The organism is Streptomyces sirii (genome assembly GCF_045690365.1).
Classification (GTDB): Bacteria; Actinomycetota; Actinomycetes; order Streptomycetales; family Streptomycetaceae; genus Streptomyces; species Streptomyces sirii.
The window spans coordinates 8379295-8435854 of the sequence record NZ_CP147982.1 but is presented as its reverse complement, the minus strand read 5'-3'; the positions used below and the strand labels follow the sequence as shown (position 1 = coordinate 8435854).

The 56560-nt window shown below is 72.0% G+C and carries 51 protein-coding genes and 1 pseudogene (2 of these 52 running past the window's edge); 14 read left to right on the top strand and 38 right to left on the bottom strand.

Annotated features, from left to right (window positions below; genetic code table 11):
- From WAB15_RS37555 to WAB15_RS37540, 4 genes are all read left to right on the top strand, one after another.
- Positions 1–53 carry the end of a hypothetical protein gene (locus WAB15_RS37555; protein WP_407289056.1) on the top strand. 130 nt of this gene lie to the left of the window's left edge, so only the last 53 of its 183 coding nucleotides appear in the window; its start codon lies beyond the left edge, outside the window; it ends in the stop codon at positions 51–53.
- Between the two features lie 104 nt (positions 54–157).
- Entirely contained in the window at positions 158–337 is a 180-nt protein-coding gene (locus WAB15_RS37550; RefSeq protein WP_399148420.1) for a hypothetical protein, read from the top strand.
- Between the two features lie 79 nt (positions 338–416).
- The gene (locus WAB15_RS37545; RefSeq protein ID WP_399148419.1) at positions 417–644 is read left to right on the top strand and encodes a hypothetical protein; all 228 of its coding nucleotides are present in this window, start codon (positions 417–419) and stop codon (positions 642–644) included.
- 93 nt (positions 645–737) lie between these two features.
- A complete protein-coding gene (locus tag WAB15_RS37540; RefSeq protein WP_407289055.1) occupies positions 738–2039 on the top strand; it encodes a hemopexin repeat-containing protein in 1302 nt (433 codons plus the stop codon).
- A gap of 125 nt (positions 2040–2164) precedes the next feature.
- On the opposite strand, the gene WAB15_RS37535 is transcribed toward WAB15_RS37540, so the two are convergent.
- The 7 genes from WAB15_RS37535 to WAB15_RS37505 form a co-directional block, all read right to left on the bottom strand.
- Positions 2165–2347, bottom strand: a complete 183-nt coding sequence (locus WAB15_RS37535; RefSeq protein ID WP_384437209.1) for a hypothetical protein — start codon at positions 2345–2347, stop codon at positions 2165–2167.
- A 148-nt stretch (positions 2348–2495) separates the two neighbouring features.
- On the bottom strand, positions 2496–3809 hold the full coding sequence (locus WAB15_RS37530; RefSeq protein WP_407289054.1) for an MFS transporter: 1314 nt from the start codon (positions 3807–3809) through the stop codon (positions 2496–2498).
- Complete coding sequence (gene pdxA, locus WAB15_RS37525) at positions 3806–4879, bottom strand: 4-hydroxythreonine-4-phosphate dehydrogenase PdxA (RefSeq protein ID WP_407289053.1); 1074 nt, start codon at positions 4877–4879, stop codon at positions 3806–3808. Before pdxA ends, WAB15_RS37530 begins: the two co-directional genes overlap by 4 nt.
- A 186-nt stretch (positions 4880–5065) precedes the next feature.
- Complete coding sequence (locus WAB15_RS37520) at positions 5066–6364, bottom strand: four-carbon acid sugar kinase family protein (RefSeq protein ID WP_407289052.1); 1299 nt, start codon at positions 6362–6364, stop codon at positions 5066–5068.
- Positions 6365–6457: 93 nt separating this feature from the next.
- Complete coding sequence (locus WAB15_RS37515) at positions 6458–7222, bottom strand: DeoR/GlpR family DNA-binding transcription regulator (RefSeq protein WP_407289051.1); 765 nt, start codon at positions 7220–7222, stop codon at positions 6458–6460.
- A 165-nt stretch (positions 7223–7387) separates the two neighbouring features.
- Positions 7388–7783: an SHOCT domain-containing protein gene (locus tag WAB15_RS37510; RefSeq protein WP_407289050.1), complete on the bottom strand. Its 396-nt coding sequence runs from the start codon at positions 7781–7783 to the stop codon at positions 7388–7390.
- Between the two features lie 30 nt (positions 7784–7813).
- Positions 7814–10540 carry a SpoIIE family protein phosphatase gene (locus tag WAB15_RS37505; protein WP_399148412.1) on the bottom strand — a complete coding sequence of 909 codons (2727 nt, stop codon included), beginning with the start codon at positions 10538–10540 and terminating at the stop codon, positions 7814–7816.
- A gap of 449 nt (positions 10541–10989) precedes the next feature.
- On the opposite strand from WAB15_RS37505, the gene WAB15_RS37500 reads away from it, so the two are divergent.
- Complete coding sequence (locus WAB15_RS37500; protein WP_407289049.1) at positions 10990–11328, top strand: hypothetical protein; 339 nt, start codon at positions 10990–10992, stop codon at positions 11326–11328.
- Between the two features lie 778 nt (positions 11329–12106).
- Here the strand turns inward: WAB15_RS37500 and WAB15_RS37495 are convergent.
- Together WAB15_RS37495 and WAB15_RS37490 are read right to left on the bottom strand one after the other, a co-directional pair.
- A complete protein-coding gene (locus WAB15_RS37495) occupies positions 12107–13573 on the bottom strand; it encodes an APC family permease (RefSeq protein ID WP_399148410.1) in 1467 nt (488 codons plus the stop codon).
- A 353-nt stretch (positions 13574–13926) separates the two neighbouring features.
- The gene (locus WAB15_RS37490) at positions 13927–16011 is read right to left on the bottom strand and encodes a SpoIIE family protein phosphatase (protein WP_407289048.1); all 2085 of its coding nucleotides are present in this window, start codon (positions 16009–16011) and stop codon (positions 13927–13929) included.
- A 444-nt stretch (positions 16012–16455) separates the two neighbouring features.
- Between WAB15_RS37490 and WAB15_RS37485 the strand changes: the two genes are divergently transcribed.
- Positions 16456–18003, top strand: a complete 1548-nt coding sequence (locus tag WAB15_RS37485) for an AMP-binding protein (protein ID WP_407289047.1) — start codon at positions 16456–16458, stop codon at positions 18001–18003.
- Between the two features lie 55 nt (positions 18004–18058).
- Here WAB15_RS37485 and WAB15_RS37480 read toward each other — a convergent pair whose 3' ends face one another.
- The 3 genes from WAB15_RS37480 to ligD all read right to left on the bottom strand — a co-directional run bounded on the left by WAB15_RS37480 (position 18059) and on the right by ligD (position 20930).
- A complete protein-coding gene (locus tag WAB15_RS37480; protein WP_399148407.1) occupies positions 18059–18289 on the bottom strand; it encodes a hypothetical protein in 231 nt (76 codons plus the stop codon).
- A 152-nt stretch (positions 18290–18441) separates the two neighbouring features.
- Entirely contained in the window at positions 18442–19665 is a 1224-nt protein-coding gene (locus WAB15_RS37475; RefSeq protein ID WP_399148406.1) for a PP2C family protein-serine/threonine phosphatase, read from the bottom strand.
- 248 nt (positions 19666–19913) lie between these two features.
- On the bottom strand, positions 19914–20930 hold the full coding sequence (gene ligD, locus WAB15_RS37470; RefSeq protein ID WP_407289046.1) for a non-homologous end-joining DNA ligase: 1017 nt from the start codon (positions 20928–20930) through the stop codon (positions 19914–19916).
- 101 nt (positions 20931–21031) lie between these two features.
- On the opposite strand from ligD, the gene WAB15_RS37465 reads away from it, so the two are divergent.
- On the top strand, positions 21032–22093 hold the full coding sequence (locus WAB15_RS37465) for an ATP-dependent DNA ligase (protein ID WP_407289045.1): 1062 nt from the start codon (positions 21032–21034) through the stop codon (positions 22091–22093).
- 28 nt (positions 22094–22121) lie between these two features.
- Here WAB15_RS37465 and WAB15_RS37460 read toward each other — a convergent pair whose 3' ends face one another.
- The 4 genes from WAB15_RS37460 to WAB15_RS37445 all read right to left on the bottom strand — a co-directional run bounded on the left by WAB15_RS37460 (position 22122) and on the right by WAB15_RS37445 (position 26383).
- A complete protein-coding gene (locus WAB15_RS37460; RefSeq protein ID WP_407289358.1) occupies positions 22122–23102 on the bottom strand; it encodes an MASE1 domain-containing protein in 981 nt (326 codons plus the stop codon).
- 1 nt (position 23103) lies between these two features.
- On the bottom strand, positions 23104–24000 hold the full coding sequence (locus tag WAB15_RS37455) for a PP2C family protein-serine/threonine phosphatase (RefSeq protein ID WP_407289044.1): 897 nt from the start codon (positions 23998–24000) through the stop codon (positions 23104–23106).
- Between the two features lie 276 nt (positions 24001–24276).
- Complete coding sequence (locus WAB15_RS37450) at positions 24277–25905, bottom strand: APC family permease (protein ID WP_399148402.1); 1629 nt, start codon at positions 25903–25905, stop codon at positions 24277–24279.
- A gap of 103 nt (positions 25906–26008) precedes the next feature.
- Positions 26009–26383, bottom strand: a complete 375-nt coding sequence (locus WAB15_RS37445) for an acyl-CoA carboxylase subunit epsilon (protein WP_399148401.1) — start codon at positions 26381–26383, stop codon at positions 26009–26011.
- 304 nt (positions 26384–26687) lie between these two features.
- Between WAB15_RS37445 and efeB the strand changes: the two genes are divergently transcribed.
- Complete coding sequence (gene efeB / locus WAB15_RS37440) at positions 26688–27929, top strand: iron uptake transporter deferrochelatase/peroxidase subunit (protein WP_407289043.1); 1242 nt, start codon at positions 26688–26690, stop codon at positions 27927–27929.
- Between the two features lie 183 nt (positions 27930–28112).
- On the opposite strand, the gene WAB15_RS37435 is transcribed toward efeB, so the two are convergent.
- Positions 28113–28772 (bottom strand): class I SAM-dependent methyltransferase, encoded by a 660-nt coding sequence (locus WAB15_RS37435; RefSeq protein ID WP_407289042.1) that lies wholly within the window; start codon positions 28770–28772, stop codon positions 28113–28115.
- Positions 28773–29073: 301 nt separating this feature from the next.
- On the opposite strand from WAB15_RS37435, the pseudogene WAB15_RS37430 reads away from it, so the two are divergent.
- From WAB15_RS37430 to WAB15_RS37415, 4 genes and pseudogenes are all read left to right on the top strand, one after another.
- Positions 29074–29226: pseudogene (locus WAB15_RS37430) on the top strand (sensor domain-containing protein); the annotation flags it as partial.
- Between the two features lie 193 nt (positions 29227–29419).
- Entirely contained in the window at positions 29420–30385 is a 966-nt protein-coding gene (locus WAB15_RS37425) for a sensor domain-containing protein (protein WP_407289041.1), read from the top strand.
- The gene (locus WAB15_RS37420; protein WP_407289040.1) at positions 30382–32154 is read left to right on the top strand and encodes a DNA/RNA non-specific endonuclease; all 1773 of its coding nucleotides are present in this window, start codon (positions 30382–30384) and stop codon (positions 32152–32154) included. The genes WAB15_RS37425 and WAB15_RS37420 overlap by 4 nt, the downstream gene beginning before the upstream one ends.
- Positions 32155–32200: 46 nt before the next feature.
- Positions 32201–33244 (top strand): hypothetical protein, encoded by a 1044-nt coding sequence (locus WAB15_RS37415; protein ID WP_407289039.1) that lies wholly within the window; start codon positions 32201–32203, stop codon positions 33242–33244.
- 127 nt (positions 33245–33371) lie between these two features.
- Here the strand turns inward: WAB15_RS37415 and WAB15_RS37410 are convergent, their stop codons facing one another.
- From WAB15_RS37410 to WAB15_RS37315, 20 genes are all read right to left on the bottom strand, one after another.
- Complete coding sequence (locus tag WAB15_RS37410) at positions 33372–34544, bottom strand: lipase family protein (protein WP_407289038.1); 1173 nt, start codon at positions 34542–34544, stop codon at positions 33372–33374.
- An 84-nt stretch (positions 34545–34628) separates the two neighbouring features.
- Positions 34629–35735: an AraC family transcriptional regulator ligand-binding domain-containing protein gene (locus tag WAB15_RS37405; protein ID WP_399148394.1), complete on the bottom strand. Its 1107-nt coding sequence runs from the start codon at positions 35733–35735 to the stop codon at positions 34629–34631.
- A 138-nt stretch (positions 35736–35873) separates the two neighbouring features.
- The gene (gene hypE, locus WAB15_RS37400) at positions 35874–36986 is read right to left on the bottom strand and encodes a hydrogenase expression/formation protein HypE (protein WP_407289037.1); all 1113 of its coding nucleotides are present in this window, start codon (positions 36984–36986) and stop codon (positions 35874–35876) included.
- Entirely contained in the window at positions 36979–38103 is a 1125-nt protein-coding gene (gene hypD / locus WAB15_RS37395; RefSeq protein ID WP_407289036.1) for a hydrogenase formation protein HypD, read from the bottom strand. Before hypD ends, hypE begins: the two co-directional genes overlap by 8 nt.
- Entirely contained in the window at positions 38100–38435 is a 336-nt protein-coding gene (locus WAB15_RS37390) for a HypC/HybG/HupF family hydrogenase formation chaperone (RefSeq protein ID WP_399148391.1), read from the bottom strand. The genes hypD and WAB15_RS37390 overlap by 4 nt, the downstream gene beginning before the upstream one ends.
- A 49-nt stretch (positions 38436–38484) precedes the next feature.
- Positions 38485–40917: a carbamoyltransferase HypF gene (gene hypF, locus WAB15_RS37385; RefSeq protein ID WP_407289035.1), complete on the bottom strand. Its 2433-nt coding sequence runs from the start codon at positions 40915–40917 to the stop codon at positions 38485–38487.
- Entirely contained in the window at positions 40914–41744 is an 831-nt protein-coding gene (hypB, locus tag WAB15_RS37380) for a hydrogenase nickel incorporation protein HypB (RefSeq protein WP_407289034.1), read from the bottom strand. Before hypB ends, hypF begins: the two co-directional genes overlap by 4 nt.
- Positions 41745–41747: 3 nt before the next feature.
- On the bottom strand, positions 41748–42128 hold the full coding sequence (locus tag WAB15_RS37375) for a hydrogenase maturation nickel metallochaperone HypA (RefSeq protein WP_399148388.1): 381 nt from the start codon (positions 42126–42128) through the stop codon (positions 41748–41750).
- A 165-nt stretch (positions 42129–42293) separates the two neighbouring features.
- A complete protein-coding gene (locus WAB15_RS37370) occupies positions 42294–42398 on the bottom strand; it encodes a DUF6893 family small protein (RefSeq protein ID WP_407289033.1) in 105 nt (34 codons plus the stop codon).
- Positions 42392–43027, bottom strand: coding sequence for a hydrogenase maturation protease (locus WAB15_RS37365; RefSeq protein ID WP_407289032.1), 636 nt, complete (start codon positions 43025–43027; stop codon positions 42392–42394). The genes WAB15_RS37370 and WAB15_RS37365 overlap by 7 nt, the downstream gene beginning before the upstream one ends.
- Positions 43024–44448 (bottom strand): hypothetical protein, encoded by a 1425-nt coding sequence (locus WAB15_RS37360; RefSeq protein ID WP_407289031.1) that lies wholly within the window; start codon positions 44446–44448, stop codon positions 43024–43026. Before WAB15_RS37360 ends, WAB15_RS37365 begins: the two co-directional genes overlap by 4 nt.
- Positions 44445–45149, bottom strand: a complete 705-nt coding sequence (locus tag WAB15_RS37355; RefSeq protein WP_407289030.1) for a DUF6084 family protein — start codon at positions 45147–45149, stop codon at positions 44445–44447. Before WAB15_RS37355 ends, WAB15_RS37360 begins: the two co-directional genes overlap by 4 nt.
- Positions 45146–45784 (bottom strand): DUF5947 family protein, encoded by a 639-nt coding sequence (locus WAB15_RS37350; RefSeq protein ID WP_399148570.1) that lies wholly within the window; start codon positions 45782–45784, stop codon positions 45146–45148. The genes WAB15_RS37355 and WAB15_RS37350 overlap by 4 nt, the downstream gene beginning before the upstream one ends.
- A 20-nt stretch (positions 45785–45804) precedes the next feature.
- A complete protein-coding gene (locus tag WAB15_RS37345; protein WP_407289029.1) occupies positions 45805–46374 on the bottom strand; it encodes a hypothetical protein in 570 nt (189 codons plus the stop codon).
- Positions 46371–48155, bottom strand: a complete 1785-nt coding sequence (locus WAB15_RS37340) for a nickel-dependent hydrogenase large subunit (RefSeq protein ID WP_407289028.1) — start codon at positions 48153–48155, stop codon at positions 46371–46373. Before WAB15_RS37340 ends, WAB15_RS37345 begins: the two co-directional genes overlap by 4 nt.
- A gap of 90 nt (positions 48156–48245) precedes the next feature.
- Complete coding sequence (locus WAB15_RS37335; RefSeq protein ID WP_399148381.1) at positions 48246–49331, bottom strand: hydrogenase expression protein HypE; 1086 nt, start codon at positions 49329–49331, stop codon at positions 48246–48248.
- Between the two features lie 187 nt (positions 49332–49518).
- Positions 49519–50271 carry a DUF4232 domain-containing protein gene (locus WAB15_RS37330; RefSeq protein ID WP_407289027.1) on the bottom strand — a complete coding sequence of 251 codons (753 nt, stop codon included), beginning with the start codon at positions 50269–50271 and terminating at the stop codon, positions 49519–49521.
- 243 nt (positions 50272–50514) lie between these two features.
- Complete coding sequence (locus tag WAB15_RS37325) at positions 50515–50718, bottom strand: hypothetical protein (RefSeq protein ID WP_407289026.1); 204 nt, start codon at positions 50716–50718, stop codon at positions 50515–50517.
- A gap of 37 nt (positions 50719–50755) precedes the next feature.
- The gene (locus WAB15_RS37320) at positions 50756–52906 is read right to left on the bottom strand and encodes an MFS transporter (protein ID WP_407289025.1); all 2151 of its coding nucleotides are present in this window, start codon (positions 52904–52906) and stop codon (positions 50756–50758) included.
- Positions 52907–53137: 231 nt separating this feature from the next.
- Positions 53138–53857 carry a ScbR family autoregulator-binding transcription factor gene (locus WAB15_RS37315; RefSeq protein WP_407289024.1) on the bottom strand — a complete coding sequence of 240 codons (720 nt, stop codon included), beginning with the start codon at positions 53855–53857 and terminating at the stop codon, positions 53138–53140.
- 228 nt (positions 53858–54085) lie between these two features.
- On the opposite strand from WAB15_RS37315, the gene WAB15_RS37310 reads away from it, so the two are divergent.
- Together WAB15_RS37310 and WAB15_RS37305 are read left to right on the top strand one after the other, a co-directional pair.
- Positions 54086–55015, top strand: a complete 930-nt coding sequence (locus tag WAB15_RS37310; protein WP_399148376.1) for a ScbA/BarX family gamma-butyrolactone biosynthesis protein — start codon at positions 54086–54088, stop codon at positions 55013–55015.
- Between the two features lie 129 nt (positions 55016–55144).
- Positions 55145–55909, top strand: coding sequence for an SDR family NAD(P)-dependent oxidoreductase (locus tag WAB15_RS37305; protein WP_407289023.1), 765 nt, complete (start codon positions 55145–55147; stop codon positions 55907–55909).
- A gap of 28 nt (positions 55910–55937) precedes the next feature.
- Here the strand turns inward: WAB15_RS37305 and WAB15_RS37300 are convergent, their stop codons facing one another.
- Positions 55938–56560, bottom strand: partial view of a 2OG-Fe(II) oxygenase gene (locus WAB15_RS37300; RefSeq protein ID WP_407289022.1) — the 3' portion only. 118 nt of this gene lie beyond the right edge of the window; only the last 623 of its 741 coding nucleotides appear in the window; the start codon falls outside the window, past its right edge — the gene reads right to left on this strand; its stop codon occupies positions 55938–55940.

The window sequence follows — 56560 nt, the reverse complement described above, 5'->3', positions numbered from 1 at the left end:
TGGAGCCCGACGGGATCCTCACCAGCATCCTCTCCAAGTTCCTCCCGATCTGAGCTGTCACGCGCCGGTGACAGCGGTCCCACCGCTCACCGGCGCCATGACATCCACAGTCGATGTCACATGACAACACATGACGACACACCGGAAGAAGCAAGCCATGAGGACCGAACACACCGACCACGACACCGACCGACCCACCCAACCCACCACCCTGGAGATGCCACGACAGGCACCCCCCATCGACCGCACCGGAACCACCACCGGCGCCTACGACGACACCGCGGGAGTGGAGCCCGACGGGTTCCTCGACACGCTCAGCAAGATTCTCCAGATCTGAACCGCCATCGCGCCGGTGACCGTGGCCTGGCCCCGTCGCCGGCGCTCACCCCGGTGCACCAAACGACGGGAGGCACCCCATGCAACTCCACCTGCCGGTCCAGCGAGAGATCGACCGCTCCAAGCCGCTCGAACCGTTCCTGGTTCTGCGCCCGTTCCTCGACGAGGGCGTTCCCAGCTTCGCCAACAAAGAGGTGGGGGGAAACTTCGGCTACGACGTCAACGATCCCGCCCCGTACCTGTGCCACACCTCTCACGGCGAGGAGTGCCAACTCGTCGTGGGTGGCGGGTGGGCAGGCCTGCTCTGATCCGCAGGCCGCAACCGGTGCCGTAGCGAGCGGGGCGGCCGCGGCACCGGCCGGCAGAAGTCCGGCCGCCCCGAGACGAACGGAGTTGCCGTCATGGTGGCACTCAGCACGGCGATCGCCTGGCCCAACGACAAGGTGTACCTCTTCTTCGACGACGGCACCTACCACCGCTACAACGCCGTCACCGGAAGCTTCGAGCAGGGCTCGCTGGACGTGAAGGAGAACTGGGGGTTCGACGGCTCGCCCGGAGCCTTCGTGTGGTGGGGCGCCGGCAAGGGCTATGCCTTCACCGGCGGGACCTACGTCCGCTACGACCAGTTCGACGACCGCATCGACGGGCCGCCGAAACCGGTGGCCGGCAACTGGCCCGGCCTGCCCGACGGTTCGGGCGGCGGGGCGAACTGGCAGCAGGGCATCGACGCCGCGGTGAACTGGGGCACGGGCAAGCTGTTCCTCTTCAAGGGTGATTCCTATGTGCGCTACGACATCACCGCCGACCGGATGGACACCGGATACCCCCGCAAGATCGCCGGCAACTGGCCCGGACTCTTCAGTCAGGGCCTGGACGCAGCGGTCTACCCGGGCGGCCGGTTCGCCTACTTCTTCCGCGGCGCCTTCTACCAGCGCTACGACGTGGACGCCGACGGTGTCGACGACAGCGGCGCGTTGGCCGACTTCACCCTGGCCCCGACACCGTCCGGCGCCCTGGCCCCGGCCCGACTCCTCACCCTCGTACAGGCCAATCGGCTGATGGCGGACCTGATCCGGCGCGGCAGACTCACCCTGAAGAGTCCGGTCTTCATGGACGGCCCGTCAGGGATCGTGTCACCCACCCCGAGTCAGCGTGTGACCGTCGGCCCGCCGACTCTTGACGGGATCCGGTACACCAACGCCCTCAACCCCACGGCCGAATTCTTCGACAACGTCGACCAGCGCATGTTGCTGGCCCTCTACCGGCTGACACGGTGGATCAACTCTTCGCGACCCGACGTGACAGAGCTGCTCCACCTGGGCATCGGCCATGGCTCCGGCCCGCCGAACGACTGCCACAACCAGGGCCGGGCACTCGATCTGTCGGGCATCCGCGGGACGGACGACGGGACCCCGTTCACCAAGTCGATCAAGACCAACTGGGGGCAGCTGCCGCCGCGTCCGGGCAGCAACGTCCGCATCGCCCCCTCCGTCGACGCGCTGGCCTTCGGCCTGTTCACCACGGCGTTCCGGTACGCCACGTTCGAGTGCGAAGCCAATGGCATCGGCACCGCCAACAAATGGCCGATGCCGCAGCTGGGCGGCAGCGGCTTTGTCATCTACCCCGACTACGGCGGGGTTGCCGCGCTCCGGGCGGCCCACCAGGACCACATTCATATGCAGGTCGGTCCCACCCGGGTCTGACGGACCCGCGGGACAAGGAGCAAGGGAGCCGACCCACCGGACCGGCCCCGGCGCCGCCGAGCGCGCCGGTGCCGGCCGCCATTCCCGAGTCGTGGCGGCCGGCACCGGCAGGATGCTGGTCAGAATTACTTGCGGCCCTTGCCGCAGCCCTCGCTGAAGACCGGTTCGCCGTGCTTGATGCCCGCGAAGAACCAGCAGTGGTGGTGGCGGTCCTTGTGGTCCTTGCCGTGAGCCAGGGTGGCGCTCGCACCGCCCATGACGATGGTGGTTGCCAAGGCGCTGGCGGCGATCGCGGCGCGGATGCGCATGTCTGCTCCTCAGGAGGATCAAAGGGGTGTATCGATCCATTCAGGAATCACCTTCGCGCCATCCGCCAAAACCTGACTCACCGTGAATTGCGCGGGTCGGAGTAGCGGGCGGTGGCCGGTGCGCCGTTGCCGCCGGCGGCCGCTGCGGTCAGCTCACTCCTTCCGTCGCCTGCCCGGCCGGCCGGCGTACGGGTTGGGTGCTCGGGCGCAGCCCGAACGCCACCAGCGCCACGGCCACGGCGAGGAAGGCGGCCAGCACGGCGAAGCCGGTCACGCTCGAACCCGTGGTGTCGGTCAGCCAGCCGACCAGATAGGGGCCGGCGAAGCCGCCGAGGTTGCCGAGCGCGTTGATCAGACCCATGGCGACGGCCACCACCTCGAAGCGGAGCAGCTCACCGGGGATCGCCCAGAAGGGGCCGTACGGAGCGTAGACCGCGGCCGCCGTCAGGCACAGCAGCACCATCCGCGGCAGCGCGCCGTCCACGGCCTGGCCCAGCAACAGGGCGGCGATGCCGACGACCAGGGGGACGGCCACCGCCCGGCGCCGTCTGCCGGTGCGGTCGGACCACACGGCGTTGGCGATCATGACGGCCAGGGCGACGGTGAAGGGAATCGCGGTGAGCAGCCCGACCTCGGTGGACGATCCGTCGTGGGTCAGCTCCTTGATGACCGACGGCAGCCACAGGTTGAAGCCGTAGAAGCCGGTGATCCAGAAGAAGTAGACGCCGATGAGCACGAGGACCGGCTTCTGCCTGACCGCGTCGCGGTACGAGCCGCTGCCCGCCGAGGGCTTGGCGGCCTCGTCGGCGGCGATCGAGCGCTCCAGGTGGTCGGCCTCGGCGCGGGAGATCCACCGGGCCTGCGCCGGCCGGTCGGCGACGGCGAACCACCAGACCACCGCCCACACCAGGGGCGGCAGTCCCTGTAGCACCAGCACCCAGCGCCAGCCGGCGTGATCGAGCATCCAGCCGGACAGCGGTGCCATCAGGACGGAGGACAGCGGCAGGCAGGCCATCCACAGCGCGTTGGCACGGGCGCGCTCGCGCAGCGGGAACCAGGAGGCGAGCAGAATGAGGACGGCCGGCCAGACGCCGCCCTCGAAGAAGCCCAGCACGAAACGGGCGGCGTAGAACTGCGACTTGGTCTGTACGAGCCCGGACAGCGCGGCGGCCAGCCCCCACGCCACCATCAGCAGCAGAACGGTCTTACGGGCGCTCCAGCGCTGGGCGAGGATCGCGGCCGGGATCTGCAGGAACACATAGCCGATGAAGAAGAACCCGCCGACCAGGCCCTTGTCGGCGTTGGACAGCTCCAGGTCGCCGTGCATGTACGGGAGGATGACGGAGACGTTGTTCCGGTCGAGGTACGCCAACATGTACATGACCGCGGCGACGGGGATGACGTACACCCAGCGCTTGGCGGGGGCGGCCGCCGGGGCGGACTGCGGCATCAGGTCCGTCATCGGGCGGCCGCCGTTCCGTAGGTGGCGCGGATCCGGTCGGTGAAGCGGCTGAACTCGGCGGCGGCGCGGAAGGCCGCGGCCATCGTGCCGTGCGAGGCGCGGCCGCTGCCCGCGATGTCGAACGCGGTGCCGTGGTCGACGGAGGTCCGCAGGATCGGCAGGCCGACGGTGACGGAGACCGTACCGTCGAAGTCGACGGTCTTGGCGGGGATATGACCCTGGTCGTGGAAGTGGGACAGCACCCCGTCGAAGCGGCCTTCGAGGCCCTGGTGGAAGACCGAGTCGGCGGGGATCGGCCCCACGACGCCGAGCCCCTCGGCGGCCGCCTTCGCCACGGCCGGGCGCAGGGCGGTGATCTCCTCGTCGCCGAAGTGGCCGCCCTCGCCGCCGTGCGGATTGATCGCGGCGACCGCGAGCCGGGGCTCGTCATGGCCGAACACCCGCAGGGCGGTGACCGCGTGCCGGATGGCGTCCGCGACCCGGTCCTCGGTGATCTGGTCGAGGGCCTTGCGCAGGGCGAGGTGCCGGGTGGTGAAGAAGATCTTGAGGCCGCGGACCACGAACATGGTGTCGAAGTATGCGGCGCCGGTGAGTTCGCCGAGCATCTCGGTATGGCCGAGGTGCTGCGAACCGGCGGCCCAGATGGCCTCCTTGTTGATCGGCGAGGTGACGATGCCGTCGACCTCGCCGGCCAGCGCGGCACGGGTGGCCGCCTCGATCGCGGCGACGGCGGAGCGGCCGGCGACCGCGTCGACACGGCCCCAGGGGAGGTCGGCGGGCGCGATACCGAGGTCGAGCACATCGATGGTGCCTGGCTCGAACCGGGCCTCCCCGGGGGCGCCGACCGCACGGACCTCGACGTCGAGGCCGCATACCTCGACGGCGCGGCGCAGTACGGCGGCGTCGCCGACGGCGAGTCCGCGGCCGAGTGCGGTGGTCGCCGGGTCGGCGAGGGTGCGGGCGGTGATCTCGGGGCCGATGCCGACGGGGTCCCCGAGGGTGACGGCGAGGAGGGGCAACGGGCGGTCGGGGGCGGTCGGGTGGCCGGCTGCCGGCTGAGGGGTGGTCATGGGCTCGCCTTTCGCGGTGCGGTGTTCACGGGCGCGCGGGGATTCGTGGCTAGGCGGTGGGTTTCGTGGTGGTGGTCTTGGGCTGAGTGGGTTTCGTGGTGGAACGGAGGGCCCGCACGGGTGGGCTCGTCCGGCGGTTCATGGGGCGGGGCGGCGGGATGCGGCCCGGTGGCGGTCAGGCGGTGGTCAGCCGGCGCTCGGTGTGGCGCGGAGGGTGCGCCGGGTACCGGCCGCGCGCAGGTGTTCCAGGCAGTCGCGGGCCGCGTCGGGGCCGCCGATCAGGCCGCCCTTCGTGGCGAAGGGCAGTCCGTCGTGCGGGCCGCCGACCAGGTGTCCGGCGACGGCCAGCGGCAGCACCTCGGTCTCGATGGCGAAGCCGTCGGCGCCCAGCGCCGCGGTGACGGCCGCGGCGACGTCGCCGCCCGACGCGTACAGCCCGCCGGGGCACAACTCGGCGACCGCCCGCCGGGCCACCTCGGACAGACACCGCAGGATGCGCGCGGCGGTGCCGGGGTCGCAGGCCCACGCCGTCCCGGTGGCCGTCGTCGCGGGGGCGGGTGCCACCCGGACGCCGAGCACCGTGGCGTTCTCCCGCGCCGCCGCTCGTAGGGCCGCCACTACGCGGTCGGGGTCCGGGTCGGCGGGGTCGAGGTCGACCCAGCGGGCGCCGAGTGCCGTTTCCGTACGGGCGAGTTGGGTGCGGGTGCGGTCCGTGACGCTGCCGACGAAGGCGAGGATCCGGACGGGTGCGCCGCCTTCGGACCGCAGGCCCAGCTCGGTGGCGAGGGCGGCGCCGAACGGACCGGAGTCCAGCGCGACCCAGCGGATGTGGTCCTCGGCGGCGAGCCGGGCGGCGGCCGCCGCGACGGTTTGCAGATGGGCGTTCTCGGTGGCGTCGCACACCATGACCTCGGCCCGGTTGGCGCGCAGCGCCTCGGCCACCGCCTCCGGGCCGCGCTCGACCACGTCCAGCGCCAGTTCACCCGTGGTGCGCCGGCTCTGTGTGCCCAGTACGGCCGCGACCCGCGAGTGCCGTACGGGGTCGAAGGGGTCGCGGGCGACGGCCGTCCGGGTCAGCGGGACGCCGTCGACGAGGTGCAGACCGCCGACGGTGGTGCGGCCGGCGTCGGGGAAGGCGGGGACGGCCAGCGTCCGGATCGGGGCCGAGGGCTCACGGGCGGCGAGGGCGTCGAGCACCGCGTCGAGTTCGCTGCCGGGGTTGCCGCGCAGGGTGGTGTCGACACGCTTGACGATCAGGGGTGTCGCCCCCGCCGTCTCGACGGCTGCGCGGACGGCGGCGTAGGCGCGGGCGGGGGGCCAGTGGCGGGAGGCGGTGTTGACGACGAGGACGTCGACCCGGTCCGCGTAGCGCTCCCATCGGGTGAGCGCACCGATGGTGACGGCCCGCAGGCCCCGTCGGGCGTAGAGCGCGCCGGTCGCATTGCTTCCGGTGAGGTCGTCTCCGATGACGAGCACCTGGGCCATGAGGCCTCCTCCCGAAGTGACTGAACCACGCATTCTTGCTTGCATGGTTCACGCAATATGCGCACTCAGGGTGGCCAGTGGCCCGACGCACTGTCAAGGGGTACGCACCGACCACCCCGCGTCCGTGTACACCCCCAGCCGCCGCTCCTCGCCCCCGCAGATCAGCCCCGTGCCGGCCGGCATCGCCGCCCAGTGGGGGAAGCCCGCTCCCCCACCGATCTTGGAGTGGTCGGCGAGCACCCAGGCGGCCCGGGCGCACTCGGCCATCGTCTCCTTCAGGGCGGCCTGTTCGAGGTCGGGGCAGTTGATGCCGCGCCGGGGGTCGAGGCCGTCGACCCCGAGGAAGGCGATGTCCGGGGTGAGCCGGCGCAGCGCCTGTTCCGTACGGGTGCCCAGCAGCGCCTCGTTGGGCCGCCGCAGCCGCCCGCCCAGCACCACGACATCGACCTCCGCGTCCGCCAACTCGACCAGCACGGCGAGCCCGTTGGTGACGACGGTGACGTCGACGCGGTCGCGCAGCTCGTGCGCCAGCCGCGCGGTGGTGGTGCCGGCGTCGAGGAGCACCACATCGCCGCTGCGGACCAGCGCGGCCGCGGCGCGCGCGATGGCGTCCTTCTCGGTGCGCCGAGTGCGCTCCTTGTCATGCCGGGACCGCTCCACCGCACGGTGGTCGACCGCGCCGCCATAGGTGCGGGTGATCCGGCCGAGCGCCGCCAGCGTCGCCAGATCGCGGCGGATCGTGGACAGCGAGACGTCGAACTCGCCCGCCAGGTCGTGCACGCTGACGTCGCCCGCCCCGAGCAGCTCGACCATCCGCTCCCGGCGGCGCCGGGTGGCCGAGCGTTCCCCACTGGTCACGTCACTCTCCGCCTCTCAAGTTGCGCGATTCACGCAACTTGAGATTAACAGCCGTGGAGACCGGCCCGGAAGCAGCCGGGAGACGGCCGTGAGGCACGGCAGTCGGCCGCACAGGCCGGGCGCAGCGCACGGCAACCGCGCCGGCGCCCCCAGCACCCGTCCCCCTCAGGCGAGCACCTTGGCCTTGGCCTTCTGGAACTCCTCCTCGGTGATGTCCCCGCGGTCCTTCAGCTCCACGAGCTTCGCCAGGGAGTCCTCGGGCCGGATGGTCTCGCCCTGCGCCTTGACGGTCTCCCGGATGTACTCCCGCAGCTGCCTCTGCTGCCGCTGGGCCAGCGCGACCTCACGTTCGCTCAGTCCGCGGCCCCGCGCCAGCACATAGATGAAGACGCCGACGAAGGGCAGCACGATCACCAGGACGAGCCACCCCGTTTTGGCCCAGTTGTTGATGTCCTGGCTGCGGAAGATGTCACCGATGATCCTCACCAGCAGGAACAGCCACATCACCCACAGGAAGATCAGACACATCGTCCAGAAAGCGTTGAGCAGCGGGTAGTCCATCACGGCCTCCTTCTGCTGCGAGCCGTGCCCTCACCTCAAAGGATCCTCGCCGTCGGCCGCCGCCGCGAACAGACCGCCGTCGGCGAGCGTCTGCTCCGTCCAGATGACCTTGCCGCCCGCGGTGTAACGGGTCCCCCAGCGCTCTGCCATCTGGGCGATCAGGAAGAGGCCGCGGCCCCCCTCGTCCGTGGTGGCGGCCTGCCGCAGATGCGGTGAGGTGCTGCTGCGGTCGGAGACCTCGCAGATCAGGGAGGTGTCGCGGATCAGCCGTACGCGGATGGGGCCGGAGGCGTAGCGGATGGAGTTGGTGACCAGCTCGCTGAGGATCAGCTCGGTGGTGAACGCCTCGTCCGCCAGCCCCCAGTCGACGAGCTTGCGGACCGCCGCGGCCCGGACCTGGGCCACGGCCGACGGGTCGGGCGGTACGTCCCAGTCGGCGATGTGCGCGGTGTCCAGCACCCGGGTGCGGGCGACCAGCAGCGCGATGTCGTCGCTGGGGAGTTCCGGCAGCAGCGCGCCGAGCGCGGCCTCGCAGGTCTCCTCCGGTGTCCGCTCGGGGTGGTCGGCCAGGGTGCGGCTCAGCAGCTCCATCCCGTCGTCGAGGTCGCGGTCGCGGTCCTCGACGAGCCCGTCGGTGAACAGGACCAGCCGGCTGCCTTCGGGCAGTTCGCGCTGCCAGGACTCGAAGGGCATACCGCCGAGCCCGAGGGGCGGACCACCCGGCACCTCGGCGGTCTCGGCGGTGCCGTCCGGCCGCAGCACCAGGGGCTGGACGTGGCCGGCGCGCGCCATCGTGCAGGTCCCCGACGCCGGGTCGTAGATCGCGTAGAGACAGGTGGCGCCGGTGACCCCGGCTCCCTCGGCGCCCTCGGACCCCTCGTCCTGGTCGATCCGGGTGACCAGCTCGTCGAGGTGCCAGAGGATCTCGTCGGGGGGCAGGTCCAGATTGGCGAAGTTGTGGACGGCGGTGCGCAGCCGTCCCATCGTGGCGGCCGCGTGCAGGCCGTGCCCGACCACGTCGCCGACGACCAGCGCCACCCGGGCGCCCGGCAGCGGGATGATGTCGAACCAGTCGCCGCCGACGCCGCCGAGCCCGCTGCGCCCGGCCTGCGCGGGCAGATAGCGGTAGGCGGCCTCGACGGCGTTCTGCTCCGGTAGCGCACGCGGCAGCAGGCTGCGCTGCAGGGTGACCGCCATGGTGTGCTCGCGCGTGTAGCGGCGCGCGTTGTCGATGCTCACGCCGGCACGGGCGACCAGTTCCTCGGCGAGGGAGAGATCCTCCTCCTCGAACGGCTCGGGCACCTGCGAGCGCCAGAACATCACCACGCCGAGGATGGCGCCGCGGGCCCCCAGCGGTACGGCGATCATCGAGTGGATGCCGCGGGCGACGATCTTCCGGGCACGCTGGGGATTCTGCAGTTGCCAGCCGGAGAAGGCGGGCAGGTCGGCCTCGAGGACCGCCTCGCCGCTGGTGATGCCGGCGCCCACGGAGGTGGACGGCTCGAAGCGGATCGGGCTGCCGACGGGGTACAGGCCACTGTCCGGCGGAATGCCGGCCGCCGCGGTGCGCCGCACCTCGATGCCCGCGCCGGCGAAGACCGCCGGCTCCTCGCCGGTCAGCACGTCCTCGGCCAGGTCGACGGTGACGATGTCGGCGAACCGGGCCGCGGCGAACTCCGCCAGTTCCTCGCAGGTGCGCACCACGTCGAGGGTGGTGCCGATCTCGGTGCCGGCGTCGTAGAGCAGTTTGAGGCGCCCGCGGGCCACATCGGCGCGGCCGGTGACCGCCCGCAGCTCGGTGGTGTCCCGCAGTGTCGTGACGCTGCCGGGCGGGCCGCCGGCCTGGTCGGTCGAGCGCTGGTTGACGGCCAGCAGCCGTTCGCCGACCGGGTGCACCTCGTCGGTGACGACCCGGCCGGACGCGAGCAGTTCGGCGGTGGCCCGGTCGAGCCCGAGGTCGGCGATCTGACGCCCTTCGACGTCCGGCGGCAGATCCAGCAGCCGGCGAGCCTCGTCGTTGGCGAGCAGCACCCGGCCGTCGCCGCCGGCGATGATCACGCCTTCGCGTACGGCGTGCAGCACCGCGTCGTGGTGCTCGTACATGCGGGTCATCTCGGCGGGCCCCAGGCCGTGGGTCTGGCGGCGCAGTCGCCGGCTGACGAGCGCGGTGCCGCCGGTGGTGAGGACGAGGATGCCGGCCGCGGTGCCGAACAGCAGCGGGAACTGGTCGTCGACGACGCCGCTGACCTTCTTGATGGTGATGCCGGCCGAGACCAGTCCGATGACCTTGCCCTCATGGCCGAAGACCGGCACCGTCGCCTGGACCAGGGGGCCTATGGTGCCGACGATCTTCTCGGTGACCACGGCGCCGGACAGCGCGGGCTTCAGCGTGCCGACGAACTTCTTGCCGATCCGGTTGGTGATGGGGTGGGTGTAGCGGATGCCCTCGGTGTTCATCACCACGATGAAATCGACGCCGGTGGCCTTGCGGGCGGCCTCGGCCCGCGGCTGCAGTACGGCGGTCGGGTCGGCGCTCCGCAGCGCCGGCTCGATGCCTGGTCCATGGGCGAAGGACTCGGCGACGGCCACCGATCGGTTGCGGGCCTCGCGTTCGGAGTCGGTCCGGGACTGCAGCACGAGCGCCGCCATGGCGGCGGCGACCAGCAGCACCACGATCGCCACCTGCAGGAGAAAGACCTGACCTGCGACAGTTCGCATCCTGAGAACCGAACGCGGGCGGCCGTAGCGTCCGGCCATGTCCTCTTTCTACACCTCCCGCATACGGTGGGCGAGCCGCGCACTGCGGAGCGCAGCGGCCGCTGTGGCCCGTGTGACTTCGGACGGTTTCACGGGCTGTTCGAGGATCGTCCCGTGATCTGCGGCCGGGCGCCAGAGGGCGGAAAGACCCTCGGGTAGGTTTTACTGACGCACATATGCGAACGTCCTCGACGAAGGGGACAAAGGCGCCGGTCACCGCCCGGCATCAGACCGGGAACAAATCGCCCAGGTTCTGGATTGTGCATGTAACTCTCCCCACAGGTTTGAACTCTTGATGGGCGGAGGTGTGCCGGTCGGGATATCCGGACCCCGGCACAACGTGCCTGGTCAGCGCGGTGCACGGGTGGCCGGAAGGCGGCGGACGGGCCGTTCTGAGGTGCACCTTGCCGCCCTATGGCCCGGCGATGCGGTATGAGACGTTCTTGGGCATGCATGTTCCAGAGGAGATCCGCGCCGAGGCGGCGGGGCTCATCGACCACCACGCGCTCGGCCTGTGGAAGCCGCACGACGCCGACCGGCGCATCGCCGTGGCGCTGTTCCGCTTCCTCGAAACAGGTCTGCCCCTCACGGGCGAGCAGGTCCGGTCCGTCCTGGCGCACGCGGAACCGGCCGACGGGGCCAGTGAGCGGTTGCTGAAGCTGCTGCGCATGACCGCCGGGCTGCTCGACGACGCACCCGCGGCCGATTCCCCCACGGGGCGGGACGCCGTCGACCACGTATGCCTACTGCTGGACGCACTGGCGCTCTCCCGCCCTGCGGAGCAGTAGCGCGCGAGCCCGCGGAGCAGTAGCGCGCGAGCCAGCCGCGTGACGCCCCCCCCCCCCCCCCCCCCCCCCGCGACGGGGGCGGGCACCCGCGGGTCGGCGCCTCTACATACGCGTCTTCACGCGTCTTCACGCCTCTGCGCCCACTCCGCGTCGCGGCACCCCTGCACCCGCCCACCTCGCGTCGTGGCGCCCTTCCGTACCTCTGCGCCCGCCCAGCCCGCGTCACGGCACCTTCTGCGCACCTCTACACCCGCCCACCCCACAGCGCGGCACCTCTCCGCACCCCCGCACCCGCCCACCCCACAGCGCGGCACCTCTCCGCACCCCCGCACCCGCCCAGCCCGCGTCGCGGCACCTCTCGGCCCCCTACACCCGCCCACACCGCACCTCTACACCCGCCCACCCCCCGTAGGGGGTGGGCGGAGGGGAAAAGAGGCAGGAGGGCCAGGAAGCAGGAAGGCCGGCGAAGCAGGAGCACGGGGAATACAGCAGAGCGAGAAGACAGGGCAACAGCCAAAGCCCGCCCGGACAGCTGCTCCGGGCGGGCTTTGACTCTCTTGTACGGCTGAGGGGCCGGCCGAAGCCCCAGCTGGGCGCCAAGGCGTACGACTGCGGGGCCGGCCAAGACCCCCAGGGCAGAGCCCGAGGCGTACGACCGAAGAGCCGGCCATCCCCGCGACAGAACCCGAGGCGTACGACCGAAGGGCCGGCCACGACCCGGGGCGGGGCCGAGGCGTATGCCCCGGCCCCGCTCGCGGGCCCCGCTCCCCCGCCGGGCCTACCGCCCTTCCGCGACCGCCCCCGCGGCCGACGGCTCCCCCGCCGCGGCCTGCTCGTCCTCCGGGACCGAGATCACCCAGTGCGTCTCCTGCCGCGGGCGCAGGTAGCAGGCCCAGTACAGCGCGGCGGCGGCGACGATGCCCCCGGTGACGACCAGGCTCTTGGTGCTCTGCTGGGTCAGCACCCAGGCGAGCGCCACGACGAGGAGCGCCGGGACCGCCGGCCACAGCGGCATCCGCCAGGCCAGTCGGTGCTTGTGCTCGCCTCGGCGGGAGACCAGGGCGCCCAGGGCCACGAAGACGTACATCGCGGCGACGGCCACGCCGGTCACCTCGCTGAGGGTGTCGAGGTTGACGAAGCACAGGGCGGCGCCGGGGACGCCGACGACGAGGGTGGCCGCCCAGGGCGAGCCGAAGCGGCGGCCGACGTGCGAGAAGGCGCGGTTGACCGAGGTCGGCCAGGCCGCGTCGCGGGCCGAGGCGAAGACCACGCGGGAGTTCTGGATCACCATCACGATCGCCGCGTTGATGATCGCCAGGGCGATGCAGAGGCTGACGAAGGTGCCGACGCCGGAGTTGCTCCAGTCCTGCACCATGCCCGCGACGTCTCCGGCGCCGAGGGTCTTGAGGTCGGGGGCGCCGAGGGTGATCGCGATGACCGGGATCAGGACGACGGCCGCGCCGATGGCGAGGGTCCACAGCACGGTGCGGGAGACGTTGCGGCGCGGGTTCTCGATCTCCTCGGCGAGGTACACGGCGGTGGAGAAGCCCTGCAGGATGAAGAGCGCGGTGGCCAGACCCGTGACGATGAGGCCGGCGGTGACGGCGGTGGTGTGTCCGTGTCCGGCGTCGATGACGGGGTGGACGAGCACCGACGCGGAGCGCTGGGTGTGGCTGAAGCCGAGGAAGGCGACGACCGCGCAGGCCACGACCTCCAGTACGAGGAAGATGCCGGTGATCCAGGCGTTGGCGCGCAGGTCGAGCAGGCCCATGGCGGTGGCCAGCAGCATCACGCCGGCGGCGGTGTACTGCGGATCCAGGTGGACGATCGGCGCCAGATAGTCGGCGGTGCCCAGGGCGATGATGGGCGGCACGATCATGACGACGATCAGCGACAGGATGAAAACCAGCCACCCGGCGAGGCGGCCCATGAGGGTGCCGACCATGGCGTATTCGCCGCCGGAACTGGGGATCAGCGTGCCGAGCTCGGAGTAGGTGAAGGCCACACCGATACACAGCAGGCCCGCGATGGCGATGGTGAGCGCGGTGCCGGTGCCCAGGCTGGCGAACGAGTCGGGCACGATCACGAAGAGCGAGGAGGCCGGAGTCAGGCAGGAGAGCGTGAGCAGCGTACCGCCGACCACACCGATCGACCGGGTGAGCTTGGGGCCGTTGGCGGTACTCCCCTCCGCCGCACTATGGGTGTCCCGCTCAGGGGCTGCGGAGGCAACAGGCGTGTAGGGCATATCGGTTATCCGTATCCCATCGGTCCGGCGGCAGAAGGGGGCACTTTGCGAGAAGTGCGCCAAAACGCGATGCAGACCTGACGAAGCGCAGGCGCCGCTTTGGTGACCGAATAAAACCCCCGCGTCCGACCCACGTCAAGGCCTTGTTAAGAGCGTGAGACAACGAAATCCGTAGGTGTTGAGCGACATGGTGGCCCGTATCCACATCTACACTGCGGCGTAGTAGCGGATTTCGCGGCTGGAGCAGGCGGGGTGGGATGCCCTCCGGAAGCGGCCCGGCACAGCCGCCGAATCCGTAGCGGCCCCCGCGAATCCGACCCGGCCGCGCGGCCGGGTCGGGCGTCCGGCCCGCCTCACTCCTCCAGCGCGTGCACGCGGGCGATGAGCAGGGCGACGTCGTCGTGGCCGTGTTCGTCACGCAGTGCGCTCAGGAGGCGGTCGCACAATTCCTCGGGGTCCGGCCCGGGCTCGGCGAGCAGGGTGAGCAGGGTGTCCAGGCGGGTGTCGATGGCCTTGTCGCGGGTCTCGATCAGGCCGTCGGTGTAGAGCACCAGGTAGTCGCCGTCGCGAAGCGGCACCGTGGTCTGCTCGAAGGGGACCCCGCCGACGCCGAGCGGGGCGCCGGTGGGCAGATCGAGCAGCTCGGGCTGCCGGCCCGGTCGGACCAGCACGGGCGGAAGGTGCCCGGCGACGGCGATCCGGCACAGGCTGCGGTGCGGGTCGTAGACGGCGTAGAGGCAGGTGGCGAAGGCCGGATCGAGGCCTCCGGCGATGTGGTCGAGGTGGCGGAGCACCTCGGCGGGGTCGAGGTCGAGGTCGGCCAGCGCGCGGATGGTGGTGCGCAACTGCCCCATGGTGGCGGCTGCGTTGATGCCGCTGCCCATGACGTCGCCGACCACCAGGGCGGTCTTGTCGCCGGCCACCGGGATGGCGTCGAACCAGTCGCCGCCGACCTCCCTGGCCGCCTGGGCGGGCTGGTAGCGGTAGGCGATCTGCATGGCCGTGGGCTGCGGCGGCCGGTGGTTCATCAGATGGCGCTGGAGGGTGAGCGCGGTGCGGCGCTCGCTCTGGTACGAACGGGCGTTGTCGATGCACACCGCCGCCCGCGCGGCCAGTTCGACGGCGAGCACGGCGTCGTCCTCGTCGAACGGCTCGGGGTTGCGTACGCGGTAGAGCGACAGCGCGCCGAGCACCTCACCGCGGGCGATCAGCGGCACCGCCAGATACGAGCGGAGTCCGGCCTGTTTGAGGAAGGCGGCGCCCTGCGGGCCCGCCGCGATCCGCCGCAGGTCGTCGTCGTCCACGTGGGCGACGATGACCGGACGGGCCTCGGTCACGCAGCGGGTGATCAGCCGGTCGGCTTCGTAGGAGGCGATCTGCCCGGTGGGGTCGGCGGCGCGGACGGCACCGGTGTCGTAGGCCGTGGCCACCGCGAGCGCCCGGAAGCGGGCGGGGCCGCCGCGGGACAGCACACTGGGGCGCCGGCCGTCGAGGATCGCGTCGAGGACGTCGACCGCGGCCATGTCCGCGAGTTCGGGCACGATGACGTCGGCCAGTTCATGCGCGGTCTGGTCGACGTCGAGGGTGGTGCCGACGGTCGCGGAGGCGTCGGCGATGAGAGCGAGGCGGCGGCGGGCGCGGGCGGCCTCGGTGGCGGCCCGGTGCTGCTCGGTGATGTCGACGACGGAGGTGGCCAGCCCCAGCACCCGGCCGTGGGCGTCCTCCAGCCGGTAGTACGACACCGACCAGGCCTGGTCGGCGTGCGGATCGGCGGCGGTGCCTCCGACGGTGAACTGGTCGAGCAGCGGCCGGCCGGTCTCCAGGACCTCGTGCATCCGGGCCACGATGACATCGGTGTCCAGAAAGGACAGCGCCTCGCGGACATGGCGGCCGATGTGCTGGTCGGCGGGCAGGTCGTTGATGCGTTCCAGCGCCGGGTTGACCATGACGAAGCGGAGGGTGGTGTCCAGGACCGCCAGGCCGATCGGCGACTGGGCGACCAGGCGTACCGACAGTGCCAGGTCCCGCTCGACCCGCCGCAGTACGGCCTGGTCGGTGGCGATGCCCAGCGCGTAGGAGCGGCCGCGTTCGTCCAGCAGGCGCATATTGCGGAATTCGACGAGGCGGGTGCTGCCGTCCTTGTGCTGGATGGGGAAGACCCCCGCCCAGCTCTCGCCGCTGGCCATGACCTGGGAGAACAACCGCAGCACCAGATCGATGTCGTCGGGGCCGACCAGCAGCTGGGCGGCCGGCCGGCCGAGCGCCTCCTGTGCGGTCCAGCCGAAGAGCTCCTCGGCCTGCGGGCTCCAGAGGGTGATCCGTCCCTCCGCGTCCAGCATCACGGCGGCCACGCCCAGCACGTCGAGCAGGCCGCCAGGCTGCCCCGGTGCAGCCCCCACCGGGGCGGCGCCCTCGGGGAACGCGTCGGTCGCACCCATCCAGGCACTCCTTCCGCCGGTCACCGCTGACCGACAGCCGTGGCGCTCTCCGTACATCGGCCGATTCTCGTCGTGTTTCCGATGCCCCCCATCATCCCTCGACACGAGACGGCCCCGCAGGGAGAGCGAGAGCCGCAGGGCATGGGCGTCCCGTGCGCGAGGGAGAATTATCCGCCGCCGGTTCCGGGCCTGCGACCGAGTTGGCGATATTCGGAGCGAATAATCCGGCCGGGCTTCGCGACCGGGCATACGGGCCGGCGGCCGTACGCCGCAAGGCCTGCGGACACGGCAGCCGGCCGCGCGACAACCGGGCCGCACGCTCCGACTTGGAGATGTTGATCTCCTGCGACTACCCTGACCTTTAGTTGCCTCCAGCAACTAACTATCGGTATCGCACCCGGCGACGGTGACCGCGCCGCCGGCGTCAGGAGGAAGCCCGTCATCATGTCCATCACCGACCGGACATTCCGCACCTACGTAGAGGAGAACCTCGATGCACTTAGCTCGAACCCGGCACGCGAAGCCCTGGTCCACCAGGGGCGCCGGGTAACCGCGGGCGAGTTCCGCGCCCTGGTGCACCGCATGGCGCGGGCACTGCGCGCCCAGGGGGTCGAGCGCGGCGCCACCGTCACCCTGCTCAGCGGCAACCTTCCGGAGACCCTCGCCGCCCGCTACGCGGCCAACCTGATCGGCGCCCGGGTCAACCACCTCTACAACAAGCTCTCCGCCGAGTCCCAGGCCCACATCGTCCGCGACGTCGAGACCCGGGCCCTGATAGTCGACCCGCGCTTCGCCGATCGGGCCGCCGAGGTCACCGAGTTGGCGCCGGTGCCGGACGTCCTCGTACTCGGCCCCGCGAAGGTGGGCACGGACCTGCTGGAGCTGGCGGCCGGGCAGTCCGACGAGCCGTTCGCGAGCCTGGCCCGGCCCGACGACGTGTCCACCATCCGCCACACCGGCGGCACCACCGGCCACCCCAAGGGCATCTGCACCACCTTCGAGCAGGCCCGCTGGTTCCACGGAGTGCTGGCGGAGCAGCCGGAGTTCGAGCGCCGGCAGCTGGTCTGCACGACCCTCGCGCACGCCGCGGGCGCACTGGCCGACAACACGCTGTACTCGGGCGGCACGATCGTCCTGCTCGACGACTTCGACCCCGAGACCGTGCTCGCCGCCATCGCCCGCGAGCGCATCACCGACATGTTCCTGCTGCCGCCGCTGCTCTATCAGCTGATGGACCATCCGTCCGCGCGGCACACCGACACCTCCAGCCTGCGGATGGTGACGTACGGCGGCTGCCAGGCGTCCCCGGCCCGCATAGCCGACGCGGTGCGGATGTTCGGTCCGGTGCTGCTGCAGGGCTACGGGCAGAACGAGGCCGGCGGCATCAGCGTGCTCACCCCGGAGGACCACGACCCGGACCGCCCCGACCGGCTTCGCTCCGCGGGCAAGGTACTGCCGGACGTCGAGGTGGCGATCCGCGACGAGTCGGGTCGCGATCTGCCCGCCGGCGAGCACGGCGAGGTCTGCGTCCGCTCCGCCATGATCATGAAGGGGTACTGGAAGCAGCCCGAGCTGACCGCCGAAGTGCTGCGGGACGGCTGGCTGCACACGGGGGACATCGGATTCCTGGACGACGAGGGCTACTTGACCATCGTCGACCGGATCAAGGACATGATCGTCGTGGTCGGCGGCCATGTGTACACCACCGAGCTGGAGGACGTGCTGAACTCGCATCCGCAGGTCCTCCAGAGCGCCGTCTTCGGCGTCCGTGACGCCCACCGCATGGAGCAGGTGCACGCCGTGGTGGTGCGGGTGCCCGGCAGCACCGTCGACGGGCGGCAGCTGCGCGAGAAGGTGCGCCAGGAGCGCGGTGCGATGTACGAGCCGGCCCGGATCACCTTCGTCGACGCGCTGCCGCTGACCGATGCCGGGAAGCCGGACAAGAAGGAGCTGCGCCGGCAGGCCGAGCAGGAGGTGGGCGCCGCCGGCTGACCGCGTTCGGGCCGCCGCGGCTCAACGCCGCGGCGGCCCGATGTGCTGGTCCCGCTCAGAGCAGACCAAGCAGGCCGAAAATCAACGAGAGCAGGCCAAGGTGCTTACCGTCCTTGTGGTGGTAGCCACCGTGATGGTGATGCTTGTGGTGCTTGCCATGATGATCGTGGCCCGACGAGGACGCCGCGGGGGTCTGGGGAGCAGCCGTAGCCGTGCCGGCGAGCGGTACGACGGTGGCTGCAGCGATCGCCGCGGCGGCGACGGAACGGCCTATCGACTTGCGCATTGCGTTCTCCATTAGGCAGGAAATCGGACATTCCGATAAGTACCGCGCTGAGCCGCATCCCCCGCAGACACGGCGGCCGGCCACTCCAACGGCCCAGGGAATTGCTCCAGTCGCGGTAGCGAACGGGCGCGGCGGACCCGCGAGTGTGCTGGTCAGAGCCGGATGACGACAAGGGCCGTGTCATCGGTGGCGCCACCGGAGGGAAGCAGCTCCGCCAGCAGCGCATCGGCCAGCGCCTCGACGTCGGCGCCCCGATGCCGGGTCAGCGCATCGGCCAGCCGCCCCAGACCGACGTCGATGTCCTCCCTGCGGCGCTCGATCAGCCCGTCGGTGTACAGGACCAGCACGGCGTCCTCGGCGAAGGCCACCCGCGCCTCGGGACGGGCCATATGCTCGGGCCGCGCCCCCAGCGGCGGATCGGTCGCCTGGTCCAGCAGCTGCACCGCGCCGTCCGGGTGCAGCAGCGCCGGCGGTGGATGGCCCGCGCTGCTGTAGGCGATGGTGCGGGTGGTCCAGTCGATGATGGCCTGCACCGCGGTGGTGGACTCCGCGCCGTCCACCGACCGGGCGTAGACGCCGAGCACGTCCAGTGCCTGGGCGGGCCCGGCGGCGACCCGCGTCGCGGCGCTCAGCGCGCTGCGCAGCTGGCCCATGACACAGGCGGCGTCCAGACCGTGGCCGACGACATCGCCGACGGCCACCGCCATCCGGTCCCCGGACAGTTCGGCCAGGTCGTACCAGTCACCGCAGACGTTGAGCGCACTGACCGCGGGCCGGTAGCGCACCGCGGCCCGGTGGTGTCCCACGGTCTGGGGCGCCGGCAGCATCGCCTCCTGGAGCGTCAGCACCACCTGCCGCTCGTGGGCGTGGGAGGCCCGCAGGTCCTCGTTGACCTCCTGGAGTTCCTGGGCCCGGGCGAAGAGCTCGGCCCCCAGCCGCCCCCGGTAGCCCTCCCCCTCGGTCTCGGCCCGGACGACCTCGGTGACCTCCTCGACCCGGTGGACGATCAGCCGCACCCGTCCCTCCGCGTCGAGGACCGGAGCGTTGACCGGACTCCAGTACCGCTCCTCGAACTCACCGGGCCGGCCGGGCATCTCGACGTCGTAGCGCTGCAGCGCCATGGTGTCGCGTGCACCGGTGGCCACCACCCGTTCCAGGGAGGCCCGCAGATTGCGCGTCCCGGTGGCGGCGGGGTCGTCGGGGTTGTCGGGGAAGACGTCGAAGAGCAGGCGGCCGATCACCTCGCGGCGCTCCCGCCCGGCCCGGCGCAGCAGCGCCTCGTTGGCGTCGGCGATCACGAACTGCGGGGTGAGCAGCAGCACCGAGCCCGGCAGCGCCTGGAAGACCGCCTCGTAGTCGATCGCCGGCTCGCTCATGTGCGGCCCGCGTCCGGCGGCGGGCGCCGCACGCGCTCGCCGTTCACCTCGGGTGCGTTCCGCTCGGTCACCACGTGCGGAATGTTCCCGCCCGGACGGGCGGCGCGCATGCCGGGACCGGTGCCCGCCGCCCCGGTCGGCGCGCGAACGGCGAGGCCGGTCCGGAAGTGGCACGACCGGGGCGGGTACGGCCGTCCGGGTGGGAGGTGTGCCCCCGGGCAGGCCGCTCGCCCCGCGGAGGGCACGTGCTACCTGGCCTTGCGCGCCCGGCTCGGCTGGACCCGGGCCGGCTCGCCGGGCATCTTCGGGTGGTCGGGGGGATAGGGCATGTCCCCCAGTCCCTCCTCCGCCGCGTGCCGGCCGGCGAGTTCCAGGACGGACTGCAGGCTGAAGGCGTGGTCGGCCATGTCGGCGTGCACATCGCCGAGTTCGGCGAAGCGCGGCGGGACGGTGCGCAGATCGAAGTCCTCGGGCGTGGCGTCGGACAGCTCCTCCCAGCGCAGCGGGGTGGAGACCGTCGCACGCGGCCTGGCCCGCAGCGAGTAGGCCGAGGCGATGGTCCGGTCCCGGGCCATCTGGTTGTAGTCGACGAAGACCTTCGCGCCGCGCTCCTCCTTCCACCAGGCCGAGGTCACCAGGTCCGGCAGCCGGCGCTCCAGGGCTCGGGCCACGGTGATGGCGGCCCGTCTGACCTCGGTGAACGTCCATTGCGGCAGGATCGGTACATAGACGTGCACCCCGCGGCCGCCGGAGGTCTTGGGCCAGCCGCGCAGTCCGTGTTCGGCAAGCAGCTCCCGCAGTTCGTAGGCGACCCGGACGGCGTCGGCGAAGTCGGTGCCGGGCTGCGGGTCGAGGTCGATGCGCAGTTCGTCGGGGTGCTCGGTGTCGGCGCGGCGCACCGGCCAGGGGTGGAAGGTGAGGCACCCGAGGTTGGCCGCCCAGAGCACGGCGGCGGGCTCGGTGGGGCACATCTCGTCGGCGAACCGGCCGCTGGGGAAGGCGATGCGGGCAGTGGGCAGCCAGTCCGGCAGTCCCTTGGGGGCCCGCTTCTGGTAGAAGAACTCGCCCTCGACGCCGTCGGGGAAGCGCTGCATGGTGGTGGGCCGGTCGTGCAGGCCCCGCAGCACCCCGTCCGCGACGGCGAGGTAGTACTGCGCGACGTCCAACTTGGTGAAGCCGCGCTCGGGGTAGTACGTCTTGCCGGGATTCGACACCCGCACCGTGCGCCCCGCGACGTCCAGCTCGACAGCTTCGCCTCCGGCCATGCCTCCACGCTAGGTTGCGCGCCGCGGCACCGCGCGCCGGGCGGGCGGCGGGCCGTGCCCTCGGCGCGCGGTGAGCGCCCCGAGCGCGCAGGATCGGGAGCATGGATCTGCCCGTCATGCCCCCGGTGTCGCCGATGCTCGCGAAGCTGGTGACCGACATCCCGGCCGGCATGCAGTACGAGGCCAAGTGGGACGGCTTCCGGGTCATCGTCTTCCGTGACGGGGCGGACGTCGAGATCGCCAGCCGGACCACCAAGTCGCTCACCCGCTACTTCCCCGAGGTGGTCGCGGCCGTACGGGCCGAACTGCCGCCGCGCTGCGTCGTCGACGGCGAGATCGTCATCGCTCATGACGGCCGGCTGCACTTCGAGGAGCTGCTGGAGCGCATCCATCCGGCGGACTCCCGGGTCCGCACGCTCGCCGAGCGGACGCCCGCCTCCCTGGTCGCCTTCGATCTGCTGGCGCTCGGTTCGGACGCGCTGATGGACCAGCCGCAGTCGGCGCGCCGGGAAGCGCTGGTCGAGGCGCTGCGGCCGGCGCGGGCGCCGGTGTACACCGCGCCCGCGACGACGGACCGGGAGCTGGCGGGCCGCTGGTTCACCCAGTTCGAGGGGGCGGGGCTGGACGGGGTGGTCGCCAAGCCGCTGGACCTGCCGTACCGGCCGGGCGACCGCGCCATGTTCAAGATCAAGCATGCCCGCACCGCGGACTGTGTGGTGGCGGGCTACCGGCTGCACAAGAGCGGTCCGGTGGTCGGGTCGCTGCTGCTGGGCCTGCACGACAGCGCGGGTCGGCTCCAGCATGTCGGGGTGTGCGCCTCGTTCCCCATGGCCAGGCGGCGGCAGCTGGTCGAGGAGCTGGCGCCGCTGCGGATGGACGAGGTCGCCGACCACCCCTGGGGCGCGTGGACGGACGAGGCGGCGCACGCGTCCCGGCGGATGCCGGGCGGGCCCAGCCGCTGGAGCGGCGGCAAGGACCTGTCGTGGGTGCCGCTGCGCCCGGAGCGGGTGTGCGAGGTCGCCTACGACCACATGGAGGGCAGCAGGTTCCGGCACACCGCCCAGTTCCGCCACTGGCGCCCCGACCGTACGCCGGAGAGCTGCACCTACGCCCAGCTGGAGGAGCCGGTGGGCTACGACCTGCGGGAGCTGCTGGAGGACTGAGGGCGGGCGCGGGCCGCAGGCCTGCCGGTCAGCGCTTGTCCGGGGGCCAGCGGCGCCGGCTCTCCCCCGGCGCGAGCCGGTCCACCACCTCGGCCAGTTCCGTGCAGGCCTGCTCGATCTTGCGCCGGATGGCGTTCTGCTCGGTGACGATCGCCGACAGCAGCAGCGCGGTGAGCGCCGCGGACGCGTTGAGCGCCTGCAGGTTGACCATCGCCTCCAGCAGGCTCTGGCCCTCGAACGGTCCGATGCGCGCGGTCGCCGCCGTGATCGCCAGTACGGACACCAGGAGCACGCAGGGTGCCGCCCCCGCGAGCTGGAAGCGCAGCGCCGCCCACACGATCAGCGGAAAGACCAGGAAGAGCAGGGAGAGCTGGCTCCTGGTCGCCATGAACGACATGACGACGGCCGCGACCAGCAGTGCCGCCGCCTCGGCCCAGCGGTAGGCGGGGATGCCGTAGGGCCGCCCGGTGGTGCGGAGGGCGAGGACGAGGGGGGTGACGACGAGGACGCCCATCGCATCGCCCACCCACCAGGCAGCCCAGGTCCGCCAGAAGCCTCCGGTCGGCAGCGAACCGGTCAGCACCTGGGTTCCGCTGCCCACCGTCGCGCTGATCAGCATGCCGGCGAACGCGCCGAGGGCGACCAGGGCCACCCCGTCGCGCAGGCGGTCCAGTTCGACGCGGAAGCCCACCTTGCGGAGCATCAGGCAGGCGCACACCGGGGCGAGGGTGTTGCCCGCCATGACGCCGAGGACCGAGACGTCGAGCGGGCTGAGCGTCGCGACGATCGCCAGCGTGCCGAGGGCGATGCCCGGCCAGGTCCACATGCCCAGCAGGAGCAGGCTGCTCAGCGCGATGCCCGTGGGCGGCCATAAGGGCGTGACCACGGCACCGGCGACCACCACCGACTCCCGAAGGCCGATCCATGCGGACGCGAAGTAGACGGCGGTGAGAACGAAGATGGTCAGGGCTGCCGGTGCGAGACGTCGGAGTTCTTCGGTGCGCACCACATCAGCCATCAGACAACGCGGACGGCCGGGCGTCGGCTGCGACACGCGCGCCCGGACCGGGCTTCACCCGGGGCTGCGGACCGCTGCCGTCGAAGCACAGCACGATCACCGCCGAGTCGTCGCTGTGCCCGGTCAGCTCGGCCACGCTCATCGCCGCGGCGGCCACGGTGGCCGGATCGCCGTCGGCGTTGGCGCACACCAGGCGGGTGACCTGCTGCAGTCCGGCCTCTATCGGGAACGACGGCCCCTCGACGACCCCGTCGGTGAGCAGCACCAACGCGCCGGAGGTGTCGAGCCGGCGGCGGGTGACGGGGTACACCTCGCCCGGCACGATGCCCAGCGGCACTCCCCCGGGGTCGTTGGTCAGGCCCGAGCGGCCGTCGCCGGTGACCCAGATGCCGGGGATATGGCCGGCCCGGGCGCTGGACAGTTCCCAGGCGACGGGGTCGAAGCGGACGAAGGTGCAGGTCGCGAAGAGCCCGCAGTCCACCGACAGCAGCAGGTCATTGGCCCGGCTCAGCACCTCGCCGGGGTCGGCGGCGTGCACCGCGACGGCCCGCAGTCCGAGGCGGATCTGCCCCATGAAGGCGGCCGCCTCCACGTCGTGGCCCTGTACGTCACCGATGCAGAAGGCCAGTGAGCCGTCGGGCAGCGGGAAGCCGTCGTACCAGTCGCCGCCGATGTCCAGTCCGTGCCGGGCGGGGGCGTAGCTGGCGGCGGTGCGCAGTCCGGGCACTTCCGGCAGCCGGGTGGGCAGCATCTCGCGCTGCAGCGCCTCGGCCAGCTCGACCCGGGCCCGTTGCTTCTCGGCGCCTTCCCGCGCCTGGGCGGTCAGCCGTCCGAGGGTGGTCAGCAGATCGTCGGCGCTCGCCGACCGCGGGGGACGACGCCGAAGCATGGATCGCTCCAAGGTGCATCGGTGCATGGGCCACTGCGGGGGTGCACGCTCCGTGCGGCGGTCCGCATCGGCCTCCTGACCTGGCCTGATGGGGCTCTGGTGAGCCCACCTGTCCGATTCATCTTATTTCCGCGGTGCGACTTCCGCTTGATGGCGGGCGGCCGGGGCCCCGCACCCCGGCACGCACCGTCTCGCGCGGCCGGACGGCTACGGGGAGCGATCGCCGCCGGGACCGGCCGTCGTCCCTGTTCCCGCTGCCGCCGCTCCGTGGCGGATCTACGCGGTCGCCGTCCGATGGCGGACGCCGGAGCGTACGGCCCAGAAGAACACCACGAGGGCGAGGGCGGCCACCGCGATCGAGTCGTAGGGGGCCGGCAGGTGGCCGGAGCCCTCGAAGGTGCCCAGCCAGGAGAGCACGATCAGGCCGATGAGATAGGCCACCAGCCAGGCGCCGGTGCGGAGTTCGACGCCGAGGGGGCGGCTCGGGCCCGCGCCGTCGCGTTCGATGGCCGCCGCGTCGCGCGCTCCGGGGCGGTGCATGGCCAGGAAGATCAGCAGGCCGGCGAGGACGAGGGGCAGGGCGAGGCGCAGATCGTGCCAGCCCGACCAGTAGACGAACTCGCCGGCCACCACGAAGCTCAGCGGGGCGATCCAGCCCAGCCCCGGAACCCAGCCCGCCGTCCGCCCGCCCGGTTCGGCGCGGAACACCGCGACCGCGACCGCGGAGGCCGCGTAGATCAGCAGATACATGTCGCCCATGACGCTCACGATGTCCTGCCAGCCGCCGAACGGCAGCAGGAAGACCACGATGACCAGGAGGTTGATCACCAGTGCCCGGCGCGGGATGCCGTACCGCTGGTTGACCTTCATGAAGTACCGGGGGATGGTGCCGTTCTTGGCGAGCGCGTAGGTGTGCCGCGCGTCGATGGCCACGCCCACGTACGCCGAGCCGCCGGGCGAGATCACCGCGTCCGCGTAGAGCAGGCTCGACAGCCAGTGCAGGTTGAGGATCAGGGCGAGCTGGCCGAAGGGCGAGTCGAAGGAGACGCCCTGCCAGCCGTTGCCGAGCAGGTTCTCGGGGACGGTGAAGAGGTAGGCCAGCTGCAGGGCGAGGTACATGGCCACGGCCAGGGCGATACCGGTGAGGACCGCGCCCGGGATGGTCCGGCGGGGGTTGCGGGTCTCGCCCGAGAAGTCCAGCGGGGCCTGGAAGCCGTTGACCGAGTAGACGATGCCGCCGCCGGCCAGCGCGGTCAGGCAGGCCACATAGCCGTACGGCGCGAAGCCGCCGTGGTCGGTCAGCCGGCCGGAGTGCCAGCCGGAGGCGATCAGCGCGAGCACGGTGACCACCGGGACGACGATCTTGAACACCGTGATCAGGTTGTTGAGTTGGGCGAACATCCGCACCGCGAACCAGTTCAGCGCGGTCAGCAGCACACTGAGTCCGGCGGCCAGCGCCAGGCCGGCGAGGGTGAGGGTGTGGCCGTTGTAGATGCCGGGGAGGTAGTGGGCCGCGTACTGCATGATCGCGCTGATCTCCGCCGCCGTACCGCCCACCGACAGCAGCGTCGACCAGCCGATGAGGGTGCCGACGAGCCGGCCGCTGGCGAACAGCGGCCAGCGGACCGTGCCACCGCCCTCCGGCCGGGACGCGCCGAGCTCGATCAGGACCAGCGCGATGAGTCCGCACAGCAGGCCGGCCCCGATCCAGGACAGCAGTGCGGCGGGCCCGGCCGTCTGCGCCGCGTACATGGCCGCGAACAGCCAGCCGGAGCCGACGATGTTGGAGAAGCCGATACCGGTCAGCCCCCAGAACCCCAGGTCCCGGCGCAACCGGCGCTCCTGCGCCCGCACTTCCGGCGCACCCGCCGCGCCGTCCCCCTCGGATGCCTGACGCTCTGCCACGAAAACGGTTCCCCTCGATGCGCTGTGCCGCCTCGCTGGACCCTACGTGACGATCATCGGGCCGCGGCCGCCCGCTCCCCCGGGAGCACGCCGCGCGGTGGCCTCAGGCGCAGGTCCAGCAGCCCGACCAGCATGCGGAGGGGCGTACCGAGTGCCCCCGGGGGTGCCGCCGGTCGGCCGGGCGCTCCTCGGCGGGCGCGTCTGCGGCGAGCGCGTGCAGGCCCGCGAGTTGGGCACACAGGACGACGGCGATCGCGGCGAGCTCCTCGGGCTCGGCATGTCCCCTCTCGATCCGCAGCGACAGTGCGACGGGCTCGACGGCGGGCGGGCACTCCTCGGCCGGTGCCCCCGCATCGGCCGGTGCGCCCGCATCGGCCGGTGCGCCCCCGTCGCCCCCTACGGCCTCCTCACCCGGTGTGGACTCTTCGAACTGGGTGCCCTCGCCGGTGGTTCTGTTCTCGTCGGTGAATGCGTTCATAGCTGGGGGTCCCGGGGCTCATGGGCGGTGCGGGGCATGTGACAGCCCGCCCCGGCGTTCCGCCGTGCCGGGTTCGGGGCCGTGTTCGGGCAGGTCACAGGGCTGACGCTAGAAGCGCGGCGGGGCGCTGTCGCGCGGGAGGGCGGTCCCCCTGCGCCATTCGGGCGACCGACCGGCGCCGCATGCGTGATATCCGCCGCCCCGGCCGTGTTGGTCCCGGTCCTCATGCCGGGGCCCGCGAGCATGTCGGACAGGTACGTGCAGGCACGCGGGTGCCGGATGACGTAGTCAGGATGGCGGGACGATGAGACGTGATCAGGCCGGCGACGAGCGTGCCCCGGTGCGGGACGACGGGCGCCGAGGATTCCTCAAGTGCGCGGCGGGGCTCGCCGGGGTGGCGGCCGCGGGGCTGAGCCGGGAGGCCACCGCGGCGGACCGGGGACGCGACAGCGGCCGGACGCTGCCCGACAGGGTTCCCTTCCACGGACGCCATCAGGCCGGGATCGTGACCCCCCAGCAGCTCTTCGCCGGCTTCGCGGGCTTCGATGTGCTGGCGGAGAACCGCGAGGGCCTGGAGAAGCTGTTCCGGACGCTCACCCACCGGTCCCGGGTGCTGGCGGCCGGGGTGAAGCCGAGGGACGAGCAGGTCGCCGCGGAGGAGCCGACCCCCGACTCGCTGACCATCACGCTCGGCGTGGGGGCCTCGCTGTTCGACGACCGGTTCGGGCTCTCCGGGCACAAGCCGCGGCATCTCAAGGCGATGCCGGCCTTCCCCGACGACCGGCTGGAGCCGGCGCGCTGTCACGGCGATCTGTCGCTGCAGATCTGCGGCCAGCACCCGGACGCCATCGTCCATGTGCTGCGCGATGTGGCCCGGGAGACGGACGGGTTGCTGCGGCCCCGCTGGCGGTCGGACGCCTTCCTCAATCCGTCCCGGCCCTCGGGGTCGCCGCGTACCTTCGTCGGCTTCAAGGACGGCATCGTCAATCCGGACACCGAGTCGACCAGGGAGATGGACCGGCTGCTGTGGGTGACACCGCCGTGCGGTGAGCCGGACTGGGCGCTGGGTGGCAGCTACCAGGTGCTGCGGCTGATCCGCTTCCACGTCGAGAAGTGGGACAAGGTGCCGGTGGACCGCCAGGAGAAGATCTTCGGGCGGCACAAGGCGAGCGGCGCGCCCCTGGGCGGCAAGCAGGAGACGGACCTGCCGGACTACCGCAGGGACCCGCACGGCGAGATCATCCCGCTCGACGCGCACATCCGGCTGGCCAACCCGCGGACCGCCAAGACCGACGACTCCCGCTTCCTGCGGCGGAGTTACAACTACAACAACGGGTTCGACACCCACGGCCGGATGGACCTCGGCCTGGTCTTCGCCGGCTACCAGCAGGACCCGGAGCGGCAGTTCGCAACCGTGCAGCAGCGCCTCGAACACGAGCCGCTGGCCGAGTTCATCACGCCCATCGGCGGCGGCTACTTCTTCGTCCTGCCGGGAGTTCAGGACCCCGACGACTGGTTCGGCTCCCAGTTGCTGAAGAAGATCTGAGCCGAACGGCGCCGGAGCCGCGGGGCGGGGCCCGCGCGGCGCACCGCGGGCCAGGAGGCGGGCTACGCGCCGGAGGGGGTGCGCATCCCCCGGCTGGCAGCGCCACTTCGGCGTGCTCTCACCGATCGAGCCCCGACGGTCGCCCCGGGGGCGAGCCTCATCGCAGCGGCGGCCGGGATCCGTTCAGCGGCGGCGCCATACGAGCGTGTAGCGCCAGAACAGTCGGCGGCGCAGGCGCGCGCCGGGCAGGGCGTCATGAACCGCGCCGACGATGTCGGAGAAGCTCATCTCCGCAGGTCGGGTCGGCGCCGTCATCGAGGCCGGACGGGGTGCCCTGCGGCCCTTGTTCTTGAGCCAGCCGATGGCGGCGTTCAGCGGGCTGGCGGCGGCACCGAGCAGATGGTCTCCGGCGGTCTGCGTCCGGGAGAGGCCGACGACCACCAGGGTTCCTCCGGGGGCCAGATGCCGGCGGAAGACCGTGAGCGCCTCGGCGAAGGGCAGATGGTGGAGGGTGGCGACACAGGTGATGACGTCGTAGGGACCGGCGGGGACACCGGTCAGCGCGTCTGCGAGCGTGAAGGTCGCTGCGGTTGCCGGAGGAGTCAGCCGCTGCGCCCTGGAGATGATCGCCGGGTCGGAGTCGATTCCCTGGACCTCGTCGGCGCGGGTGGCCAGGAGCCGGACCAGGTCACCGCTGCCGCAGCCGATGTCCAGCGCGGTGTCGAAGCGGCGGGGAAGTTGTCGCAGGATCCACCGGTGGTAGTGGGCGTTGTGGTCCCAGGGGTGGGCGGCGTTGAACTCGTCGAGCGCTCGGAGGACTCGGTGCGGCAGGGGCGTCGTCATGCCGTCAGTCCACCAGATCCCCGGTTCCGGTTCGTGCTGTCGCCCCTTGCTTAGAGCTTCCCAGTCCTTCCTGATCCTTCGGTCCACTGCGTCTCCACTACGGGGCCTCTGATGCCCTTCTGCGAGACGCCAGGAGATCTCGCCACAGGCATCCGTCCAGGTCGCCGCGCAGAACCACAGAAGGATCCGAACCCGCGAGCAGCGGAATGCCTTACCGGCGAGAACGGGATGCCTGCTTCGTTTGGGGGGTGGCCCCGCAGGAACGGGTCCCGCCCGGTGATCCAAACGAAACGCCCTAGGCTCGGGCATCGCCGTCACCCGCTTCGAGCGGTGGCGCCTGCGCCTGGTGGACCTGGACCCGGTGCCCGACCCCCATCAGGTCCCAGAGCGCCCGGGGTTGCGCGGCTGGCTGCGGACCCGGCTGCGGGAGCCGGCGACCTGGCGCGAGTTGGGCCCACACCCCCGGCGGGCGGCTTCGGGGCATCCCCGCACCTGCTCCTGTGTCATCCCGGATCAACGGAATTTCATCGTTATTCCAGCGGCGTCCGCCATGTTGGTGGGCCAGCGCGGGAACCGCGGGCACCGATCACGCCGCAGGGGAGGACCTGGCACGGATCCGGCCCGGCGGGACGACACGGAGGTACCACATGACGAGCATGAAGCGGCGGGACCTGTGGGGCACCAGTGGGCAGGCCGGCGCGCCACCACCCTCAGCCGGTGTGCCACCGCGTCCGGTCGGGCCGCCGCCTGGGCCTGCCGGGCCACCGCCGGGCGTTGCCGGCCCCGGGGCCGGTTCCGGAGCATCGGGGCCGGGCGGGCTGCTTCGGGCGCTGCAGCCGAAGCGCCGGGCGGCGGGATCCGGTACGGCCTCCCTCCCTCAGCAAACGGGTACGCAGCCGCGGCCGGACGCTTCACGGGGTGAAGGCAGGCGCGGCCTCGCAGGGCTGCTCCGCCACTGGCCGCTGCTCGTTGCCGCGGTCGTGCCCTGCCTGATTTTGGCCGGCATCGGATGGTGGCTATGGCCGGAGCAGCCGCCCGTCGGGCCGCCGCACATCGCAGCGGGCACCGTCCAGGCAGACCTCCTCAGCCCTGACAGTGTCAGCCGGGTGGCAGGGACGACGCTGGTCGCCGGCGCCCAGTCGGACCGGCCCGGCGCCCCGCTCAAGGTGTCGCCGTCGGCGTGCGCCGCCGCGGCGGGTCCGACGACCCAGTCGGTATACGGGGACGGCTGGAACGCGTTCCTGTCGGCTACCTATCGGGACTCCGCTGCCACCGGCTCCTACACCGTGAACCAGGTGATCGGTGTGTACTCGGACAGCAAGGAAGCCGGCGCCGCCTTCTCGACCCTCACCAAGGGCCTGTCCAAGTGCCCGTCCTCGACGCGTACCGACCCGGCCGGCCGTACCTCGAAGTGGACGTACAAGGCGAACCCCGCCACGGAGGTCGCCGTGGCGTGGACGGCGGCTCAGGACGCCGGCGCGAACTGGTCCTGCGCCCACCAGGCCCGGGTGAACGGCACGAGCCTGATCCAGGTCTCGGTGTGCCAGGCCGGTGACGGCCAGGCGACCGTCTCGAAGCTCACCGACAGCCTCGCCAAGAAGGTGAGCCGATGACCGCGAACCCGCTCAAGCCTCCTACTCGCCGCCGAGGCATACTGCGGCGCTTCCTCTTACTGGTGCTGGTGGCGCTCCTGCCGGTCGTCGGCACGGCCGCCCCGGCCACCGCAGCCATGGCGCCGACGGGCACCGTCACACCACTCGTTCCCTCCGGGGACGTCTCGGCCGCTTCGGCGACTCTCGTACGGGAAGTCGAGGAATTCAACCGTCGCGAGGCGGAGTTCGCGGTGCAGGCGAAGGCGGTGGTCGCCGAGGCGGAGCGGCTCACGAAAAGGGCCGAGGCCCTGCGCGCCGCCACGTCGAGGCTCAACTCCAAGAGCACTTCCGTGAACCAGAAGGCCAGCAACTTCAGCTCACGTGCGGCATCCCTGAATGCGAAGGTCAGGGCACACAACAGCAAGCCGCACCGCTTCCGGCTGCCCGCGCAGGCCGCCGCGGCCGCCGCCTACGACGCCGAGGCGAGCCAGCTGAGAGCCGAGCAGGCCCAGCTGCGGACCATGCAGAGCAGCCTGCAGAGCGAGCAGAGCCAGCTCAGGCAGGAAGAGTCCAAACTCAGCTCCCAGAAGTCCGAGCTCACCGCCGCCACCTCGGCGCACGACGCGAAGGCCGCCGCACTCCGGAGCAAGGAACAGCAACTACAGGCCCTGGGGGCGCGGTTGCTCCAGGAGATGGCCCAGGCCGTGCAGAGTCTCGACGCCAATCCGCCGGACCCGGCGGCGACGATGGACCAGGGCGGCGACGCCGCCAGCCCGCCGCAGTACCGCGACCAGGCGCAGAGCCAGGAAGCCGGCCTCGCCGACAGTCCGTCCGGGCAGCCGCAGGCCTCCGCCCTGAAGGCGTACGCCCAGCGGACCGGCACCACCGTGGACATGCAGCCGGGTACGGCATATCTGACGCCTGAAGCGATTCGGCAGCTCCCCGCGTCGCAGGCAGCGCAGCTCGGCAGCCCGTCCACCACGTACGACGGTCTGGTCCGCAAGCCCAACGGGCGTTACAAGGCCCTCCGGGTGCAGGCGCCGGGGGCTACCGAAAGCCCGGGACAGAAAGCCTTCAAAAGGGCTTTGACGAAACAGGGTCGGCTCGTCGCCTACAACCAGGAGGTGAAGCTCATCATCGACGAGCTCCAGGATGTTGCGGCACCGGGGGCCTCGGACCCCGGGCCTGGTACACCGCCGCCTCGGCGGAACGGCAAGGCCGCCTGCCTCACCAAGAAGCCGGGCACGGCGAGGACCAGCGGCACCGGGTGGATCTCGAACACCGGCAAGGGCGTTAAACGTCGCAACCTGACCGTGCCCAGCCGTCCCAGCACCCGGGCCGCCACCGCGGAGGCGTGCCTGACGAACCCCTTGGCGACGGGGACCGAGCCTGGTAGAGCCGACATCGCCGGCTGGAGGGACGCTCGGAAGATGTATCCCAAAGGCGACCTGGCCCGGTGCCATCTGATTGCCAACGTCCTCGGCGGACTCGGCGCAGGGAAGCCGAACTGGTCGAACCTCGTTCCGTGCTGGCAAATCGGACTGAACATCAAAGGGGTGAGCATGCGGCACTACGAGATGGCGGTCCAGTCGGCGGTGGAGGGCCTGCCTAAGAACGCCGCCGTCCATTACGTGGTGACTCCCTTCTACCGGACCGGCGACAGCACCATCCCGGAGGGTGTCACCATGAGCGCCGAGGTTCAGCTGCCCAACGGGGCCTCGTGGCCCGTCTTCAACGAGGTGAGCCTGCTGAACGTCCCCTACGACGGAGGGCCCAACCTGGGGAACTGAGCCCGGTCCGAGGCACGAGAGAGTCCGGTACCACCTGGAGTTCGGCATGACCCGTACCACCCCGCCACGGCCGGCCGACGTCGCTGCCGTCTTCCCACGGCTGGGCCCGTTGGCCCGGACGGCGACCCGGCTGCACCCGCGGCCCGGTTCGCCGTCCCGCCAGGACAGCTCGGTCGGGGGCCCGCTGCTGTGGCCCTCGGCCGAGCCGTGGCCGCACTGCGACGGCACGCACTGGGCGCCGGATGTGCTTCCGGCGACTTCACCTGCGGATGTCAGGCTGCTGCGCGAGATCCGGTCAGCAGCCACGAGCCGGCCCCCGGAGGACCGTTTCTACACTCCAGATGAACGCGCCGTGGTGGAACGGATCAACGCCGGCCACCCGTGTCCGGCGGGTCCGGTCGCGTTGCTGCCCGTGGCCCAGCTGTACGTCCGTGAGGTGCCTGGCCTGCGCCCGCCCGGAGGGGCGGACCTGCTCCAGGTGCTGTGGTGCCCGTTCGACCACCCGGGGGAGACCATGCCCAGAACCGAGCTGTTCTGGCGGTCCGCCGCCGCGGTCGGCGGTGTCCTCACCACGCCGCCGGAGCCCGCCGCGATGCAGCACAGAGGCTACCTGCCGGAACCATGCCTGCTCTCCCCCGAGCAAATCACCGAGTACCCGCTGACCGTCGAGCTGGAGCCGGACCTGTGCGAGGAGATCGAGGCATGGAGCGTCCGGCAGAAGGCGGGGGCGCTGCCGGGCAGCGCCTATGAGGGGATGGAGGAGATGTACTACGACAGGGAGTTGGCCGTCTCCCCCGGCTGGAAGGTCGGCGGCTGGGCGCCCTGGAGCTTCACCGATCCCACCACCCAGCACTGCCGTGTCTGCGACAGCCCGATGGAGCCGATGTTGACCATCGCGTCGAGGGAACACAAGACTGGCATCGGCAGCTGGACGCCCCTTGAAGACCAGGCGGCGGCCGCCTCGTCCCCAGATGCCGTCCCCCCGGATCCGACGACCCCGACCCAGGTCACCATCGGCGACGCTTACAACCAGCAGATCTACGCCTGCCCCGCGTCTCCGGAGCACCCGCACACCGCCCTGGTGCAGTAGCCGTCGCCGTACGGTACCGATGGGTTGCCGCACGAGTGCGACAGCCTGGCGCTGGGCACCGAAGGCGCGATGAAGGGCTACCGCGTCGTGGGTCCGCCGTGGGCGACCTCGTCGTGGCGGCGGTGGCTCAGTCGCAGTTGCCGGTCGTCGGCCGGGCCGCGAAGCGGTCCGCGAGCCAGTCGGCGGCCGGTCGGGAGCCCGCGATCGCGCCGAGGACGTGCTCACCGAGCTGGATCGAGTGCCACTGGACGGTGGCCCCCTTGGCGCACCAGTCGGCCCGCAGCTGCTTGCCGACCCCGTAGGGGATCAGTTCGTCGACGGTTCCGTGGTAGAGGTAGACCGGGGCGTCCGGCTCGCGGGTGCCCAGGTTCGATGCGCGCAGCCGCCGCTGCCAGTCCGGTTCGTCGAGCGGGTTCCTGACGGTGACGTCGGAGATCTTCTTGAACAGGCCCGCGACGGTGTCGACGGCCACGCAGTTCTTCTTCATGAAGTCGACGTAGTGCCGGCCCTTTTCGTTGAGGTACTTCTCCAGGTGCAGTTCGGGGAAGGCGGCGTCCTGCCCGGTGGCGGCCATCAGGATGAGGCCGGCGCCGATGTTGCCGTTGTTGGCGTCGGCGACCTTGCGCAGATCGGCCGGTACGCCGCCGGTCGCGGTGCCCTTGACGTCGAGCTCGGGCGCGTAGGACCGGTGCAGTTCGGCGGCCCAGCTGCTGGCCTGGCCGCCCTGGGAGTAGCCCATGATGCCGACCGGGGAGTCCTTGGTGACGCCGGCCGCACCGGCCCCGGGCAGCCGCTGCGCGGCCCGGGCGGCGTCCAGGACGGCCTGGCCCTCGGCGCGTCCGACGGTGTAGGTGTGGTCGCCGGGGGTGCCGAGGCCTTCGTAGTCGGTGACCGCGACCGCCCAACCGCGGGCGGTGAGCTGCTGGATGAGATTTGCCTCCATGGTGGTGCCCTTGGGGAAGCCGGCCGAGGGTGCGCAGGAGTCGGCGAGGCCGACGGTGCCGACGGCGTAGGTGATGAGCGGCCGGGAGCCGGTCCTGCCGTCGTCGGGGACGATGACGGTGCCGGAGACGGTGTTGGGGGCGCCCTCGGCGGTGGTGGAGCGGTAGGTGATGTGCCAGGCGCGGGTGCCGGTGGGCTGGCCGGGCAGCGGATGGAAGGACGTCGGGGCGGCGGTCACGATGTCGCCGGGGCTGCCGTGCGGTGGCGCGGTCGGCCGCGGTGCCGCGGCGCTCGCGCCGGTGAGGCCGAGCGAGAGTGCCAGGGCGGCGGTGGCGAGTGCGGTGGGGCGACGGTGCATACGGCTCTCCCAACTGACGCGGATGCTGGGGTGGTTGCTGCGACCGTAATGACTCGCGGGTAAGGAAGGCGCTGACCGGGACGCTCAGCTTGGTTGACCCGGCGTCTCATGACGTGCGGGCCGGTCACCGGGGGCGGGGTGGTCGGTCCGCTCGGCGGCCGCACCGCTCAGCCGGTAGGCGCCGGGTGTGGTGCCCGTCCACCGGCGGAAGGCGCGGTGGAACGCGGTGTCCTCCGAGAAGCCGATCCGCGCCGCGAGTTCGGCGATCGGCTCGTGCCCCGCGACCAGTGAGGTGATCGCCGCGTCCCGGCGCACCGCGTCCTTCAGCCGCTGGTACGAGGTCCCCTCGGCCTGGAGCCTGCGCCGCAGCGTCGCGGGGCTCACCGCCAACCGGGCCGCGACCTCGCCGACCTCCGGGAGCCGTGCCGGAGCCGCGGTCCGCAGCGCCTGGACCAGGGTGCGGCGCACCTGCTCGGCGACGGTGGTGCCGTACTCGCGCCGGCTCAGCAGATCGGCCGGCGCCCGCCGCAGCATGGCCGCCAGCGCGCCCTCGTCGCGTACGACGGGTGCGGCGAGCCAGTGTGCGTCCCAGCCGGCCGCGGTGCGCCCGGCTCCGAAGTGCACCGGGCAGCCGAACAGCACGTCGTACTCGTGGGCGTGGGCCGGCGCCGGATAGGCGAAGTGCGCCCAGCGCAGCGGGATGCGGCGGCCGATCAGCCAGCTGGAGAGCCGGTGCCAGATGATCAGGATGCACTCGGAGAGGAAGTTTCCCTCGTCGTAGGGGCGCAGGTCGGTGCGTACGGAGAAGACGGCCGGGGCGCCGTCGCCGGCCGGGGCCGGGAGCGTCTCGACCGCCATCTCGGGTCCGCCGGGAAAGAGCCGGTAGAAGCGCGCCGCCCGGTCCAGCGCCGAGCCCAGGTCGGGGCAGCCCAGGCAGGCGTGGCACATCATGGCGAAGGTGCCCCGGCGGCTGGGCTCGGGTCCCAGGCCCAGGAACTCGTCGTCCGTCGCGCGGTGCAGGGCCTTGACCAGCCGGGTGAACTGCTCCGGTGCGACGCGGGCGCGGTCGTCGCCGAGCAGCAGCGGCGGGATCCGGGCGGTCTGGAGCAGCGGCACGGTGTCGATGCCGAGGCGCTGTGCGCCGCTCAGCGCGGCTCGCACATGGTGCATGGCGATCGTCAGCCGGCTCATGGCTCGACACCGTAGCGGCCCTGAGCGAAGAGGTCAGCGGGCGTGACGGCTCCCGTCATCCCGGCGGTCGGTGGTGGTCTCCGGCGTCGTGACCGCCGTCGGGCCCCGAGCGGACGCGGGGCCCGCGCGCCGGGCGCCTCAGCAGATCCGCGGCAGCTGCTCCCCCAGCGGCAGATCGACCACGCGGGTACCGCCCAGGAGGGTGCGGGCCACGACCATGCCGGGGTGGGTGGCGACGGTCTCGCCGATGATGGTGGCGCCGGCACCCAGGGGGTGGGTGCGCATGGCGGCCAGGACGGCGTCGGCGTGCTCGCGGGGGACGAACGCGACCAGCTTGCCCTCGTTGGCGACGTACATGGGGTCCAGGCCGAGGATGGCGCAGGCGTTGGCGACGGTCGGGGGGACGGGGATGGCGCGTTCCTGGATGACGATGCCGGTGCAGGAGACGGTGGCGATCTCGCACAGGGCCGCGGCCAGCCCGCCGCGCGTGGGATCGCGCAGGACGTGCAGATCGGGGGTGACGGCGAGCATGGTCTCGACGAGACCGCCGAGGGCCGCGCAGTCGCTCTCGATCTCGACGCCGAATTCCAGGCCCTCGCGGACGCTCATGATCGCCACGCCGTGGACGCCGATGTCACCGCTGACGATCACGACGTCGCCGGGGACGACGCGCTGCGGGCAAAGGTCGACACCGGACGGGATCAGCCCGATGCCGGCGGTGTTGATGTAGACACCGTCGCCGTGGCCCGCCTCGACGACCTTGGTGTCGCCGGTGGCCACCTCGACGCCGGCGGCCCGCGCGGCCGCCCCCATGGCGTCGGCGACCCCGGCGACCACCGGCATCTCCACGCCCTCCTCCAGGATGAACCCGCAGGAGAGGTAGGCGGCCCGGGCGCCGCTCATGGCGAGGTCGTTGACGGTGCCGTTGACGGCGAGGTCGCCGATGCTGCCACCGGGGAAGAACAGCGGCCTTACGACGAAGGAGTCGGTGGAGAAGGCGAGGCGGGTCCCCCCGAGGGACACCGCGGCGGAGTCGCCGAGCTGGGCGAGGACCTCGCCGCCGAAGGCGGGTACGAAGATCTGCTGCACGAGTTCGGCGGAGAGCGCACCGCCCCCGCCGTGTCCCATCACGACGCGCGGCTGGTCGCGCAGCGGGGTGGGGCAGGTCCAGCCGGAGATGTCGACGGTGGGCAGTTGGCGGTCGGCCGGGGCGGGGCCGCCGTTCGGCGCGGTGCGGGCGGTGTCAGACAACGGGGGTCGCCTCCAGCGGGGTGGGCGGGGTGCCGAGTCGGCGGTAGAGGAAGTAGGCGGCGCAGGCCCCCTCGCTGGAGACCATGGTGGCGCCGAGCGGGGTGCGCGGGGTACAGGTGGTGCCGAACGCCTCGCATTCGTGCGGCTTGATGAGGCCCTGCAGCACCTCACCGCTGCGGCAGGCGGCGGGTTCGCGGGTGGTGATGCCGGACACCGAGAAGCGGTGCTCGGCGTCGAAGCGGCGGTAGCGCTCGGACAGCCGCCAGCCGCTGGCGGGGATGGTGCCGATACCGCGCCAGGCGCGGTCGGTGACCTCGAAGACATCGGCGAGCATGGCCTGGGCGGCCGGGTTGCCCTCGGTGCGCACGGCGCGCGGATAGGCGTTGTCCACGGTGTGTTCGCCGCGTTCGAGCTGGCGGACGGTGCGGCGGATGCCCTCAAGGATGTCCAGCGGCTCGAAGCCGGTGACGACGATCGGGACCTGGAAGCGTTCGGCCAGGTCGGGGTACTCCCCCATGCCCATCACGCTGCACACATGGCCGGCGGCGAGGAACGCCTGGACCCGGCAGCTGGGCGAGGTCATGATGGCCTCGATGGCGGGTGGTACCCGGACGTGCGAGACCAGCAGGCTGAAGTTGGGGATGCCCAGCCGGTTCGCCTGATGGACCGTCATGGCGTTGGGCGGGGCGGTGGTCTCGAAGCCGATGCCGAAGAACACCACTTCGCGGTGCGGGTTCTGCTGGGCGATCTTCAGCGCGTCGAGCGGGGAGTAGACGACCCGTACGTCGCCGCCCTGGCTGCGCACCTGGAACAGGTCGCGATCGCTGCCGGGGACGCGGAGCATGTCCCCGAAGGAGCAGAAGATCACGTCGGGGCGGGCGGCGATGTCCAGGGCCTTGTCGATGACCTCCAGCGGTGTCACGCAGACCGGACAGCCCGGACCGTGGATCAACTCGACTTCGTCGGGCAGGAGTTGGTCGATGCCGTGCCGGATGATGGAGTGGGTCTGGCCGCCGCAGACCTCCATCAGGGCCCAGGGCCGGGTCACCGTGGCGTGGATGTCGTCCAGCAGCCGGCGGGCCAGCGCGGGGTCCTGGAATTCGTCGAGGTACTTCACTGCCTTGCCTCCCGCGCCGTCTGGCCCACGGCCGCTGCCGTGGCGCCGCCTGCCTCCGGCAGCCCCTGGGTGGCCGCGGCCTCCCAGGGATCGCCGAACTCCTCCTGGAGCAGGCCGAGTTCCTCGAAGAGCGCGAGGGTCTGCCGGGCGGACTCCTCGTCCAGGCGCTGCAGGGCGAAGCCGACGTGCACGATCGCGTACTCGCCGACCTTCAGGTCGGGGACGTACTCCAGGCACACCTCCTTGACGACCCCGCCGAAGTCGACGGTGGCCATCCGGGTGCCGTCCCGCTCCTCGATGTCCAATACCTTGCCGGGTACCGCCAGGCACATGGGCCTCTCCTCGTCATGGGTATGTTGCGTCTGCCGCGCGCCACTTGGCTCAGGGCACGCCCACCCCGCCGTACAGGGGCGTGGTGCGCGCCGCCACGACGATCTGGCCGAGCGCCAGCCCTCCGTCGTTGGGCGGGATCGCGCGGTGGCGCAGGACGGTGAAGCCGTCCTCGCGCAGCCGGCCGGCGGTGGCCTCGGCCAGCAGGGTGTTGGCGAAGACGCCGCCGGTCAGGGCGACGGTCCCCAGTCCGGCCCGCTCCCGCGCCAGCCCGCACAGGTGCCGCACCAGGTCGGCGACCGCCGTGTGGAAGCGGGCGGCGATCAGCGCCGGGGCGGTGCCCGCGCGGACGTCCCGGACGATCGCGGTGAGCAGCGGTGCCGGGTCGGCGAGGGTGTCGGCGGCCGGTCCCCTGGGGCCTTCCGGCGCGGTGTGCAGGGCGAAGGCGTAGCCGGCGCCGTCGTCCTCGCCGGCGGTCAGGGCCGCGGCTTCGAGTGCGACGGCGGCCTGCGCCTCGTAGCCGGCGCGGTGGCAGATCCCGGCGAGCGAGGAGACCGCGTCGAAGAGCCGACCCATGCTGGAGGTGGGCACGCAGTTGAGGTCGCGTTCGAGCTGCCGGGCCAGCAGCCGCCGTTCGTCGGGCGGGCAGGCCGCCACCGGGGGCAGGTCCTCGGCCCAGTCGACGCCGGCGGCGCGCAGATGGGCCAGCGCCATCCGGTAGGGGCGCCGTACGGTGGTGTCGCCGCCGGGCAGCGGCACATAGGCGAGCTGTCCGAAGCGGCGGTAGCCGTCGTAGTCGGCGAGCAGGATCTCGCCGCCCCACACGGCCTGGTCGTCGCCGTAGCCGGTGCCGTCGAAGGCGACGCCGATGACCGGCCGGCCGCCGTCGAGGCCGTGTTCGGCCATGGCCGCGGCGATATGCGCATGGTGGTGCTGGACCCGTACGAGCGGCCGGCCTTCGGTGTGGCGCTGGGCCCACTGGCCGGACCGGTAGCCGGGGTGCCGGTCGGCGGCGAGGAGCTGGGGGCGCACCCCGGTGACCGTCTCCAGGTGCGCCTCGGCCGCTTCGAACGCGAGCTGGGTGGCGAAGTCGTCCATGTCGCCGATGTGCGCGGACAGCCAGGCGCGGCGCCCCTCGGCCAGGCACAGCACGTTCTTGAGGTCCCCGCCGGCCGCGAGCGCGGGCCGTACGGGCACCGGGAGCGCGACGGGGAACGGTGCATAGCCGCGGGAGCGGCGCACGAACAGCGGCTCGCCGTCGCTGATCCGGACCACCGAGTCGTCGCACGGGATCCGGATCGGCCGGTCGTGGGTGAGCCAGGCGTCCGCCAGGTGCGCCAGCCGGCGCAGGGCCTCGTCGTCGTCGGTGACGATCGGTTCGCCCGCGAGGTTGCCGCTGGTCATCACCAGCAGCCGGGGCCCGGGCGGGTCGCCGGGCAGGCCGAGCAGGAGGTGGTGCAGCGGGGTGTAGGGAAGCATGACGCCCAGGTCGGGGCCGACGGGGGCGACGGCTTCGGAGAGCGCCGGCGCACCGGGCACCAGGGCGGGGTCCGGGATGCGGCGCAGCAGGACGATGGGCCGCTGGTGTCCGGTGAGCAGCGCGCGTTCCTCGTCCCGTACGCGCACCAGGTGGGCGACGTCGTCGATATGACGGGCCATCAGGGCGAGCGGTTTGTCGCCGCGGGCCTTGCGGCGGCGCAGCAGCTTCACGGCGTTGTCATTGGAGGCGTCGCAGACGAGGTGGTAGCCGCCGAGGCCTTTGACGGCCACGATCGCCCCGTTTGCGAGCAGCCGCCGGGTGCCGGCGACCGGGTCGGTGCCGTGCTCCGGGCGGGGCGGCCGGGTGCGGTCGTCGGGGTCGGCGGTCAGCAGGCGCAGCCGGGGGCCGCAGCCGTGGCAGGCGATGGGCTGGGCGTGGAAGCGCCGGTCGGCCGGGTCCGCGTACTCCCCTGCGCAGTCCGCGCACATCGGGAAGCGGTCCATGGTCGTCAGCGCGCGGTCGTAGGGGAGCCCGGTGACGATGGTGAAGCGCGGCCCGCAGTGCGTACAGGTCAAGAAGGGGTGCCGGTGGCGGCGGTCGGCCGGGTCGGTCAGCTCGGTCAGGCAGGCGTCGCAGGTGGCGGCGTCGGGGGCGACCAGGGTGCGGGAGGAACCGTGGCCGCGGGAGGGCAGGATGCGGAATCCGGGCTCACCGACCGCGGCGAGGTCCTCGCCGTCGACGGCCTCGACCAAGGCCAGCGGGGGTGCCTCGCTTCCGATCCGCTCGGCGAAGCGGGCGAGGGCCGCGGGGTGGCCCTCGACCTCGGCGACCACGCCCTCGTCGGTGTTGACGACATGGCCGGTCAGGCCCAGTTCGGTGGCGAGGGTATGGACGAACGGCCGGAATCCGACGCCCTGGACGACGCCGCGCACGGTGATCCGGCGGCGCGCGGCGGCCACCGAGGGGGCCGCCGCCGGGGCCCGGCCGACCTGCCCGGTGGTCATGAGCGGCTCGACGCCACGGTGCCGGGGCCGGTCCGGTGGGTGTGACCGCCCGTCACCCGCGGGGCATGGGTGTGGTGGTCCTGGTCCTGGCACACCTCGGCGTGCTGCTGCCCCTCGTCGGCGTCGTGCACGTGGTGGGACTTGCGGGTCATGACGGGGAGGTGCACCGGCGCTCCGTCGCGTGCCGCCAACGCCCGTTCCAGCAGTACGCCGTCCCCTTCGCCGCCGCGCGCCGAGGTGAGCACGACCTCGACGCCGGGGTTGATCCGCTCGATGTTGGCGCGGAACTCCGCCTCGTCGAAGGAGACCGCCTCCGCGATGTCGGTCTTGGTGACGACGACCAGGTGGGCCAGGCCGAAGGCGGTGGGGTACTTCAGCGGCTTGTCCTCGCCCTCGGTCACCGACGCCAGGGCGACCCGCAGCGTCTCCCCCAGGTCGTAGGAGGCCGGGCAGACCAGGTTGCCGACGTTCTCGATGAACAGCAGCCGGGTGTCGGCGGGCAGCCAGCCGTGCAGATGCCCGCCGAGCATCTCGGCCTCCAGATGGCACAGCCCGTCGGTGAGCACCTGCTTGACGGGCACTCCGGAGCGGGAGAGCCGTACCGCGTCGTTCTCGGTGGCGAGGTCGGCGGTGAGGGCCGCGACGGGGATGCCTCGGCTGCGGGCGAGGGTGAGTTCGCGCTCCAGGAGGGCGGTCTTGCCGCTGCCGGGGCTGGAGAGCAGGTTGACGACCGCGGTGCCCCTGGCCGCGAGGTCCTCGCGCAGGGTGTGGGCGCAGGCGTCGTTCTTGGCGAGGACGGCCTGTTGCAGATCGACGACACGGCACATGGTTCAGCGCTCCTGAGGAATCGGTGCGGGGACCGGGGCGTCGTTCCAGCACACGGTGACGATCTGCAGTTCACGGCCGGACAGCAGCCCGTCCGTCGCCCCGCCGCAGTCCGGGCAGCTCAGCCGCGGCGGCATGCCCACCTGCCAGGTCGTCGCGCAGGGGCCGCAGCGGGCGCGGGCCGGCACCGGTTCCATGACGAGTTCCGCGCCCTCCAGCGCCGTGCCGGCGCAGGCGAGTTCGAAGGAGAAGGCCAGCGCGTCGGGGACCACTCCGGCCAGTTCGCCGACCTGCAACCGGACGCTGCGGACCGCGGTGGCCCCGGGGGGCCGGGCCGCGCCTTCGACCTGGTCCACGACGGCCAGCGCGATGGACATCTCGTGCATCGGTCCCTCTCTGGTGCGGGGACGGCCGGGTGCCGCCGGGCTGTGTCCGGCGGCGCTGGGCTTCATTAGACGGCGCCACCGCGGGGCGGCCCGGGTGCCTCGCCGGGGCGGTGCGGTGGCGTACGCCGTTCGGTGCAGCGCGGTCGGCGACCGGCCGCCGGCCCGTCACATGGCCCGGATGCGCAGATAGCGCTTGAGGTCGGGGAGCATGGACTTCACGGCGAGGGCGAGTGCGGTGGCGGCCGCGCCGCCCAGGGCGAGCTTCAACATGGTGTCGTGTTCCTCTCACTGGTGCCCGGTCCGTTGGCGACCGGTGCCGGCTCTTCGGCGGGGTGTTCCGGCTCTTCCGCGGCGCCCGCTGCCGGCTCGTCCGCGCCATCGGATGCCGGCGCGTCCGCGCCGACCAGACGCAGGATCAGCCGTACGGCCTCGTCGACCGCGGCCTCGACCGGTGCGCTGAGCCCGATGCCTTCGGCGACATCGGCGGGTTCGCAGCCGACGACCAGGACGCGCTGCGGGCGTCGTTGGTCGGTGCCCGCGCTGAGCGTGTCGAGCAGCGCGAGCACGGTGTCGGGCGTCATGTGGTGGCCGTCGAGCGCGGTGGCCCCGGCGGCGGGGGCGGAGCTGGTGGTGGCGTCGAGGAGGTAGACGGTGCCGGGCGCGCCGTCGCGCGCGGCGGCGTCCACGAGCAGGACGGTGTGGTAGCCCTCCAGCATCTGGTAGGCGAGGTGCACGCCCCGTACACCGGCGTCGACGACCTCCACGCCCTCCGGGAGGGGGTGTTCGGCGAGCCGGCGGACGGCCTCGACACCGAAGCCGTCGTCGCCGAGGAAGATGTTGCCGACGCCGGCGATCAGGGTCTTCCCGGGCGGACCGGCGGCGGGGGCGGCGGAGCTCACGCGTCCTCCAGAGGGGCGATCTCATCGGGTTGGAAGTACAGGAAGCGGCCCTGTTCCCGCTGGATGTCGGCGCCCGGGTCGTCCTCGACGGTCACCGCGAGGTGCACCCCTCCGTCGACGTCGTGCAGCACGGCCTCGACCCGGGCGCTGCGGCCCTGGAGGAAGAGGTCCTGGGCGTCGGTGCGGCGCAGGCCCGGCTTCAGCAGCACCCGGCTGCCGGCGCCGACCGACCGCCCGTCGACGGTGACCCGGTCGTGCTCCGGGTCGACGCCGCGGTCTCCGGCCGGGTCCCACCAGGGGGTGTCCGGGCGGGTGCCCGGCACATCGGGGGCGGCCGGGTCGGCGGGGGCGGCGGGGCCGGCGTCGGTGACCTCGCGCAGCGCCCGGACGGCGCCGTGCAGCCGCTCCAGGACCTCGGGCGGCATGGTGTCGGCGAGCGCGATGACGTCGGCGGCGCGCGGGTCGGTGCCGCGGGCCTCGCGCTTCTCCTGGTCGGTGAGGGCGGCGGTGCGCAGCGCGAGGATCTCGTCGATCTCCAGGGCGTCGTAGAGCGCACCGGGGCTTTCGGGGGCGATGGCCGGATGGTCCTCCAGGATGATCGGGGAGGACAGCACCACATCGGCACGGCCCGACGCACCGGCCAGCACGGGCCAGGAGTGCTCGTTGCGGCAGGACGCGGCGGCGGCCCGGGCCCATTCGGGCGGGTCGGTCATGGACAGGAACGAGCCCGCGCTCAGGCCGAGCAGGAGGTGGGCGCCGACCAGGGAGTACGGCAGTGCGGCGGTGCGGTCGGCGGCGGCGTCGTCCGGCTTCCAGGTGCTGGTGTTCTCGACGGTCGCCGTCAGCCGCAGCGCCGCGTACGGTCCGTCGAGGGCGACAGCGGTCAGCCGTACCAGGCCCTCGATCCCGGCGCGGCGGCGCACCAGCCGGCCGACCTGCCGCCCCTCGGCGTCGTGGACCGGCTCGGTCTCCTCGTGCGCGGGACGGGAGAACGGGATCGTCAGTCCCTCGTCGGTCAGCTTGGCGACGTCCACGTCCAGTGTGATGCGCTCCTCGGTGCCCTCGTCCCAGCAGGACACCACCCGGTCGGGCAGTTCGAGTTGCTCCACGGTCTCGAACTCCTCGTCGGCGACGAGGCGTTGGACGGTGCGCCGCTGGGCGTGCAGAAACCGCAGTTCGGCCGAGAGCCGGGCGCCCGCCCTGGGCTCCATGAGGCATTCGGTGCGCTGGAAGGAGTGCTCCGCGTGCTCGGCGCCCCAGTCCGGCGGCACCAGGACGCCGAACTGCCACCGGAGCCGGTTCTTGGCGGCGGAGGCGCGGTACGGGTAGAGCACATAGCCCTCGAACAGCACCGCGTCGGCCACCTGGCGGGCGGTGGCGAAGCGGTCCGCCGCCTCGTCGGGCAGGACGCCGGTCGTCACGGTGCGGTCCTCTCGGTGGCGGTGCGGGCGGTCCCGGGGAAGAGCCGGGCGCGCGGTGCGGGCGGCTCGGGGCCGTCGGCGCCGGCCAGCAGCGCCTCGACGGTCGCCTGCCAGGAGGGCAGGGCGCGCCGGGAGCGGTAGGCGAGCAGCGCGTCGAGGGTCTCGCGCGGCAGCCGGAGCCAGCCGCAGCCGGGGAAGTGGGCCTCGGTCATCTCCTGCCAGACCGTCACCGGCATGCGTACGGACGCTTCCTTGTTCCAGGGCACCGGTTGGACCTGGAAGCCGCCGGCGCCGGCGAAGACCGTGCCGGAGAAGAGCAGCAGCAGCGGGACCTCGCCGTCGCGCAGTGCGTGGAAGTATCGGCCGGCCGCGACGTCCAGGTCGTAGCTGCACGGGACGGGTAGATCCACCTCGCACTCGCCGGTGAAACCGGGGACGACCAGCGAGACCTGGGCGAACTGCAGGGGGTGCAGGCTGTTGCTCCAGCGGGAGCGGTCGCCGAAGAGGTCGGCGAGCGCCTCGGCCTCGTCGGGCGCGTAGCCGCGCCGGGCCGGCTCGATCCGGATCTGGCAGCGCAGCGCGAGGGCGTGCACCCGCACCGCCGGGTCGGGGGCGGTCAGGCGCAGCCGGAACAGCAGGGTGGGGGCGGCGGCGTAGGGGTCGGCGCGGACGCCGGTGCAGACGAAGGACAGCTCGGTCACGGCCGGTCGTCCTCCTTCGGGGGGCGGGCCCGGCGGGCGACCTTGGTGAAGAAGTCGGCGAGCGCGGCGCGCGCCTCGGCGCCGCCGTCGAAGCCGTGCCACAGCAGCCGCATCCGGCCCACGAGTTCGTAGCAGATGTCGATGGGCACCAGATAGCACTCGATCCGCCCCTCGATGCGGCGCAGCAGCAGCGCCTCCACGTCGGGCCGGAGGAGGTCGGCCAGTCGGCTGGCGGCCAGCACGGTCTGCCAGGTGGACGGGTCGAGTTCGCTCTCGGTGGCGCCGGCCGGGCTGGGGTAGAGGGCGACCAGCCGGTCCAGGTCGGAGTGGCGCAGGAAGAAGGCGACGCCGACGGGGATCTGCAGCAGGTCCCAGGCCGCGTCGTCGACGGTGTGGCCGGGGTCGACGAGGTAGCGGTCGGGGACGCTGCGGAACTGCCCGGTGTCGGGCGCCTCGAAGAGCAGCGCGCAGGGGGTGCAGGCGCAGGCCAGCGCGCGGCGGCTGATGTCGACCAGGTGGCGGTGGTTGTGCTCGGCGAGCACCATGGCGCACAGTTCGCAGCGTTCGGGGGCGGGCGGTGCCGGCGCGCGGAAGCGGCGCAGACCGCGGTGGGCGGTCAGCGGCCCCAGACGCATGGCCGCCGTCTGGGGGGCGCTCACGAGACGGTGGCGGCGGTCGGCGGGCGGCTGGAGATCTGCAGCAGCGGCGGTTCGGTGCGGGCGTCGGCGGCCTCCCACTGCACCGCGGTCACCTCGGGGGCGAAGCAGCCGAGCGCGGCCTCGACGGCCTGTTGGGCGGCCTGGTTCGTGCTGGGGCAGCCGCAGCCGCCGGAGTCGGCCGACCGCAGCCGCAGCACGCCGGTGTCGGCGGCGAACTCCGCGACCTCGGCCGGGTGCCGGCGGCGGACGCTGTCCAGGGCGCGGTCGATGCGGGCGGCGGTGTCGTCGGGGTGCAGGTCGTGCAGCACCAGCAGGCCGGCCACCAGCTCGTCGCCCAGCAGCGCCGCCCACTGGCCGCCGTCGCCCGTCTCGCGCTGCAGGAGGTGCGCGATCCGGGCGAGCCCCGCGCCGTAGAAGTCCATCAGTGCGCGCACGAGTTCCTCGGCGGCGGCGCTCGCCTCCCGGTCCTCGCGCTGGGCGAGGCGGTCCAGTACGTCCTCGACGCGGCGGCCGGTCGCCTCCGCGCTCGGCGCGGCGGTCTGCTCCGGGGCGGTACGGGCGCTCATCCGGACAGCCCGCTCAGGCCGGTGGGCACATGCATCTTCTGTACGGATCTGCCATCGCCGACGTACATGTGGACGCCGCAGGGCAGACACGGGTCGAAGCTGCGCACCGTGCGCATGATGTCGATGCCCTTGAAGTTCTCCGGGGTGTTCTCCTCGAAGATCGGGGTGTTCTGGACGGCGTCCTCGTACGGGCCCGGGGTGCCGTAGGTGTCGCGGGTGCTGGCGTTCCACGGAGTCGGCGGGTAGGGGTGGTAGTTGGCGATCTTGCCGTCCCGGATGACCATGTGGTGCGAGAGGACGCCGCGTACCGCCTCGGTGAAACCGCAGCCGATGGACTCGTCGGGGACCTCGAACTTCTCCCAGGTCTGGGTGCGTCCGGCGCGGACCTCGTTGAGGCCCTGCTCGGCGAAGTGCAGCGCCATGGCGGCCGAGTACGCCTGGAAGTAGGTGCGGGCGCGGTTGCGCTCCAGGGCGTTGCTCCACTTCGGGATCTTCCATTCGAAGCGGGCCTCGGGCTTGGTCATGCTGCGCGGCAGGTCGATGACCACGCTCTGGCCGGTGGCCTTGACGTACGGCGTGTCGACGAGCCCGGACAGCGCGGTGGACCAGAGCCGGGCGATCGGGCCGCCGCCGGTGTCCAGCGCCAGGTGCTCCTTGCCGTCGAACCACCGCGGGGACATCACCCAGCTGTACTTGTCGTTGAAGTCCCGCTTCTGCGGGGCGGGGATGGTGTGCTGGTTCCACGGGTGGCGCGGGTCGACGGGGTTGCCGAGCGGGTCGTGGGTGACGAACTGCTCCTGGCCCTGCCAGTCCTGGTAGTAGGAGCTGCCCAGCAGGATCCGGATGCCGAGGTTGATCTCGGTGAGGTCGTTGGTCACGAGCTTGCCGTCGACGATGATGCCGGGGGTGACGAACATCTTGCGCCCCCAGTCCGTCATGTTGCGGTACGTGAAGTCGCAGTGCTCCGGGTCGTTGAGGGCGCCCCAGCAGCCCAGCAGGACGCGGCGCCGGCCGACCTCCTCGTAGCCCGGAAGGGCCTCGTAGAAGAAGTCGAACAGGTCGTCGTGGAGCGGGACGACGCGCTTCATGAACTCGACGTAGCGCATCAGCCGGCTGAGGTAGTCGGTGAAGAGCTGGACGCTGGCGATGGTGCCGACGCCGCCCGGGTAGAGCGTGGAGGGGTGCACATGGCGGCCCTCCATCAGGCAGAACATCTCCCGGGTGTAGCGGCTGACCTGGAGCGCCTCGCGGTAGAACTCGCCCTCGATGGGGTTGAGGGCGGTCATGATGTCGGCGATGGTGCGATAGCCGTGGTCGCCGGCGTGCGGGGCTTCGGTGCGCTGGGCGACCTCCCAGACCCCGGGGTTGGTCTCGCGGACCATCTTCTCGCAGTAGTCGACCCCGACCAGGTTCTCCTGGAAGATGTTGTGGTCGAACATGTACTCGGCGGACTCGCCGAGGTTGATGATCCACTCCCCCAGGTGCGGCGGCTTCACTCCGTAGGCCATGTTCTGCGCGTACACCGAGCAGGTGGCGTGGTTGTCGCCGCAGATCCCGCAGATCCGGCTGGTGATGAAGTGGGCGTCGCGCGGGTCCTTGCCGCGCATGAAGACGCTGTAGCCGCGGAAGACGGACGAGGTGCTGTAGCACTCCGCCACCCGCTTCTGCTTGAAGTCGATCTTGGTGTGGATGCCGAGGCTGCCCACGATCCGGGTGATCGGATCCCAGGACATCTCCGTCAGACCGCTGCCGTCACCGGCCGCCTTCGTCTTGGGTGCCATCGTGTGTGCCGTTGCCCTTCTGTACGCGAGGAGGTGGGGGTCGGACGGAGAGTCCGGGGTCGTGTCAGGCGGCTACGGGGGGTGCGCTCATCACGGTCTGCGGTAGCCGGTGGTCAGTTGGTCGCCGCGGTGGCGCCACTTGGGCTCGTGGTCGACGGTCTTGGCGGTGATACCGCGCAGCCGGCGGACGACGCTGCCGTACACCGTGCTGGCGACACTGGAGACCCTGGCACCGGGGGGCTCGTCCATGAACGGCATGAACTTGTCGGGGAAGCCGGGCATGGTGCAGGCGATACAGATGCCGCCGACGTTCGGACAGCCGCCGATGCCGTCCATCCAGCCCCGCTTGGGGACATTGCATTTGACCACGGGGCCCCAGCATCCGAGCTTCACCAGGCACTTGGGCGAGTCGTAGGTGGTGGCGAACTGGCCCTGTTCGTAGTAACCGGCCCGGTCGCAGCCCTCGTGCACGGTCTCGCCGAAGAGCCAGGTGGGCCGCAGCTGCTCGTCCAGCGGGATCATCGGGGCCGCGCCGACCGCCTGGTAGAGCAGGTAGGTCAGCGTCTCGGAGAAGTTGTCCGGCTGGATCGGGCAGCCGGGCACACACACGATCGGGATGCCGGCCTTGGAGGTCCAGTCCCAGCCGAGGTAGTCGGGCAGGCCCATGGCGCCGGTCGGGTTGCCGGACATGGCGTGGATGCCGCCGTACGTGGCGCAGGTGCCGATCGCGACGACGGCGAGCGCCTGCGGGGCGAGGCGGTCGATCCACTCACTGGTGGTGATCGGCTGGCCGGTCTCGGGATCGTCGCCGAAACCGCACCAGTAGCCCTCCGGCTTGATCGACTCGTTGGGGATCGACCCCTCGACGACCAGTACGAAGGGGTCGATCTCGCCGCGCTCGCCCTTGAAGAACCACTCGATGAAGGTGTCCGCGCCCTGGACCGGGCCGCTCTCGAAATCGATCAGTGGCCAGTGCACGGCTACCTTGGGCAGTCCCGGTAGCACGCTGAGCGCGATCTCCTCGATGCTCGGCTGGGTCGCGGCCGTCAGCGACACCGAGTCGCCGTCACAGCTCAGACCGGCGTTGATCCAGAGGATGTGGATCGGGGACTCGTCCTCGGCGGACGGCTTTCCGTTCGCGGCGGCCTTGTCGGCCACGCTCGATGCTGCGGACATGGCGATGTCTCCTCGGCGGATATGCAACGAAAGCGATGGTTCAAGGCTTCCGTCCACCTTGGTAACACCTACCGACCCGCCGGGCCGGTCACCGAGGGCCGTTCCGGTGACGCACCGTGGCGAGGTCCACGACGCAGCGGGCGCCCGGTCCGGTGGACCGAGCGCCCGCAGGGGACCGTACCGACCGTCAGCCGAGCGACCCGGCCTCCACCGCGGTCACGTCGAACCGTCCGCCGCAGACCCGCAGGCCACGGCTGCCCGTGGTCATCGACTCCTTGGATCCGGGCGGGTAGACGAAGACGATCTGGGAGTTCTTCCAGCAGGGAGTGTCCGAGACGCCGTCGTTGACGGTGTGCAGCACGGCGTGCGCACTCTGTCCCGGCTGGAGCCGGACCGTGCCGCCGGCGCCGCCCGAGCGGGTAGCGGGCTTGCCGACCGGCGAGCCGTCGCGCTGGATCAGCGACACCCCGGGGAAGCCGCGCAGCGTACAGGCCTTCTTGCCCTTGTTCGTGAAGACGAGGGGGTAGTGGATGTTGCCCGCGCCGATGTCGGAGGGGCCCAGGCTCAGCGACATGTTGGCGGCGGTGCAGCGGTCCGACGCCGTCATGGCCGAGGTGTGCGAGGCCGCGGCGCTCGGGGCGGCGCCCGTGGCCTTTCCGCCGGGCAGGGTCGCCGAGTTCGCCGACGGCTTCTCGCCCGCCGCGGACTCCTTGCCGGCCGCGGACTGCTCGCCGGCCGACGACGGCTGCTTCGCGCCGGGGACCTGCGCGCCGCTGCCGCTCTCCTGGTTCTGGGACGTGACGGGTGCGGCTGCCGACGAGGGGCGGGAGGCCGTGCCGTTCCCGTCCTGGCAGGCGGTCAGCGCGAGCGCCGCCACGGCGATCAGCGATCCGGCGGCGACACGGCGGCCGCGGCCGGGCGTCTTGATGGTGAGCGACATGAGTGTCCCCCTCGTCTGGTAGGTGCGAGCTCGGGTCCGGGTGCGTGCGGTCCGTTCGTTGTTCTTCCAGCGTGGCTCCGGGCACTGCCGGTCCGCTAACGAGGCACTAACACACCGCTAACGAGGCAGCGTGCCCGGCACGCCGATGGCCCCGGCACCTCTTTGACCAGCCGGGATTCCGGGCGCGCCGCTCAGGCTCGCAGAAAATTCCCGGGTTGCGGATGCCGCACCGCGAGGTTCGGCCTACTTCCCGGGACCCTGGTCGGCTCCGATGTTCGGCGGGTCGGCGCGGACCGCGCCGGTGTCGCCGGCGGGAATCCCTGGGGTCCGGGCGTAGAGGTTGTGGTCGTAGGTGTTGTGTGTATCGGCAATCGGGGAGCCGGCCGGGGCGCCGGCGAAGACGTTGTTACGGAACGTGACGCCGCCGGGGCCGTTGCTGCTGACCATGGCCGTCCCCGGGAAGCGGGTGGTGATGGTGGCTCGGTCAGCGGCCGTCGGCGGACGGCCGGGCGGGCTCCAGGACCACGTCGCAGGTCGCGTCGGCACCGGCGGCGAGGAGCACCGGGGTGGCGTGCGGCGGATAGCCGGCCGCGGTGAGGATGTAGTGACTACCGGTCAGATCGCCGAAGGCGAAGGCTCCGTCGGGGCCGGTGAGGGCGTACCCGGCGACCGCGCCGTCCTCGACGAGGGTCACGGCCGCGTCGGCGAGCGGCCGGCCCTGCGGGCCTCGTACCGTGCCGCTGACCATGACCGTCGGTTGCAGCCGAGCGTCCTGGTGGGCCGGCTCCCCGCCGGACAGCTCCAGCGTGCGGGCCTGCGGCCGATGGCCGGGGGCGCCGAGGACCAGGGTGTAGGTGCCGGTGGCGGGCGCGGCGAGGGTGTAGCCGCCGTCCGCGGCGGCCGTGGTGACGCCGGCCTGCCGACCCTGCCGGTCGATCAGCGTGACGCTCGCGCCCGCGACCGGCGCGCCGGAGATGTCCAGGACGCGGCCGCGGAAGCCGGCGGGCCGGTCGTTCGCGGTGGTCGCGGCGGCTGGGGCGGACGGTTCCGGGGAGGTCCGCGCACCGGGCACGTCGGCCGCGCCGTCACCCGCCGCCACGCCGTCCACATCATCCGTGCCGCCGGCGTCCGCCGCGCCCTCCGCGTCGTCCGTACTCTGCGCCACCAGGGTGGGGCGGGACTCCATGTGCTGCGACGGCAGGAAGCAGGCCAGGGCGACGCCGACGAGGACCGCGGCGGTGGCGATCAGGAAGGCGACCCGGAAGCCGGCCAGCGTGGGGATCGTGGCCGGTCCCACGCGCTGGGACATATGGGCCAGCACCATGCCGATCACGGCGCTGGACACCGAGGTGCCGATCGACCGCATCAGGGTGTTCAGACCGTTGGCCGCGCCGGTCTCGGACGGATCGACGGCGCCGATGATCAACGCGGGCAGCGAGGAGTACGCCAGGCCGATGCCCGCACCGACGACCACCGCGATGATGACGGTCTGCCACGGGGCGCTCATCAGGCCGATGCCCGCGCCGTAGCCGACCGCTATGACGAGCATGCCGATCAGCAGCGAGACCTTGGGGCCGCGCCGGGCCGCGATCCGCGCGTACAGCGGAGCGACGAACATCATCGTCACACCGAGCGGCGCCACGCACAGCCCGGCCACCACCATGGACTGGCCGAGCCCGTAGCCGGTCGACTCGGGCAGCTGCAGCAGCTGCGGCAGGACCAACGAGATCGCGTAGAACGCCACACCGACCGTGATCGAGGCCAGGTTGGTCAGCAGCACCTCACGGCGGGCCGTGGTCCGCAGATCCACCAGCGGATCACCGATCCGCAGCTCCATCACGCCCCACAGCACCAGCACGAGGACGGCGACACCGAAGAGGCCGAGGGTGGTGGGTGAACTCCAGCCCCAATCACTGCCCTTGGTGATGGGCAGCAGCAGGGCCACGAGACCGGCGGACAGCCCGAGGGCGCCCACCACGTCGAAGCGCCCCTGGGCGCGTACCGAAGTCTCCGGTACGACAAGGAGGGTGAGCAGCATCGACAGCACGCCGAGCCCGGCGGCGCCGAAGAACAGGGTGTGCCAGTCTGCGTGTTGGGCCACCAGCGCGGCGACCGGCAGCGCGAGTCCGCCGCCGACGCCGATCGACGAGCTCATCAGGCCCATGGCCGAGCCGAGCCGCTCACGCGGCAGCTCGTCCCGCATGATGCCGATGCCGAGCGGGATCGCGCCCATGGCGAAGCCCTGCAGCGCCCGGCCGATGATCATGATGAGCAGGTCGCTGGTGAATCCGCATATCAGGGAGCCGACGACCATGACCGCGAGGCTGGTCAGCAGCATCCGCCGCTTGCCGTGGAGATCGCCGAGCCGTCCCATGATGGGCGTCGAGACGGCTCCCGCGAGGAGGGTGGCCGTCATGACCCAAGTAGCGTTGCTGGGCGCCGTGTCGAGCAGTACCGGCAGGTCCTTGATGACCGGCACGAGCAGCGTCTGCATCACCGCGACGGCGATGCCGGCGAAGGCGAGGACCGGGACGATACCGCCGCGGGTTCTCCGACGGCCGCCCGCGGTGGGGTCGGACACCTGGGGCACGGCGGTGGCCGTCCTCTCGGACAGCTGGTCCGTCGTCTGCGTCATGCGTGCGGCCTCCAGGGCGGCAGGGGTGAGTGCGGTACGGCGATGGATACGTGCATGACGAACGTTGTATCGCGGTGGGCTATTCCGCCGCCCGGTCAACACCCTGGACGGCAGCGGTGATACGCCTCACACCGTCGCGCCTCTTACGCCTCGACAACACCGCCTGTGCGGTATTTTTCGCCGCCCGGAAACCGCGGACCGGCCGCCTCGGTGACCCTCGTCCGAGGCCGCTCAGCCCCCGGCGACGGCACCGGCACCAGCACCGGCACCAGCAGGAGCAGGAGCAGGAGCATCGACAACGGCGTCGACCTGCGCGCTGCGCCGAAGAGCGGCGTCCAGTTTCGCACCGCGCTCCGGGTCCAGATTGAGCCTGGCGAGGACGGCCGGCACCGCGATGCTCGGCAGGGTGTGCTGGAAGAAGACGGTCAGCCGATAGCAGAGGTCGGCCTGATTGGTCAGCGCATGGGACATCATCTGGATCCCGGCGAACGCCCCGACGAACAGCTCGGCGGTCTCATGGATCACGACGCTGTCCAGGATTTCACCGCGCGTCCGCGCATCGCCGAGGAGGCTCTCGACGAAGACGGTCCACGAGAGCATCGAGCGCTTGCGGTCCAGGTGGTTGGACCCCTGCTCGACCGCCAGCCGGGCCGCGCCGCGCTGCATCGGGTCGCTGCGCAGCCGGAACGCCAGGACCTGGCCGGAATCGACGAACTCCTGCAGCTTGATCTGCTGCGGCTCCACGGCGATGTCGGTCACATGCTCTTCGAGCACGGCCAGCGCCAGCTGCTCCTTGGAGGCGAAGTGGAAGTACAGGGCGCCCTTCGTCACACCGGCGCGCTCCAGGACTTCGGCGATCGTCGCGCGGTCGTAGCCCTGCTCGTCGAATACCGACGCGGCCGCCTCCAAGATCACTCGTCGGGTCCGGATCGCGCGGTCCTGTTGTGCCACAGGACGCCTCCTGTCTGTTGAAGCCTTCACATTCCGCGGGTGCCGGCCACCGGTCAAGTCACCGCGCCACCAGCCTATTTCCCCTTTCCCCCAGCCCGGCATTGAAAATAAAACCGGATGGTACGTATCTTATCAGCGATGGACCTCATCCCGTAGAGACACCTGGGGGCAGCCGTGAGCGATGCGTTGCACGTCAGCGACACAGTTCAGCGCGAAGCCCCACAGCACATGCCACTGGAATCCGGACGGCGCGCCGCGCCCCGGTCCCTTCCCGGAGACCCGGTCCGCCGCGAATACGTGCACCGTCCCATCGTCGACGACATTCTGGTCACTTCTTGGCGCAGACTGGACGACTCCCACTTCTCGGTGACCGCCCAGTGGCCCAGCGACCACGGATACTTCACCGCCAACCAGGACCGTCACCGGCTCATCCTCATCGGTGAGACCATCCGCCAGGCGGGGCTGCTGCTCTCCCACACGGAACTCGGCGTACCGGTCGGCCACCACTTCATCCTCGGGGACCTGATCTTCGCCACACACTCCCCGCACCTCGACACCGGGGGCCGTCCCACGCCCCTGACGATCGACGTCGTGTGCAGCCAGATGCGCATGCGGGCCGGCACGCTGACCAGCGGCCGGTTCGACATGACCCTGCGCTCGGCGGGCCGGATCGTGGCGACGGGCCACTCCCATGTCACCGTCACCTCGCCCGGGGTCTACCGCCGGATCCGCGGCGAGCGGCTGACCGCGCGGCGCGCCCCCGGGCCGCTGCCGGCATCCGTCCCGCCGCGGCTGACGGGCAGCGCCACCGAGCACGACGTCCTCCTCTCCCCCGCGGACCGGCCCGATCGCTGGCTGCTGCGCATCGCGCCCGACCACGCCGCGGTGGTGAACCCGGCGAACGATCATGTTCCCGGCATGGTGCTGCTCGATGCGGCGCAGCAGGCCGCGCACGCCCTGACCGCGCCCGACGGCTTCGTCCCGTACGCGCTCGGCACGGAGTTCCTCCGCTACGCCGAGCACGGCACCCCCTGCGTGATCGAGGCCCGCTGGGTCCCGCCGGCACTGCCCTGCACCAGAATGGTCCAGGTCACCGGCTTGCAGGACGGTGAGCCGGTGTTCGTCTCCACCCTCACGGCACTGGACGCCCGCGGCTGAAACGCAGCCCGCAAGCCGCACGCGCGCCAGTGCCCTCGCGCCTGCACGTGCATGCGCCGTCGCCACCCGGCGATCGACCGCAGCCGGTGACGGCACGCCCGCCACAAGCACAGGAAAGGCCAAACGACCATGGGTGACCTCAAGGGGAAGACCGCGCTGGTGACCGGCTCCAGCCGGGGAATCGGCCGGGCCATCGCGCAGCGCCTGGCTCAGGACGGTGCCCTGGTCGCCGTCCACTACGGCAGCAACGACACCGCCGCCAAGGAGACGGCCGAAAGCATCACCGACGCCGGCGGCCGGGCGTTCGTCATCGGCGCGGAACTGGGGGTTCCGGGCGATGCCGAGGCCCTCTTCGCCGCCTTCGACGCCGAACTCGCCGCCTGCGGCGCGGAGCCCGGCCTCGACATTCTCGTGAACAACGCGGCGCTCAACTTCCCCGGGCGGATAGACCAGGTGACTCCCGAGGAGTTCGACCGCACCCTCGCGGTCAACACCAAGGCCCCGCTCTTCATCGCCCAGCACGGCCTGCGCCGGATGCGGGACGGCGGACGGATCATCAACGTCTCGTCGGCGGTGACGAGTACGGCGCACCCCTCGCAGATCGCGTACAGCATCGCCAAGGGCGGGCTGGACACCCTCACGCTCGCCCTCGCCAAGGAGCTCGGCGACCGCGGCATCACGGTGAACACCCTCGCCCCCGGCTGGGTCGAGACCGATGTGACCGCGGTGCGCAGGTCGACTCCCGAGGGCCGGGCCGCGCTGGCGGCCTATTCGGTGTTCAACCGGATCGGCAGGCCCGCCGACATCGCGGACGCCGCCGCGTTCCTTGCGTCGGACGACTCCCGCTGGATCACCGGCCAGCGCATCGACGTCACCGGCGGCTCCATGCTCTGACCCGGTCGGGCGCATCCCTGGCCGGGCCTCACGCGTCGTGGAAGACCAGTCCCAGGGTGTGCCGGCGGCCGGAGCGGACGGTGCTGACTCCATGGCGTACGGCACCCGCCGACCAGCCTCGGGCGGAGCGTACGGGGCGGTCCCGGGTGGTGAAGATCAGGCCGTGTCCCGCGGGCAGGACGGTGGTGGTGCCGCGGGACTGGGCCCGCGGCCGCTGCTCGACCAGGAGGAACTCCCCGCCGGTGTAGTCGGCGCCCGGTTCGTTGAGGCCGATGACGACCTGGAGCGGGAAGACCCGCTCCCCGAACACGTCGCGGTGCAGCGCGTTCCAGTCGCCCGCCCCGTAACGCAGCAGGATCTGCGAGGACTTGGTCTGGCCGGCGTCGTGGCAGCGGGCGAGCCACTCCCCCAGGGTGTCCGGCCAGGGCGCCGTTCTGCCGAGCCTGTCCGCCCACTCGCGGGCGGTCCTCAGCAGATACGGATAGAACGCCTCCCGCAGCGCCTGGACCGGTCCGGGCAGCGGATCGGCGAAGTAGCGGTACTGGCCCGAGCCGAAGCGGTGCCGGGCCATGTCGATGGTCGAGCGGAAGCGGGCCGTGTCGTCGTACAGGGTGATCAGGGCGCGGCGGTCTGCCGGAGAGAGCAGACGCG

Coding starts and splice junctions, on each gene's coding strand:
- WAB15_RS37550 (WP_399148420.1), top strand. CDS start 158: ATGAGGACCGAACACACCGACCACGACACCGACCGACCCACCCAACCC.
- WAB15_RS37545 (WP_399148419.1), top strand. CDS start 417: ATGCAACTCCACCTGCCGGTCCAGCGAGAGATCGACCGCTCCAAGCCG.
- WAB15_RS37540 (WP_407289055.1), top strand. CDS start 738: ATGGTGGCACTCAGCACGGCGATCGCCTGGCCCAACGACAAGGTGTAC.
- WAB15_RS37535 (WP_384437209.1), bottom strand. CDS start 2,347: ATGCGCATCCGCGCCGCGATCGCCGCCAGCGCCTTGGCAACCACCATC.
- WAB15_RS37530 (WP_407289054.1), bottom strand. CDS start 3,809: ATGACGGACCTGATGCCGCAGTCCGCCCCGGCGGCCGCCCCCGCCAAG.
- pdxA (WP_407289053.1), bottom strand. CDS start 4,879: ATGACCACCCCTCAGCCGGCAGCCGGCCACCCGACCGCCCCCGACCGC.
- WAB15_RS37520 (WP_407289052.1), bottom strand. CDS start 6,364: ATGGCCCAGGTGCTCGTCATCGGAGACGACCTCACCGGAAGCAATGCG.
- WAB15_RS37510 (WP_407289050.1), bottom strand. CDS start 7,783: ATGGACTACCCGCTGCTCAACGCTTTCTGGACGATGTGTCTGATCTTC.
- WAB15_RS37505 (WP_399148412.1), bottom strand. CDS start 10,540: ATGGCCGGACGCTACGGCCGCCCGCGTTCGGTTCTCAGGATGCGAACT.
- WAB15_RS37500 (WP_407289049.1), top strand. CDS start 10,990: ATGCATGTTCCAGAGGAGATCCGCGCCGAGGCGGCGGGGCTCATCGAC.
- WAB15_RS37495 (WP_399148410.1), bottom strand. CDS start 13,573: ATGCCCTACACGCCTGTTGCCTCCGCAGCCCCTGAGCGGGACACCCAT.
- WAB15_RS37490 (WP_407289048.1), bottom strand. CDS start 16,011: ATGGGTGCGACCGACGCGTTCCCCGAGGGCGCCGCCCCGGTGGGGGCT.
- WAB15_RS37485 (WP_407289047.1), top strand. CDS start 16,456: ATGTCCATCACCGACCGGACATTCCGCACCTACGTAGAGGAGAACCTC.
- WAB15_RS37480 (WP_399148407.1), bottom strand. CDS start 18,289: ATGCGCAAGTCGATAGGCCGTTCCGTCGCCGCCGCGGCGATCGCTGCA.
- WAB15_RS37475 (WP_399148406.1), bottom strand. CDS start 19,665: ATGAGCGAGCCGGCGATCGACTACGAGGCGGTCTTCCAGGCGCTGCCG.
- ligD (WP_407289046.1), bottom strand. CDS start 20,930: ATGGCCGGAGGCGAAGCTGTCGAGCTGGACGTCGCGGGGCGCACGGTG.
- WAB15_RS37465 (WP_407289045.1), top strand. CDS start 21,032: ATGGATCTGCCCGTCATGCCCCCGGTGTCGCCGATGCTCGCGAAGCTG.
- WAB15_RS37455 (WP_407289044.1), bottom strand. CDS start 24,000: ATGCTTCGGCGTCGTCCCCCGCGGTCGGCGAGCGCCGACGATCTGCTG.
- WAB15_RS37445 (WP_399148401.1), bottom strand. CDS start 26,383: ATGAACGCATTCACCGACGAGAACAGAACCACCGGCGAGGGCACCCAG.
- efeB (WP_407289043.1), top strand. CDS start 26,688: ATGAGACGTGATCAGGCCGGCGACGAGCGTGCCCCGGTGCGGGACGAC.
- WAB15_RS37435 (WP_407289042.1), bottom strand. CDS start 28,772: ATGACGACGCCCCTGCCGCACCGAGTCCTCCGAGCGCTCGACGAGTTC.
- WAB15_RS37425 (WP_407289041.1), top strand. CDS start 29,420: ATGACGAGCATGAAGCGGCGGGACCTGTGGGGCACCAGTGGGCAGGCC.
- WAB15_RS37420 (WP_407289040.1), top strand. CDS start 30,382: ATGACCGCGAACCCGCTCAAGCCTCCTACTCGCCGCCGAGGCATACTG.
- WAB15_RS37415 (WP_407289039.1), top strand. CDS start 32,201: ATGACCCGTACCACCCCGCCACGGCCGGCCGACGTCGCTGCCGTCTTC.
- WAB15_RS37410 (WP_407289038.1), bottom strand. CDS start 34,544: ATGCACCGTCGCCCCACCGCACTCGCCACCGCCGCCCTGGCACTCTCG.
- WAB15_RS37405 (WP_399148394.1), bottom strand. CDS start 35,735: ATGAGCCGGCTGACGATCGCCATGCACCATGTGCGAGCCGCGCTGAGC.
- WAB15_RS37390 (WP_399148391.1), bottom strand. CDS start 38,435: ATGTGCCTGGCGGTACCCGGCAAGGTATTGGACATCGAGGAGCGGGAC.
- hypF (WP_407289035.1), bottom strand. CDS start 40,917: ATGACCACCGGGCAGGTCGGCCGGGCCCCGGCGGCGGCCCCCTCGGTG.
- hypB (WP_407289034.1), bottom strand. CDS start 41,744: ATGTGCCGTGTCGTCGATCTGCAACAGGCCGTCCTCGCCAAGAACGAC.
- WAB15_RS37375 (WP_399148388.1), bottom strand. CDS start 42,128: ATGCACGAGATGTCCATCGCGCTGGCCGTCGTGGACCAGGTCGAAGGC.
- WAB15_RS37370 (WP_407289033.1), bottom strand. CDS start 42,398: ATGTTGAAGCTCGCCCTGGGCGGCGCGGCCGCCACCGCACTCGCCCTC.
- WAB15_RS37350 (WP_399148570.1), bottom strand. CDS start 45,784: ATGCGTCTGGGGCCGCTGACCGCCCACCGCGGTCTGCGCCGCTTCCGC.
- WAB15_RS37345 (WP_407289029.1), bottom strand. CDS start 46,374: ATGAGCGCCCGTACCGCCCCGGAGCAGACCGCCGCGCCGAGCGCGGAG.
- WAB15_RS37340 (WP_407289028.1), bottom strand. CDS start 48,155: ATGGCACCCAAGACGAAGGCGGCCGGTGACGGCAGCGGTCTGACGGAG.
- WAB15_RS37335 (WP_399148381.1), bottom strand. CDS start 49,331: ATGTCCGCAGCATCGAGCGTGGCCGACAAGGCCGCCGCGAACGGAAAG.
- WAB15_RS37330 (WP_407289027.1), bottom strand. CDS start 50,271: ATGTCGCTCACCATCAAGACGCCCGGCCGCGGCCGCCGTGTCGCCGCC.
- WAB15_RS37325 (WP_407289026.1), bottom strand. CDS start 50,718: ATGGTCAGCAGCAACGGCCCCGGCGGCGTCACGTTCCGTAACAACGTC.
- WAB15_RS37320 (WP_407289025.1), bottom strand. CDS start 52,906: ATGACGCAGACGACGGACCAGCTGTCCGAGAGGACGGCCACCGCCGTG.
- WAB15_RS37310 (WP_399148376.1), top strand. CDS start 54,086: ATGCCACTGGAATCCGGACGGCGCGCCGCGCCCCGGTCCCTTCCCGGA.
- WAB15_RS37305 (WP_407289023.1), top strand. CDS start 55,145: ATGGGTGACCTCAAGGGGAAGACCGCGCTGGTGACCGGCTCCAGCCGG.